This is a genomic window from Amycolatopsis anabasis (assembly GCF_009765355.1).
GTDB classification, from domain to species: Bacteria; Actinomycetota; Actinomycetes; order Mycobacteriales; family Pseudonocardiaceae; genus Amycolatopsis; species Amycolatopsis anabasis.
The window spans coordinates 1-44,977 of sequence record NZ_VTHK01000065.1; the positions used below are offsets into that span (position 1 = coordinate 1).

46 protein-coding genes and 2 pseudogenes are annotated in these 44,977 nt (G+C 70.6%); 19 read left to right on the top strand and 29 right to left on the bottom strand.

Annotated features, from left to right (window positions below; genetic code table 11):
- The 6 genes from FXO23_RS43350 to FXO23_RS43375 all read left to right on the top strand — a co-directional run.
- Positions 1-226: elongation factor 1-alpha C-terminal domain-related protein (locus tag FXO23_RS43350; RefSeq protein ID WP_425484963.1), on the top strand; the 226-nt coding region annotated here is incomplete at its 5' end.
- 1 nt (position 227) lies between these two features.
- Positions 228-1,289 carry an ABC transporter substrate-binding protein gene (locus tag FXO23_RS43355; protein ID WP_246258405.1) on the top strand — a complete coding sequence of 354 codons (1,062 nt, stop codon included), beginning with the start codon at positions 228-230 and terminating at the stop codon, positions 1,287-1,289.
- A gap of 18 nt (positions 1,290-1,307) precedes the next feature.
- Positions 1,308-2,093 (top strand): ABC transporter ATP-binding protein, encoded by a 786-nt coding sequence (locus FXO23_RS43360; RefSeq protein ID WP_158893500.1) that lies wholly within the window; start codon positions 1,308-1,310, stop codon positions 2,091-2,093.
- Positions 2,080-2,955, top strand: a complete 876-nt coding sequence (locus FXO23_RS43365) for an ABC transporter permease (protein ID WP_158893503.1) — start codon at positions 2,080-2,082, stop codon at positions 2,953-2,955. Before FXO23_RS43360 ends, FXO23_RS43365 begins: the two co-directional genes overlap by 14 nt.
- A gap of 103 nt (positions 2,956-3,058) precedes the next feature.
- Positions 3,059-4,381, top strand: coding sequence for an erythromycin esterase family protein (locus tag FXO23_RS43370; RefSeq protein ID WP_158893505.1), 1,323 nt, complete (start codon positions 3,059-3,061; stop codon positions 4,379-4,381).
- Between the two features lie 38 nt (positions 4,382-4,419).
- Complete coding sequence (locus FXO23_RS43375; protein ID WP_158893507.1) at positions 4,420-5,226, top strand: methyltransferase domain-containing protein; 807 nt, start codon at positions 4,420-4,422, stop codon at positions 5,224-5,226.
- Between the two features lie 194 nt (positions 5,227-5,420).
- Here the strand turns inward: FXO23_RS43375 and FXO23_RS43380 are convergent, their stop codons facing one another.
- Positions 5,421-6,368, bottom strand: coding sequence for a GlxA family transcriptional regulator (locus tag FXO23_RS43380; RefSeq protein WP_158893509.1), 948 nt, complete (start codon positions 6,366-6,368; stop codon positions 5,421-5,423).
- 103 nt (positions 6,369-6,471) lie between these two features.
- On the opposite strand from FXO23_RS43380, the gene FXO23_RS43385 reads away from it, so the two are divergent.
- On the top strand, positions 6,472-7,407 hold the full coding sequence (locus tag FXO23_RS43385) for an NADP-dependent oxidoreductase (protein ID WP_158893511.1): 936 nt from the start codon (positions 6,472-6,474) through the stop codon (positions 7,405-7,407).
- Between the two features lie 2 nt (positions 7,408-7,409).
- Here the strand turns inward: FXO23_RS43385 and FXO23_RS43390 are convergent, their stop codons facing one another.
- The 5 genes from FXO23_RS43390 to FXO23_RS43410 form a co-directional block, all read right to left on the bottom strand.
- On the bottom strand, positions 7,410-8,255 hold the full coding sequence (locus tag FXO23_RS43390; RefSeq protein WP_246258413.1) for an SDR family NAD(P)-dependent oxidoreductase: 846 nt from the start codon (positions 8,253-8,255) through the stop codon (positions 7,410-7,412).
- Positions 8,256-8,272: 17 nt separating this feature from the next.
- Positions 8,273-8,803, bottom strand: a complete 531-nt coding sequence (locus tag FXO23_RS43395) for a nuclear transport factor 2 family protein (protein ID WP_246258414.1) — start codon at positions 8,801-8,803, stop codon at positions 8,273-8,275.
- Positions 8,804-8,887: 84 nt separating this feature from the next.
- The gene (locus FXO23_RS43400; RefSeq protein WP_158893517.1) at positions 8,888-9,781 is read right to left on the bottom strand and encodes a LysR family transcriptional regulator; all 894 of its coding nucleotides are present in this window, start codon (positions 9,779-9,781) and stop codon (positions 8,888-8,890) included.
- A 2-nt stretch (positions 9,782-9,783) separates the two neighbouring features.
- Entirely contained in the window at positions 9,784-11,889 is a 2,106-nt protein-coding gene (locus tag FXO23_RS43405; RefSeq protein ID WP_158893519.1) for a putative bifunctional diguanylate cyclase/phosphodiesterase, read from the bottom strand.
- A 178-nt stretch (positions 11,890-12,067) separates the two neighbouring features.
- The gene (locus tag FXO23_RS43410; RefSeq protein ID WP_158893521.1) at positions 12,068-12,895 is read right to left on the bottom strand and encodes an SAM-dependent methyltransferase; all 828 of its coding nucleotides are present in this window, start codon (positions 12,893-12,895) and stop codon (positions 12,068-12,070) included.
- 211 nt (positions 12,896-13,106) lie between these two features.
- Here FXO23_RS43410 and FXO23_RS43415 point away from each other — a divergent pair, with 211 nt between their 5' ends.
- Positions 13,107-14,159 carry an alpha/beta fold hydrolase gene (locus FXO23_RS43415; RefSeq protein ID WP_158893523.1) on the top strand — a complete coding sequence of 351 codons (1,053 nt, stop codon included), beginning with the start codon at positions 13,107-13,109 and terminating at the stop codon, positions 14,157-14,159.
- Positions 14,160-14,231: 72 nt separating this feature from the next.
- Positions 14,232-14,567 carry a cupin domain-containing protein gene (locus FXO23_RS43420; RefSeq protein ID WP_158893525.1) on the top strand — a complete coding sequence of 112 codons (336 nt, stop codon included), beginning with the start codon at positions 14,232-14,234 and terminating at the stop codon, positions 14,565-14,567.
- On the opposite strand, the pseudogene FXO23_RS43425 reads toward FXO23_RS43420, so the two are convergent.
- A pseudogene (locus FXO23_RS43425) lies at positions 14,548-14,688 on the bottom strand (universal stress protein); the annotation flags it as partial. The gene FXO23_RS43420 and the pseudogene FXO23_RS43425 overlap by 20 nt on opposite strands.
- Positions 14,689-14,961: 273 nt before the next feature.
- On the opposite strand from FXO23_RS43425, the gene FXO23_RS43430 reads away from it, so the two are divergent.
- The 7 genes from FXO23_RS43430 (at position 14,962) to FXO23_RS43460 (ending at position 22,478) form a co-directional block, all read left to right on the top strand.
- A complete protein-coding gene (locus tag FXO23_RS43430; protein ID WP_158893527.1) occupies positions 14,962-15,675 on the top strand; it encodes a GntR family transcriptional regulator in 714 nt (237 codons plus the stop codon).
- A 69-nt stretch (positions 15,676-15,744) separates the two neighbouring features.
- Positions 15,745-16,890 carry an N-methyl-L-tryptophan oxidase gene (gene solA, locus FXO23_RS43435; protein WP_158893529.1) on the top strand — a complete coding sequence of 382 codons (1,146 nt, stop codon included), beginning with the start codon at positions 15,745-15,747 and terminating at the stop codon, positions 16,888-16,890.
- A 74-nt stretch (positions 16,891-16,964) separates the two neighbouring features.
- On the top strand, positions 16,965-18,389 hold the full coding sequence (locus FXO23_RS43440) for a sodium:solute symporter family protein (RefSeq protein WP_158893531.1): 1,425 nt from the start codon (positions 16,965-16,967) through the stop codon (positions 18,387-18,389).
- Between the two features lie 10 nt (positions 18,390-18,399).
- Positions 18,400-19,563, top strand: coding sequence for an NAD(P)/FAD-dependent oxidoreductase (locus FXO23_RS43445; protein WP_158893533.1), 1,164 nt, complete (start codon positions 18,400-18,402; stop codon positions 19,561-19,563).
- A gap of 242 nt (positions 19,564-19,805) precedes the next feature.
- Positions 19,806-20,771, top strand: coding sequence for an NmrA/HSCARG family protein (locus tag FXO23_RS43450; protein WP_158893535.1), 966 nt, complete (start codon positions 19,806-19,808; stop codon positions 20,769-20,771).
- A 35-nt stretch (positions 20,772-20,806) separates the two neighbouring features.
- Positions 20,807-21,757: a DUF5996 family protein gene (locus FXO23_RS43455; protein ID WP_158893537.1), complete on the top strand. Its 951-nt coding sequence runs from the start codon at positions 20,807-20,809 to the stop codon at positions 21,755-21,757.
- 10 nt (positions 21,758-21,767) lie between these two features.
- The gene (locus FXO23_RS43460) at positions 21,768-22,478 is read left to right on the top strand and encodes a 3-oxoacyl-ACP reductase family protein (RefSeq protein ID WP_343034583.1); all 711 of its coding nucleotides are present in this window, start codon (positions 21,768-21,770) and stop codon (positions 22,476-22,478) included.
- Positions 22,479-22,543: 65 nt separating this feature from the next.
- Here the strand turns inward: FXO23_RS43460 and FXO23_RS43465 are convergent, their stop codons facing one another.
- From FXO23_RS43465 to FXO23_RS43540, 16 genes and pseudogenes are all read right to left on the bottom strand, one after another.
- The gene (locus FXO23_RS43465) at positions 22,544-23,299 is read right to left on the bottom strand and encodes a phosphotransferase enzyme family protein (protein WP_218952333.1); all 756 of its coding nucleotides are present in this window, start codon (positions 23,297-23,299) and stop codon (positions 22,544-22,546) included.
- Between the two features lie 134 nt (positions 23,300-23,433).
- The gene (locus FXO23_RS43470) at positions 23,434-24,831 is read right to left on the bottom strand and encodes an ATP-binding protein (protein WP_179957047.1); all 1,398 of its coding nucleotides are present in this window, start codon (positions 24,829-24,831) and stop codon (positions 23,434-23,436) included.
- A gap of 11 nt (positions 24,832-24,842) precedes the next feature.
- Positions 24,843-26,501, bottom strand: a complete 1,659-nt coding sequence (locus FXO23_RS43475; protein WP_158893545.1) for an FAD-dependent oxidoreductase — start codon at positions 26,499-26,501, stop codon at positions 24,843-24,845.
- Between the two features lie 82 nt (positions 26,502-26,583).
- On the bottom strand, positions 26,584-26,871 hold the full coding sequence (locus tag FXO23_RS43480) for a UBP-type zinc finger domain-containing protein (protein WP_343034584.1): 288 nt from the start codon (positions 26,869-26,871) through the stop codon (positions 26,584-26,586).
- Positions 26,872-26,928: 57 nt separating this feature from the next.
- The gene (locus FXO23_RS43485) at positions 26,929-27,405 is read right to left on the bottom strand and encodes a MarR family winged helix-turn-helix transcriptional regulator (RefSeq protein ID WP_158893547.1); all 477 of its coding nucleotides are present in this window, start codon (positions 27,403-27,405) and stop codon (positions 26,929-26,931) included.
- A 69-nt stretch (positions 27,406-27,474) separates the two neighbouring features.
- A complete protein-coding gene (locus FXO23_RS43490) occupies positions 27,475-28,332 on the bottom strand; it encodes an SDR family oxidoreductase (RefSeq protein WP_158893584.1) in 858 nt (285 codons plus the stop codon).
- Positions 28,333-28,497: 165 nt separating this feature from the next.
- The gene (locus FXO23_RS43495; protein ID WP_158893549.1) at positions 28,498-28,938 is read right to left on the bottom strand and encodes an SgcJ/EcaC family oxidoreductase; all 441 of its coding nucleotides are present in this window, start codon (positions 28,936-28,938) and stop codon (positions 28,498-28,500) included.
- A gap of 80 nt (positions 28,939-29,018) precedes the next feature.
- On the bottom strand, positions 29,019-29,912 hold the full coding sequence (locus FXO23_RS43500; RefSeq protein ID WP_158893551.1) for a hypothetical protein: 894 nt from the start codon (positions 29,910-29,912) through the stop codon (positions 29,019-29,021).
- Between the two features lie 17 nt (positions 29,913-29,929).
- The gene (locus FXO23_RS43505) at positions 29,930-30,445 is read right to left on the bottom strand and encodes a hypothetical protein (protein WP_158893553.1); all 516 of its coding nucleotides are present in this window, start codon (positions 30,443-30,445) and stop codon (positions 29,930-29,932) included.
- Positions 30,446-30,571: 126 nt separating this feature from the next.
- Complete coding sequence (locus FXO23_RS43510) at positions 30,572-31,477, bottom strand: LLM class flavin-dependent oxidoreductase (protein ID WP_158893555.1); 906 nt, start codon at positions 31,475-31,477, stop codon at positions 30,572-30,574.
- A 10-nt stretch (positions 31,478-31,487) separates the two neighbouring features.
- The gene (locus tag FXO23_RS43515) at positions 31,488-32,591 is read right to left on the bottom strand and encodes a PLP-dependent transferase (protein ID WP_218952334.1); all 1,104 of its coding nucleotides are present in this window, start codon (positions 32,589-32,591) and stop codon (positions 31,488-31,490) included.
- Between the two features lie 49 nt (positions 32,592-32,640).
- Positions 32,641-33,297, bottom strand: coding sequence for a hypothetical protein (locus tag FXO23_RS43520; protein ID WP_158893557.1), 657 nt, complete (start codon positions 33,295-33,297; stop codon positions 32,641-32,643).
- 160 nt (positions 33,298-33,457) lie between these two features.
- Complete coding sequence (locus tag FXO23_RS43525) at positions 33,458-34,723, bottom strand: RNA polymerase sigma factor (protein WP_158893559.1); 1,266 nt, start codon at positions 34,721-34,723, stop codon at positions 33,458-33,460.
- A 1-nt stretch (position 34,724) separates the two neighbouring features.
- Positions 34,725-35,075, bottom strand: coding sequence for a YciI family protein (locus FXO23_RS43530; protein WP_158893561.1), 351 nt, complete (start codon positions 35,073-35,075; stop codon positions 34,725-34,727).
- A 104-nt stretch (positions 35,076-35,179) separates the two neighbouring features.
- Positions 35,180-35,729 (bottom strand): annotated as a pseudogene (locus FXO23_RS43535) (M20/M25/M40 family metallo-hydrolase); the annotation flags it as partial.
- Between the two features lie 132 nt (positions 35,730-35,861).
- Entirely contained in the window at positions 35,862-36,683 is an 822-nt protein-coding gene (locus FXO23_RS43540) for an SAM-dependent methyltransferase (protein WP_158893563.1), read from the bottom strand.
- Between the two features lie 146 nt (positions 36,684-36,829).
- Here FXO23_RS43540 and FXO23_RS43545 point away from each other — a divergent pair, with 146 nt between their 5' ends.
- From FXO23_RS43545 to FXO23_RS43555, 3 genes are read left to right on the top strand one after another with little or no spacing between them, the layout of a single operon-like run.
- Positions 36,830-37,948 carry an AAA family ATPase gene (locus FXO23_RS43545; RefSeq protein WP_218952336.1) on the top strand — a complete coding sequence of 373 codons (1,119 nt, stop codon included), beginning with the start codon at positions 36,830-36,832 and terminating at the stop codon, positions 37,946-37,948.
- The gene (locus tag FXO23_RS43550) at positions 37,945-39,165 is read left to right on the top strand and encodes a vWA domain-containing protein (protein WP_158893565.1); all 1,221 of its coding nucleotides are present in this window, start codon (positions 37,945-37,947) and stop codon (positions 39,163-39,165) included. The genes FXO23_RS43545 and FXO23_RS43550 overlap by 4 nt, the downstream gene beginning before the upstream one ends.
- Positions 39,162-39,914, top strand: coding sequence for a hypothetical protein (locus FXO23_RS43555; RefSeq protein WP_158893567.1), 753 nt, complete (start codon positions 39,162-39,164; stop codon positions 39,912-39,914). Before FXO23_RS43550 ends, FXO23_RS43555 begins: the two co-directional genes overlap by 4 nt.
- Before the next feature lie 24 nt (positions 39,915-39,938).
- On the opposite strand, the gene FXO23_RS43560 is transcribed toward FXO23_RS43555, so the two are convergent.
- From FXO23_RS43560 to FXO23_RS43585, 6 genes are all read right to left on the bottom strand, one after another.
- On the bottom strand, positions 39,939-40,157 hold the full coding sequence (locus tag FXO23_RS43560; protein ID WP_158893569.1) for a cold-shock protein: 219 nt from the start codon (positions 40,155-40,157) through the stop codon (positions 39,939-39,941).
- A 42-nt stretch (positions 40,158-40,199) separates the two neighbouring features.
- Complete coding sequence (gene cysC / locus FXO23_RS43565) at positions 40,200-40,742, bottom strand: adenylyl-sulfate kinase (RefSeq protein ID WP_158893571.1); 543 nt, start codon at positions 40,740-40,742, stop codon at positions 40,200-40,202.
- Between the two features lie 25 nt (positions 40,743-40,767).
- Positions 40,768-41,409, bottom strand: coding sequence for a sulfotransferase family protein (locus tag FXO23_RS43570; protein WP_158893572.1), 642 nt, complete (start codon positions 41,407-41,409; stop codon positions 40,768-40,770).
- A 52-nt stretch (positions 41,410-41,461) separates the two neighbouring features.
- The gene (locus FXO23_RS43575; RefSeq protein ID WP_158893574.1) at positions 41,462-42,442 is read right to left on the bottom strand and encodes an L-histidine N(alpha)-methyltransferase; all 981 of its coding nucleotides are present in this window, start codon (positions 42,440-42,442) and stop codon (positions 41,462-41,464) included.
- A 14-nt stretch (positions 42,443-42,456) separates the two neighbouring features.
- Positions 42,457-43,374 carry an ornithine carbamoyltransferase gene (locus FXO23_RS43580; protein ID WP_158893576.1) on the bottom strand — a complete coding sequence of 306 codons (918 nt, stop codon included), beginning with the start codon at positions 43,372-43,374 and terminating at the stop codon, positions 42,457-42,459.
- 128 nt (positions 43,375-43,502) lie between these two features.
- The gene (locus FXO23_RS43585) at positions 43,503-44,774 is read right to left on the bottom strand and encodes an MFS transporter (RefSeq protein WP_158893578.1); all 1,272 of its coding nucleotides are present in this window, start codon (positions 44,772-44,774) and stop codon (positions 43,503-43,505) included.
- Between the last annotated feature and the right edge of the window lie 203 nt (positions 44,775-44,977).

Sequence of the window (44,977 nt, forward strand, 5' to 3'; positions counted from 1 at the left end):
CGAACAAACACTGTCCAGTGTGGACAACCCGGAAACGTTGGAACTCAACGACATCGGCCAGGCGCGGTTCCGCCTCGCGCAGCCGGTGGCGGCCGATGACTACACCACCAGCCGCCGTGCCGGGGCGTTCCTGGTGATCGACCCGAAGGACGGCGACACGCTCGCGGCCGGGATGGTCGGCGCACCGCTCCCGGCGTTCGGCACCCTGGCCACGAAGGCGCGATGAAGTGAGCACACGCCTTTCCCGCCGCACGGCTGTGGTCCTGGCCCTGGTATTGGCACTCGCGTCCTGTTCCCGCGCTGGCGGCGGCGACCCGGCCACCACCGGGCAGCCGCGGGACCTGGGACCCGTCGGCGAAATCCGGGTCGGCTATTTCGCGAATGTGACCCACGCCCCGGCGATCATCGGGGTGGACAAGGGATTCTTCGCCCGCGAACTCGGCCCGTCCAAGCTGGTTCCGCAAACCTTCAACGCGGGCCCGGAAGCCATCAGCGCGCTGCTGGGCGGTTCGCTGGACGTGGCGTTCCTCGGTCCCGGCCCGGCGATCAACGCCTTCACCAAGTCCGGCGGTACGGTCCGGCTGATCGCCGGGGCGGTCTCCGGCGGCGTTCAGCTCGTGGTCAAACCGGACATCGCCGCGCCGGAGCAGCTCCGGGGGCGCACCCTCGCCACTCCCCAGCTCGGTGGCACGCAGGACATCGCCCTGAAGACCTGGCTGGCCCGGAACGGCCTGGCCGGCCAAGTCTCCGTCGCGGCCCTGAAGAACGCGCAGGCGTTCGACGCGTTCCGCGGCGGCGAAGTGGACGGCGCCTGGCTGCCCGAGCCCTGGGCCTCGCGCCTCGTTCTGGACGCCCACGCCAAGGTGCTGGTGGACGAGAAGACCCTGTGGCCGGGCGGCCACTTCCCCACCACCGTGGTGGTGACCCGGAACGAGTTCCTCCAGCGCCACCCCACCACCATCCGGGCCATCCTCAGGGGCCAGGTCGCCGTGCTCGAGTGGGCCGCGGCCCACCGGGACGAAGCGAAAGCGGCGGTGAACGACGGCATCGAAGCGAGAACCCGGAACCGGCTTTCCCCGGCCGCATTGGACCGCGCCTTCGACGCGGTCCAGCTTTCTCCCGATCCGCACGCCCTCACCTACGCGCAGCTGGCCCAGGACTCCGTGACGGCGGGGGTGATACCGAGCCCGCCCTATCTCGAAGGCCTGATCGATCTGCGGCTGCTCAACGAGGAACTGGCCGCGCGCGGCAAGCCCGCCATCAGAACCGCCGGATTTCGGGTCGAGTGAGAGGAGGTCCGCGACACTATGGTCACCGACCAGGCGGTGCGCTCGCAGTCGACCGGCACAGCGGTCCGGCTGGCCGGTGTCACCAAGGTTTTCGGGCACGGTGAGCGCGCCGTGACAGCGCTGGAGGGGCTCGACCTGACCGTCGGCGCCGGGGAGTTCGTCTGCGTCCTCGGGGCTTCGGGATGCGGCAAGACGACGTTGCTCAATCTGGTGGCCGGCCTGGACGAATCGACCACCGGCACCATCACGCGCAACACCGCACGCCCCGCGGTGATGTTCCAGGACGCCGCCCTCATGCCGTGGCTGACCGCGGCCCGCAATGTCGAACTCCCGTTGCGGTTGGCCGGGTTCCCGCCGCCACTGCGCCGCGCGAAGGTCGCCGAGCTGCTCGAGCTGGTCCGCCTCGGCGGGGCCGGTGACAAGCGACCGCACGAGCTTTCCGGCGGGATGCGGCAGCGGGTCGCGCTGGCCAGGGCACTCGCCGCCACCTACCGGGTCGACGGCGACAGCAGGCCACCGCTGCTGCTGATGGACGAACCGTTCGCTTCACTCGATGCGATCACCCGGGACGTCCTGCAAGGCGAACTGCGGCGGATTCAGCGCAGCACCGCGACCGCGGTCCTGTTCGTGACCCACGACGTGCGGGAAGCCGTCCGCCTCGGGCGGCGCCTGGTCCTGCTCTCCTCGCGGCCGGGACGTGTCGTGCGGCAGTGGACGAATACGGCGGAATCCACCGAGGCCGAGCTGGTCGACGAGATCAGTGCCCGGCTGCGGGAAGTGATCCGGACCCATGCGGCGAGCTGAGGCCGAACCCGACAGCGCCGCGGTCGGGGCGGGACTGGACGCGCTGGACACCCCGGTCACCGCCCACCGGCGTTCCGTCCGGCGCCGCCTGCTCGGCACGGTACTGCCTCCCCTGGCGGCCTTCGCCCTCGTCATCGGGGTGTGGCAGGCGCTGTGGGCCAGCGCGTGGTGGCCGGAGTTCAAACTTCCCTCGCCCGGCACGGTGTGGACGACGTTCTGGGCCATCACCGTCGACGGCTCCGTGTTCGAGATCGTGTGGACCTCGGGGCATCGGGCGGTTCTCGGGTTCGCCGTCGGCGCCGCGATCGGGACCCCGCTCGGTCTGCTCGTCGGCCGGATTCCCCTGGTCCGCGCCGCGATCGGCCCGCTGCTCACCGGGCTGCAGAGCCTGCCGTCGGTGGCCTGGGTGCCTGCGGCGATTCTGTGGTTCGGGATCAGCGATCCCGCGATCTACTTCGTCGTGCTGCTCGGCTCGATCCCCTCGATAGCCAACGGCCTGATCGCCGGTCTCGACCAGGTTCCGCCGATCCTGCTGCGCGTGGGCCGGGTGCTCAACGCGGGCCGATTCGCCACCGCCCGGCACATCCTGCTACCGGCCGCGCTGCCCGGATACCTGGCGGGGCTGAAGCAGGGATGGGCGTTCTCCTGGCGTTCCCTGATGGCAGCCGAACTCATCGCGGTTTCCCCGCAACTGGGCATCGGGCTCGGCGCCTACCTCAGCCAGGGGCAGGACTTCAACGACATGCCCATGGTGCTCTCCGCCATCTTCCTCATCCTGCTCGTCGGCATCGGCGTCGACCTGCTGCTGTTCCGCCCACTCGAACGCGCGGTGCTGCGAGCCCGCGGCCTCACCACGCCCTGACCCCGGTACTCGGAAACCGATCTGAAACCGCGGTGAAGCCCATCGCCCGCACGCTCGTCGTCGTGGCCAACCCGGTCACGGTGCGACGCGAAAGGGGCTTGGCGTGACCACGGACATCGCGAAGGCGGCTCGGCTCAGCGAAGAGGCGGTGTTCCCGCTCAGCACCTTGGATCCGGCCGCGCCGCTGGACGACCTGGCATGGCTGGACGCGGCGATCGGCGACGCGCGGGTGGTGGCGATCGGCGAGAGCGCGCACTACAACGCCGAGTCCTACCTGCTGCGCCACCGCCTGCTGCGGTACCTGGTCGAACGGCACGGGTTCGGCGCCTACGCGTTGGAGTCCGGGTTCGTCGAGGGCCGGCAGGCCGACGATTGGGTCCGGGGCGGCGAGGACCAGCTCGGTGACGTCCTGGCGAACGGCATCACGGGGTTGATGGGGCTGTGGACGCAGCAGCGCGCCCACCTGGAGTGGATGCGGCGGCACAACCGCGGCGCGGCACGGCCGGTGGGCTTCTACGGGATCGACCTGTGCGGCTCGAACGTGTCCCCGCTACCCGGCCTGGACGCCGTCGTCGCCTACCTCGCGGAGGCGGACCCCGAGTTCGCGGTGGACGCGGGCATCCGGGAGACGGCCGCCGCTTTCGCGCCGCCGTCCGCGTTGTCCCTGCCCGCCGCGATCACCGCCTACGGCAAGCTCGCCGCGGCGGACCGGGACCTGCTGACCGCGGGCCTCGCCGAACTCGCCGCGCGCATGGCGGGACGGCGCCTGGAGTACGTCCGGCGAACCACCGCCGAGGCGTATGAGCGGGCGCTGCGCGCACTGCGCATCACGATCACCGTCGACCTGGGCATCCGCGCGATGGCCCGCGGCGACCTGCGGACCGTGCTGTTCAACCGCGACGCCACGATCGCGGACACCGTCGAGTGGATCCTGCGCCGCGAGGACCGCATCGTGCTGGCCGCCCACAACGGCCACCTCCAACGCTGGCCCACCACCCTGCAGGGCGAGTCCCCGGCGACGCCGATGGGCATGCACCTGGCCGACCGGATCGGCGAGGACTACCGGGTCATCGGCATCACCAACGGCACCGGCCAGACCCTCAACACCAGCCCCGACTTCTACACCGGGACTCTCTTCACCGACCTGGAACCACCCCGGCCCAGCAGCCTCGACGCGCTCATGGAAGCCAGCTGCGACCGCCCCTTCGCCACCGACCTCCGGCGGCTCTCACCGGCCGACACCGCCGCCGTCCGGGCCGCCACCCAGCAGCGTTTCGGCACCTACTACGCCGAGACGAGCCCGCTGGACGCCTACGACGTCCTCGTCCACCTCCCGCACGTCACCCCGGCCGAACCCGATCACGACGCCCTCGCCCACTCGCCCCACGACGTCCAGGAAACCTTCTCCCACTGGCAGCCGCGGTGAGGTCGGCCAGCTTCCGGTCACGCGCGACAATTGATCTCATGACACCCGCCTCCCCGAACGACGGCTACCTCCTCGACAACGCGCAGCCTGAGGCGGGCACCCGCTTCGACGCACTCAGCGAGTTGTTCGACCCCTCCACCCGCCGGCACATCGAGGACCTGGGCGTCGCTCCGGGATGGCGATGCTGGGAGGTCGGGGCAGGCGGCCCCTCGGTGGTGACCTGGCTTGCCGGGCGGGTCGGGCCGACCGGCCGGGTGCTGGCGACCGACATCGACACCTCCTGGGCCGCCGAGGCGGCGGGAGGCGTCGTCGAGGTCCTGCGCCACGACGTCGGCGAGGACGAGCCGCCCGAGCGCGGCGGCTTCGATCTCGTGCATGCCCGGCTGGTGCTGGTGCACGTGGCCGACCGGGAACGGGCCCTGCGCGCGATGACCGACTCGCTGCGGCCGGGCGGCTGGCTGCTGGTGGAGGACGCCGATCCGGCGGCGCAGCCGCTGATCTGCCTCGACGAGCACGGGCCCGAACAGGTGCTGGCCAACAAGCTGCGGTCCGGCTTCCGTTCACTGCTGGCGTCCCGCGGCGCCGACCTCGCCTACGGCCGGAAGCTCCCCCGCCTGCTGCGGGAGGCAGGGCTGACCGGCGTCCACGCGGACGCGTACTTCCCGATCACCGCACCGGCCTGCGACGTCCTGGAGGCCGCGACGGTCCGCCAAGTACGCGACGGTCTCGTCGCCGCTGGGCTCGCGACCGACGAGGAAATCGATCGCCATCTCGCGAACGTCGGCTCCGGCCGCCTCGATCTGGCCACCTCCCCCATGATTTCCGCATGGGGCCGCCGCCCGTAACGCCTTGCTCGGCCGGCCCGGGAGCTAGGCTGTGTTTCATAATGCGCGCGTCCGGATTTGCGTAGCCAGGCCGTGACTCGCGCAGGTCTCTCACGTGGAGCAGGTCTGCGGCCTGCCTCCGCAAATCCGGGGCCTTCGGCCGAGGCGCGCGCCGGGTCGTCTCGAGCGGGAACACACGGCTTTTGAAACACGTCCTAGGCGCGGAACGTCCGCCGGTAGGCGAGCGGCGATACGCCGACCGCGGCGTGCAAGTGCTGGCGGAGCGAGTCCGCCGAGCCGAACCCGGCGCGGTGGGCGACCTGATCCACGGGAAGATCACTGGCCTCCAGCAGGTGCCGGGCGAGCTCCACCCGTTGCCCGATCAGCCAGTCGCCGGGGCTCATCCCGACTTCTTGCCGGAAGCGGCGGGTGAAGGTCCGCACGCTCATCCGGGCGTGCCCGGCCAGCTCGGTCAGCGGCAGCGGGCGCTCGAGCCGTTGCAGCGCCCAGGCCCGGGTGGCCGCGGTGGTGGCCGTCGACGGATTGGGCACCGGACGTTCGATGTACTGCGCCTGCCCGCCGTCGCGCCAGGGCGGTACCACACAGCGGCGGGCCGCGCGGTTCGCGACCGCGCTCCCGTGGTCGCGACGGACGATGTGCAGGCACAGATCGACTCCGGCCGCCACTCCGGCCGAGGTGAGCACCTCGCCGTCGTCCACGAACAGCACGTTCGCGTCCCATTTCACCTGGGGAAACAATCGCTGACAACGCTCGACCTCGCACCAGTGCGTGGTCGCGGGTCGGCCGTCGAGCAGCCCGGCCGCGGCGAGCAGAACGGCCCCGGTGCAGATCGACACGACGCGGGTGCCCGGCCGCATCGCGGCGAAGACGTCGATCGGCGGTTCGAGCGCGTCCTTGTCCGCGGGTTCCCAGGCGAACGGCGGGATGACCAGTGTGTCCGCGGTCTCCAGCGCAGCGCCGCCGCGTTCCACCGCGATGGCGAAGTCGGCGGCGGTGGTGACCGGCCCGCCGTCCAGCGAACACGTGATCACCTCGTAGAGCCGCTCGTCCGCGGGACCCCGGGCCGCGCCGAAGACGCGCGCGGGAATGCCCAGCTCGAACGGAAAGACGTGGTCCAGGGCGAGCACGACAACGCGGTGCATGGCCCGATCCTCGCACATCATGACCATCAGGCCACTTCCCGCCGCCCGCCGGTGCCAGCAGTCTGCATACGCACAAGACGTTCCGCGAGAAAGGAAACCGTTGATGCGCGCGATCAGCCAAGAGGTCCTGGGCGGTCCGGAAGTCCTCACCGTCGTCGAGCTCGACCGGCCGACGCTCGGCCCCTCCGACGTCCTGGTCCGGGTCCACGCCGCCGGCGTCAACCCGACCGACTGGATGCACCGCACCACCGGGCTGTATCTGGGCACGCCGCCGTTCGTCCTGGGCTGGGACGTCTCCGGCGTCGTCGAGGCCGTCGGCGCGGGCGTGACGCTCTACAAGCCGGGCGACGAGGTTTTCGGCATGCTCGACTACCCGCGGGGCGCCGGGGCCTACGCCGAATACGTGGCCGCCCCGTCCCGGAACTTCGCCCGCAAACCGTCCGGAATGGACCACGTCCGGGCGGCGGCGCTGCCGGTGGCCGCGCTCACCGCCTGGCAAGCCCTGGTGGACACGGCCGACGTCCAGCCCGGCCAGCGGGTGCTCATCCACGCCGCGGCCGGCGGAGTGGGCCACCTCGCCGTGCAGATCGCGAAGGCCCGCGGCGCGCACGTGATCGGCACCGCCCGCGCGGCCAAACACGACTTCGTCCGCGGCCTGGGCGCCGATGAGATGGTCGACTACACCCGGACCGATTTCGCCGAGGCGGTGCGGGACGTCGACTTCGTGCTCAACGCCGTCGGCGGCGACTACGGCCCGCGCTCGCTGCGAACCCTGCGCCCGGGCGGCACCCTGGTCTCCATCCTCTTCTCGCACTCCGAAGACATGGAACCCGCGGCCAAACAGCGCCGCGTCCGGCTGGAGAACCTGACCGTCGAAGCCGATCACGCCGGTATGCGGGCGATCGCCGCACTGGCCGGCGCGGGCCGCCTGCGCGCCGAGATCGACGGCGTACTGCCGCTGGAGCAGGTCGCCGAGGCGCACCGGCGCGGCGAGACCGGCCGGACGGCCGGCAAACTCGTGCTCACCGTGAACGCATGACCTCAGCCGGTCAGATAGCCGCCGGAGGCGTCGAGGTCGGTGCCGGTCACCGCGCTGGCTTCGCCGGAACCGAGCCACAGCACCACGTTCGCCATCTCCTCGGCGCGGACGATGCGTTTGATCGGGTAGCTCTGGGCGATCTGCTCGTAGGTCAGCCCGAACGCCTCGGCGGCGCGGCGCAGCATCGGCGTGTCCACCGCGCCGGGCGCGAAGGCGTTGATCCGGATGTTGTCGGCGGCGTATTCCAGGGCAGCGACCTTGGTCAGCGAGGCGACCGCGTGCTTGCTCGCGTTGTACGGGGCGATCGTGGCGAATCCGGCTTCGGCCGAGATCGACGCGGTGTTCACGATGACCCCGCCGCCCTGGCGCAGCAGTTGCGGGATCTCGTACTTCATCGCCAGGAAGACGCCGCCGACATTCGTCCGCCACACCGCCTCCATGTCCACAACGGACTGTTCGTGCAGCCGCACCGCCCGCGGGCTCTCGATTCCCGCGTTGTTGAAGGCGATGTCGATCCGCCCGTACCGGTCGACGCAGGCCTGCACGAAATCGCGCACCTGGCTCTCGTGGCGGACGTCCGCGCGGCGGTAGGTGGCATCGCCGCCGGCGGCGCGGATCTGGTCGGCCACCTGCCGGCCGAGTTGTTCCCGGCGGCCGCAGAAGAACACCCGCGCGCCTTCGGCGGCCATGGCGCGCGCGGTGGCCGCGCCGATGCCCGAGGTGGCTCCGGTGATCAGCACGACCTGGCCCGCGAACCGGCCGCGCCGACCCGTTCCCTCGGCGACGGCCGCCGGTGCCCCGGCGGCCAGTCCGAGTCCACCGGCCAGCAACGCGTGTCGCCGGGTCATTCCCCGGTTCTGGACGTTCATCGGCCCGCCAGCCGATCCGGTAGCGGCGCCAACGGGTAGTGCTGCCAGAAGAACGCGTCGGCGGCATGCTGGTCGGCGGCGAAGTTGATCGCCTCCGCGATCTTGCGCCCGGTGATCCGGAAAGCCAGCGCCCAGGTGATGTCCAGCCCGGCCGGGGTGGTGCTCCATCCCCGGTGCAGATCGACGACCCAGTCCCCGTGGGCCGCGAGGAAGAACGTCTCGGCGCGGAACCCGGCGCGGCCCAGTTCCCGGAAGAACGCGAGCACCTCGGCGACGCCGACCTTCGTGCCGGACAGCGGGTGCCGCCCCGGAATCGTCCACCGGATGTCCGGGGCGAAGAACCGTTCCAGGGCCCGCGGGTCACCCTCGGCGTAGGCCCGGTAGTAGTCGCGGATCAACCGCACGTTCGGATGATCCGCGGCTTGCGCGCCCGCGGATCCGGCGCCCAGCACCGACGCGGCGACCCAGCCGGCCGTGCCGATTCCCGCGCCGCGCAACAGCGCGGCCCTGCTCAACGTCTCGTCCACTGCGGACTCCTCTCCGGCGATCGCTGACCACGCAACCAGCCGGGGGAACCGCCGTCCAATACCCGTTCTCATACGCTCGAGGCATCACGGCTCGACCACCCGCCGGGTGGCCGCGACGAAGTCCCGGACCAGCGGGCGCCGGTCGTCGCGGCGCCAGGCCAGCACCAACCGGCTGGGATCCAGGCCGCGCACCGGAACCGCCACCACGCCGTCGCGCGTGTAGATCGGCGCGTTCCCGGCCGCCACCAGGCACACCCCCACCCCGTTGACGAGCGCCTCGTAGGTCTCGTCGCTGGTGGTGATCTCCGCGGCGACCCGCACCGGATGACCCCCACGCTGGGCGGTAGCCAGCCAGAAATCGCGCAGCCCGCCGGAATCCTCGGGCAACGCGAGCCAGGGCTCGTCGAGCAGTTCGGTGAAGCGCACCTCGTCGCGACCGGCGAGCCGGTGGCCGTCCGCGAGCAGGAGCAGCCGCGGCTCCTCGGCGACGGGCAGCCAGTCGTACCGTTCCGGCCGGGGCAGCGGAAGCCAGAGGAACGCGGCGTCGACGCTCCGGTCGGCGAGCCCGGCCGTGGGGTCGTCCCAGCCGATCTGGCGAACGACCAGTTCGGCCGCGGGGCGCGCCACCGCGAAGGCGGCGCGTACCCGCCGCAGCACGCCGCGGCCCAGCGCGGTGGACATGCCCACCCGCAGCCGCGCCGCGGAAGCCTCCCGGACCCGCGCCACGGCCGCGTCCCAGGCGGCCACCAGCTCCCGCGCGGCGGGCAGCAGCGCGTGACCGGCGTCGGTGAGCGCGACATCCCGGCGGTCGCGGCGGAACAGGGCGGTGCCGACCTGCGACTCCAGCTGGTGGATCTGCCTCGACAGGGTCGGCTGCGAGACGAACAACCGCTCGGCGGCCCGCGTGAAATGCAGTTCCTCGGCTACCGCCACGAAGTACCGAAGCAGCCGGAGGTGGACGTCCTCGCTCGCCCGCACCGCTACTGGCCACCGAGACGGGCGACCATCGCGGAGGGCGGCCCGGACACGCCGAGATAGGCGGAATCGGCGCCCGTCCGCTGCCACCAGGCAGCCTGCTCCGCGGTGTGCACGTCGTCGACGACGACCGTCGCGCCGCGGCTCCGGATCAGCGGGACGACGGTCATCAGCACGGTGCCGGCAGCGGAGTCGGTGGCCGATCGCGCAGGCGCGAGGCGCACCGAGCGCACGGGGAGGTCCTCCACCAGGGTCAGCTCGGCCGTTGCCGTGCCGAAGCTGTCGAGCCGTGGCCGGATGCCGAGGTCGGCCAGCACGCCGAGGTTGTCCCGGGCTTGCGGCCCGCTCAGCGCCCGCACCGGCATGCCCACCGTGAGCAGCTCGGACGGGAAACCGGTGGCATCCAGGATCCGCACCACGCGGGAGACGAGGTCCGCGTCCGCGGCCTGGCTCGGGGTCAGCCCGACCGCGAGGCCGAGCCCGGGAGCCAGCCGCTGCTGCCACCACCCGGTCTGGCGGATCGCGGTGTCCAGTTCCCACGCCCCGAGCGCAAGGACCAGCCCGGTCAGCTCGGCCAGCTCGACGCACCGGTCGTGGTCCAGCGGACCGGCCTTCGGGCGGTCCCAGTGCAGCGTCGCCTCCACGTCGGTGATCCGGCCATCGGCGAGGGACGCGATCGGCTGGTAGTGCACCCGCAGCTCGCCGTGTTCCCACGCCCCGGGCATGGCGGCCGCCAGCAGGCAGGTCTTCCGGTCCTGGGCGCCGGGCACCGCGTGGAACAGCTCCCACTGCCCCGGACCGTTCGCCTTGGCTCGGCGCAGGGACAGATCCGCGGCACGCAGCACCTCAGCGAAATCCGCTCCCGGCTCCGGGCGATGCAGCACGCCGATGTTGGCCAGCGCGGTCACGCCCTGATCGTCCACATAGATCGGCTCGGCGAGCTCCTCGTTGATCCTCGCCACCAGGGTCGCGACCTCGGGGGTGTCCGCGGAATTCTCGACCAGGATCCCGAACCGGCCGTCGCCGATCTGGGCCACGACCGCCTTCTCCGCGCCGAACAACGCGGTCAGCCGCCGCCCGGCCGCGACGAGGAGCTGGTCACCCGCCTTCCTGCCCAGACCGTCGCACACCACCCCGTACGCGTTCAGCTCCAGGTGGAACAGGGTCAGCCCGTACCGGGAATCCGCTTGGCGCAACGCGCTTTCCAGCCGGCCGCCGAAGAACTGGCGGTTCGGCAGTCCGGTCACCGGATCGTGCACCGCCTGGCGGTTCAGTTCGCTCTGCAGCAGGAGCAGCTCGGTGTCGTCCTCGACCACGAGGACGACTTGATTCGGCCCGCCTTCGCCATCGTCGAGCACCGACATGGTCACCGAGACCCGGACCGCGTCCCCGTCGACCCGGAGCAAGCGATGCGCCTGCTTGATCCGGGCCCGGCGCCCGGCCAGCAGCGCCTGGTAGCCGTCTCGCAACGCGGCCGCGTGTTCGCCGGACACGACTTCGAAGAGGTTGGTCTCCGCCAGTTCGGACGCCCGGTAGCCGAGGATCTCCGCCATCGCGCCGTTGGCGCGGACGATCCGTCCGTCCGGCTCCGTGATCAGGATCCCGCTCGCGGAGGCCGTGGCGACCTGGTCGAACCTCTCCTCGCTCCGCTTGAGGTCCCCTTTCATGTCCTGGACCGCTTTGAGCAGGGACCGCTGCATCTGCTCCTGCTCGTCGAAGGTGACGCGCTGGATCGCCGCGGCGAAGCCGCAGGCCACCGCGCCGAGCACGAGCGCGATCCGTTCGGCGAACCGATCGATCGGCTGGAATTCCCGCTGCGCGGTCAGTCCCTTGCCCAGAACGTCCACAGTGCACGGAAGCGAGTCGGCGCCGGTACAGCCCAGCTCGACCAACCGCGCACCGACCTCGCGGGCGGGCTCGGTGCGGAACGGCTCGCGGTGCACGCAAGCGCAGACGGTGTCGAGCATCGTGCGCAGTTCGCCCTCGAGGTCCTGCTGAGCCACCGGCACACAGGTGGTGCCGAGCAGGCGGTAGGCCCATTTCCGGGCGAGCAGCAGCCGCGCACGGTCACCACCGGCCGGGGTATCCGATTTACGGCTCAGGTCGGCCATCGTGGGCTCCAGGTCGCCGTTTCGTGGACGTTTGAGCGTACCCATCGTGGCGGAAGGCTCGGCGCTCCCTTGGCGTGACCGGGCGCCCACCCGATAGGGAGAAATCGATCACGCACGGCAATATCGTGAAGATCTTTATCGCCTATGCACCCCTTTCACCGGCAACCGGGAGACCGATCTACCGGACCTTCTTGGCGACGCCACCGTAGAGCTGGGCATTGGCCTCCGGGTTGTCGGAGACGTCGCCCCGCCCCGCGGGCCGCCACAGCGCGCAGCCGACCAGACCCGGTTCCACCAGTTCGAAGTCCCCGAACATCGCACGGACTTCGCGGTACGTCCGGGTGGTTGCCTGGTCTCGCCCCTTCGCGCGGTTGAACATGCTCACCGCGCTGTCGATCTCACCGGTCTGCTGCTCACTGGTCAGGTGGGAGATCGCCAGGTAACTCCCGGCCGGGACGCGGGCGCGGTACTCCGCGAGCAGCGCGGGCAGGCCGTACTCGTCCGGGATCCAGTGCAGCAAGGCCACCATCAGCACACCCACCGGCTCGTCGAGGTTCAGCAACCGGCGCGCCTCGGGGCTGGAGAAAATGCGTTCCGGATCGCCGAAGTCCGCGTGCACGATCGCGGCGCGGTCGTTGGCGGCGAGGAGCAACTCGCTGTGCGCCACCGCGATGGGGTCGCGGTCCACGTACAGCACCCGGCAATCGGGATCGATTCCCTCGGCGACCTGGTGCACGTTGCCGCCCGTCGGGATGCCCGAACCGATGTCGAGGAACTGCCGGATCCCCTCGGCCATCATGAACTGGACGGTCCGGTGCAGGAACGCGCGATTCAGCCGGGCGACGTCCCGAATGCCGGGCATGATCTTCTCCGCGTGCGCCGCGGCCGCTCGATCGGCCTCGAAGTTGTGCGCGCCGCCCAGCAGGAAGTCGTAGGTGCGCGCACTGCTCGGCGTCATCGTGTCGATTCCCGCGGGAACCCAGTCCTGGTCCTGCCGTCGCACCATCGTGGAGCACCCCCATCCGCTCGGAAGGGAAAGAGCCTACCCAGCCGCGGCGCCCACACGACTGGGCCATCGGTGTGACGGCACATCAGCCGTTGGGGTGCTGTCGTAATGCGCCGAACGGCGTCTAGGGTGGCTCATCCGTTTCGCCCCCGCCGAAATATCACCACCTTCGATTGATCGACGCAATTTCCTTTCCGGAGGTAATTTCCCCGTGTACCGGTTCCGCACCGGGCGCGAACGCGCCCCGAGCCACCGTTGGCGCGCCGCCGGACTCACCGCGGTGGTACTCGGTTTCCTGCTGGTGCCCGCCCCGGCCCGGGCCACCGAGCCGAGTTGCCAGGAACTGGATTTCCCGGTGACGCTCGTGGCCGTCCCGCAAACGATGCACGCCACCCTGTGCGTACCGGCCGGAGGCGCGAACACGGTTCAGGTTCTCCTTCCCGGCGGCACGTACAACAGTTCGTACTGGGATGTCCAGTACGAGCCGGAGATTCGCTCGTTCCGGCGAGCGATGAACGGGGCGGGGTATGCCACGCTCGCGCTCGACCGGCTCGGCACCGGCCGCAGTTCCACGCCACCGAGCGCGCTGCTGACCACGATCACCGAGGCCGCCGCGGTGCACCAGGTGATCCAGGCGCTGCGGTCCGGCGACCAGGGGCCGGGTTTCGGCAAGGTGATCCTGGGCGGTCACTCGTTCGGATCGGGCACCGCCATCGTCGAGGCGGCGACGTTCCACGACGTCGACGGCGTGCTGGTCACCGGGCTGGCGCACCGGCTGAACCTCGAAGGAACGCTCCGGGTCTTCGCCGCGACCTACCCGGCACTGCTCGATCCCGAGTTCGCCGGCGACGGTTACGACCCCGGGTACCTGACCACGCTGCCGGACACCCGCTACTCGATCTTCCACGCGCCCGGGTCGAAGGTCGACGGCGCCATCGCCTTCGACGAATCCACAAAGGACACGTCGGCGTACACCCAGGCGGCGGACCTCTTCCCCGTCGGCATCATCGCGCCGTACTCGCTGCTGATCGACAAGCCGGTCATGATCGCGCTGGGCCAGGACACGGTCTTCTGCGGGCTGCTGGCCACCGACTGCTCGTCCGCGGCGGGGATCAAGAACTCCGAAGCGCTGTACTACTCCCCCGCCGCCGAGCTGAGCGCCTACGCGCTGCAGGGCTACGGGCACGCGATCAACTACGCCCCCAACGCACCCGACTACTTCCAGGCGGTCGCCGAATGGGCTGACCGCAAGGTGGGCCGCTGACCTGCGCGTCCGCGGGGAAGCCACTAGCGTCAAGGGGGACCGGTTCCTCGCGACTGCCAGGAAGAACGCGACATGACCCAGCACCCGGAAGTCGCCCAGATCGACGCCTTGGCCGCCGAGTTGCTCGACCAGGCCCGCCGGCACGACGCCCGGCGAACCGCCCGGACCCTCGTCAGCGGGCCCGCCCAGCGGGCCACGCTCATCGCTCTGGCCCAGGGGGCCGAGCTGGCCGAGCACGATTCGCCCCCGGCCGCCACTCTGCACGTCATCACCGGACGCGTCCGGCTGCACACCCACGACCGCGAGTGGACCCTTTACAGCAGCCACCTCATCGCCGTCCCGCCGGAGCGACACGGCCTCACCGCCCTCGCCGACACCGTCGTCCTGCTCACCGTCGCACTCCGGTAGCGTCCTGCGGGCGCGCCACGGCGACCGGGCACGGCGCGTGGCAAACCGGGGCCTGGCTGGTGGAGCCCAGCAGCATCCCGGTGAAACCGCCCCGGCCCCGGCTGCCCACGAGAAGTACCCGGATGTGCGGGTGGACCGGATCGTCGCCCGCGGCCGCCCGGTCAAGACGTTGCTCAAGTACGGCGAGCAAGCGCGGCTGATCGGGACTCGCGACAGCGAGCCTCGGCCTGCCGCGAGTCCCCCGTTTCGGTCGCGTGTGTTCCCCGTTTCGGGAGCCCGAGTTCCCCGTTCCGGGAGTTGGCGGGTGTCAGATACGGCATTCGGTGCGCGCGGAGCTTTGGTCCCAGCGAGGCAGGTATTGACCGGTCAATTGGCTTATTGCTACGGTCAATTCATGGCAGCGCCCCTCTATCAGCGGATTCGGCAGGATCTGGAGAGCCGGATCCGCTCGGGGGAACTGCCGCCCGGCTCGCGGTTACCCACCGAGGCCGAGCTGCGAGACCAGCACGGGATCGGCCGCGCCACCGCGCAGCGGGTCCTGCACGAGCTGGCTCAGGCGGGGCTGGTGGAGCGCCACCGGCGTCGCGGCACCTTCGTCACCGACGGGGTGCGCCAGGAGAACCTGCTGAGATTCGTCAATCCGAACATCGCCGGGCCGGAGATTCCCGGGCGGCACGAGGTGCACTCCGCGGCGGTGGTCCCCGCCGCGAACGCGAGGCCGGTACTGCCGGGTGTCCCCGACGACACCGCGGTGGTGCAGCTGGTCCGGCGCAAGTTCGATGTGGACGGCGAGCCGATCGCGGTGGAGTATTCCGCGGTTCCCTTCGCGCTGGCGCCTCGGCTGCTGGACGAGGACCTCGTGCACCTGACCACGATCCCGTACCTCCGCGAGCAGGGGGTTCCCCTTGCCACCGCGCGGATGTACCTCGATCCGATCCTGCTCGACGAGCAGGACGCCGAACTGCTCGACTGCGCCGCCGGGGTGCCCGTTCTCCGGCAGCGCAGGCTCATCTGGCTGGAGAACGGGGACCTGGCCGAGTCCGCGGCGTACCTGCTGCGGCCGGGAATGATGGAATTCTTCGTAGAGCAATCGATTCGCGCGGACTGAACACGGTTCTCCCCGCCGCCACCGATCATCGGCGGCCCGGTTCGTGGTGCCCGCGACGAGGAGTTTTTCATGACGACCTCTGCTCCCCGAATCGCGATCGTCGGCACCGGTGTCATCGGTGCGATGGCGGCCTGGCGATTGGCCGTCCGCGGCGCGCGGGTGCTCGCGTTCGACAGCTACGCGCCCGGCCACGACCGCGGCGCCTCGGCGGGTGAATCGCGCATCTTCCGCACGGTGTACAAGGAAGGCGGCTCGTATGTTCCGTTGCTGCGCCGGGCCGGGGAACTGTGGCGCGAGCTGGAAGCGGTCAGCGCGCGGGAGATCCTGACCCGCTGCGGCGGGCTGACCATCGGCGCGCCCGAGCATCCCGATCTGGTGGCGGTGCGCCGCTGCGCCGAGGAATACGGGCTCGCGCACGAGATTCTCGACGACAGCGCCGCGGCCGCCCGGTTCCCCCAGCACCGGCTGGATCCGGGCGAGATCGTGTTCCTCGATCCCGCCGCGGGCGTGCTGCGGCCGGAGCCCGCCGTACAGGGCGCGCTCGCGGCCGCGGCGTCCGCCGGGGCGGAAATCCTTTCGTACCACCGCATCGACGAGCTGACCGAGACCGGGGGCGGCTGGCGGCTGCGTGCGAACGGCGAGACCTTCACCGCCGACCACGTCGTGCTCTCCCCCGGCCCCTGGGCTCCGGCCGTGCGTGCACTCGCCGGGTTCCCGATCGAGGTGCGGCGGATCACCCCGTGCTGGTTCGCCGCGCGTGACGTCGCCGCGCACCGCCCGAACCGGCTGCCGATCGCGATCCGGCGGCATCCGGACGCCGGGTTCTCCTGCTTTCCCGTGCTGGACGGCGTCGCGGTGAAGATCGTTCCGCACCATCTCGGCTTTCCCGCCCTCGCGGATCCGGCCGAGCTGCCGCGGAGCGTGGACGCCGAGTTCGTGCGTGCGGCCTCCGCGGCGGTCGCCCGGTTGCTGCCGGGCCTCGTCCCCGCGCCGGTGCGGATCGGCACCTACGCCGAGGGATTCACCCCGGACGACCACGCGATCGTCGGACCGCTTCCCGGCACCGCGAACGCGACCGTCCTCACCGGATTCTCCGGGCACGGTTTCAAACTCGCGCCGGTGTTCGGGGAGATCGCCGCGGATCTCGTGTTGCACGGGAAAACCAGGCACGACATCGGTGCGCTGGACCCGAACCGGTTCACCCGCGAGGGATAACCCGAGACGTACGAACGACACGCGATTCCCGTGGAATGGCGTGCTGTCCCGTCACGCCCGCGGAAAGGCAAGCCATGCCGAAGAACTCCACCGGACAGATCGTCGCCATCGTCGTGGCGAGCCTGCTCATCATCGCGGTCGGCGCCTTGCTGTCGATGTATTTCGGCCGCCGGGCGCGCAATGCCGCCGACTGGCTGGCGGCGCCGGAATCACTGCCGCTGGTGGTCGTGGTCATCACCCAGTTCGCCACCGCGGTCGGTGGCGGGGTGCTGATCGCCCACGTCGGAATCGCGTACTCCTTCGGGTGGTCGGTGTTCGCCTACGAGGGCTGCGTGCTGCTCGGTTTCCTCGGCCTCGCGCTGATCGCGCGCTGGCTGCGCGAGCAGCGGTTCACCACCGTGCCGGACATCGTCGGGCGGCTGTTCGGGGCCGGCAAGACGGTGACCACGGTCGCCGGGATCGCCGCGTTGATCGTGCCGTTCGGCTGGCTGGCCACGCAGTTCGTGGCGTTCGCGAAACTCTTCGGCGAGCTGACCGGTATCCCCGCGACCGCGCTGATCGTGACGATCATGGTGGGGTCGCTGATCTTCGTGCTGCCCGGCGGGCTCACCTCGGTGGCCTGGACCGATTTCGTGTTCGGCATCTTCAAGATCGCGATGTCGCTCGTGGTCGCCGGGTACGCGATCCATCTCGCCGGCGGCTGGAGCGGCATCACCGGAAGGGTGCCGGCGGGGCTGTCCGGCCCCGGCGCGATCACCGCGGCCGGTGACGAGCGGATCTGGCTGTGGGTCGCCGCGATCGTGCCCGGCACGCTGACCAACCAGCTGTACTTCCAGCGCGTGTTCGCCACCAAGAAGGTCGGCGACGCCCGCCGGGGCCTGGTGCTGTCCGGCCTCACCATCCTGGTGGCCGGGGTCTACGCGGGGTGCATCGGGCTCGCCGTCCGCGCGATGAATCCCGGCCTGCCCAGCCAGGAGGCCGCGGCGGGCTGGCTGATCACCCGGCTGCCGACGGCCTTGCTGGTGGTCTACGGGGCTTTCCTGGTCGCGACGATCATCTCCACCACGGGTGCGGCCCTGCAGTCGGTGGTCGCGAACCTCACCCGCGACCTCTACCAGAACGTGGCCGGTCGCAGCCGCGGCGACCGCGGCCTGGTCTCGTTGTCCCGGGTGTTCACCGTCGCCGTCGCGGTGGCCGCCGGGCTGCTCGCGATCGCTTTCCCGAGCGCGCTGGACTGGCTGGTGGCCAGCTATGCCTACTCGGCGGCGGCGCTGGCCGCGCCGATCTTCGGCGGCTACCTGCTGCGCAAGCGATTCCCGTTGCGCTCGAGCAGCGCGCTGGCCAGCATGGCCGCGGGGCTGGCCGGCTGCGCCGTCGCGCAGTTCGTCGGCACCACCGTGCCCTACGCCGTCTACGGCATCACCGCCTCGGTGCTCGTGCTGCTGGCGTTCACGATCAGCCGCCGCACCTGGTCAAGTGCATCCACAGTGGATAGTTGAGGAGAGGTACGTGAGAATCGCGATCATCGGGCTCGGTGTGGTCGGGGCCAGCGCGGCCAGGTCGCTCGCACGGGCCGGCGCGCGGGTGACGGTGTTCGAGCGCACCGCGCCCGCGGCCGGCACCAGCGGCACTTCGTTCGCCTGGACCAACTCGCACCAGAAGGACCCGCTCGCCTACCACGAGCTGAACACCGCGGGCATCGCCGAGCACGACGCGCTGCTCGAGCCGGGTGCCGACTGGTACTTCCCGACCGGCAACCTCGAATGGGCGGCCGGACCGGCGGGGAACGAACGCCTCGCGGCCGCGGTAAGCCAGTTGCGCGCGCGGGACTACCCGGTGGAATGGATCACCCCGGCCAGGGCCCGGGAACTGGTGCCGGACCTCCGGGTGCCCGCGGAGGTCACCGAGATCGCCTGGTACCCGCGCGAAGGGTACGTGCTTCCCGTTCCCCTGCTGGCCCGGCTGTGGGGCGAGGCGCGGGATCTCGGCGCCGGGTTGCGCTGCCCCGAGGAGGTGGTGGGTATCGAGGAGCGGGCAGCCGGCGTGCGGCTGGCCCTGGCTTCCGGGGAGGCCGAGCGGTTCGACGCCGTGGTGCTGGCGGCGGGCCGGTGGACCGAGCCACTGGCCGCGTCCGCGGGGCTGATGATCCCGCTGGCCGATCCGGACGCGCCGGGGTCGGCGACCGTCGGATTCCTCGGGTACACGACGCCGGTCCCGGCACGGGTCGGCAGGGTGCTCACCACGCCGCGGCTGAACGCGCGACCGGACGGCGGCGGCCGGCTCGTCGTGCAGGGCCTGGACCTCGACGCGGCCGCGGACCCGGCGAACCCGCCCGCACCGGACGGCGAGTACGCGCGACGGCTGTGCGCGCGCCTGCGGGAACTGCTGCACGGCACCGAAGGCGCCCGGCTCGACGCGCTGCGGGTCGGCCGCCGCGCGATGCCCGCGGACGGGCACACGATCGCCGGATTCGCCGGTGGCGGTGCGGTGTACGTGCTCGCCACGCACAGCGGCATCACCCTCGGCCCGCTGCTCGGCCGGCTGGCCGCCGAGGAGATCGTCGGCGGCCGGACCAGCGCGCTGCTCGAGCGGTTCCGCCCGCACCGGTTCGCCGGGGTGGACCGGGCGAGCATCGCCCCGCTCACCCCGGCCCGGTTCGCGGGGCAGCAGTGAAACTGTCACTTCCGTTCTACCGTGGACGGCGTCGGCCGGTCCGGATGCGCACCGCGGAAAGCATTTCGCGTTGATCGGGTGACGCCGTGTTGCCCGGCAGCCCGCTTCCGGTTGTACTGGCCGGGCGGAAACAGGAGCAGGGGATTTCGCGGGCATGCCCGAAGTCGTGGCGACTGGTTGACGGATCAACTCAACGGGCCTACATTCGAGATGACACATCAACCTAAGGGGGTTCGATTTCGATGAGTGAACAGCGGGTCATCGCGGTGGTGGGCGCTACCGGCGCCCAGGGCGGCGGGCTGGTCCGGGCGATTCTGGCCGATCAGAGCGCGGAGTTCGCGGTGCGGGCCGTCACCCGGGACACCGGTTCGGTCAAGGCGAAGGAGCTGGCCGCGCAAGGCGCCGAGGTGGTGGCGGCCGATCTGGACGACGAGGCCGGCCTGCGCCAGGCGTTCGACGGCGCGTACGGCGTGTTCGTGGTGACCAACTTCTGGCAGCCGCGCACGCCGGAACAGGAGCGGGCCCGCACCGCGGCGCGGATGGAGCTCGAGCAGGCGGGCAACGCGGCCCGGGCGGCGAAGGCCACCGGCGTGCGGCACGTCATCTGGTCCACTTTGGAGGACACCCGGCCGTTCTTCGGGCTGGCCGGGACGCGGGTGCCCACCTTGGACGGCGGTAAGTACACCGTGCCGCACTTCGACGCCAAAGCCGAGGCCGACGCGCTGTTCCGCGACGCGGGAGTACCGACCACGTTCCTGCGCACGACCTACTTCTTCGAGGATTTCTTCACCCTCACCGCGCCCCGCCGGAACGAGCAGGGCCGGCTGGTGCTCACGGTGCCCATGGCCGAAGCGCGGTTGTCCGGAATCGCCGCCGAGGACATCGGCAAGACCGCCCTCGGGATCTTCCGCCGCGGCGAGGAGTTGATCGGCAAGACGATCAGCATCGCCGGAGACCACCTCACCGGCGCCGAATACGCCACCGCGATCGGCAACGCGATCGGCGAGCCGGTCACCTACCAGCCGATCAGCTTCGAGCAGATGCGCTCCGTCTCCGTCGAGATGGCGAACATGTTCCAGTACTACGCCGAAAACGAGAAGGCCTTCGTCGGCGACCGCGACCTCGACGCGGTCCGCGACCTCAATCCCGAACTGCAGTCCTTCGACACCTGGCTGGCCGCCAACAAAGCCGCCATCCCCCGCGACTGACCAAGCCCCGCGGTGCTGAGGAGAGAACTGGAGCCATGGAGCTGTTTCCTGCGATACCGCTGGCCGAATGGCGGGACACCAAGACGACCGTGCACCTGTTCTGCCAGGTCGTGGGCAAGATCCGGCTGGCGGCGAGCGTACGGCGCAACCACTGGTGGAACGTCCCCTTCCACCTCACCGGACGCGGCCTCACCACCCGCCCGATGGGCCTGGCCGACGGCAACCCGATCTTCACCATCGACTTCGACTTCGTCGACCACCGGCTGATCGCCTCCACCGTGGACGGCCGGTCGGTGTCGTTCCCGCTGCCCGGCCACTCGGTGGCCTCGTTCCACCGCGGCGTTCTCGACGCCCTGGCCTCGCTCGGAGTCAAGGTGTCCATCGCCGACCCCTCCCCCTTCGGCCTGCCGGAGAAACACCCGCCCTTCGCCGAGGACACCGGGAACGCCACCTACGACCCGGTCTGGATGACCCGCGCCTGGCAGGTGCTGTCCCAGGTGAACCTGGTGCTGGAGGAATTCGCGGCGGGCTTCTCCGGCAAGGCCAGCCCGGTCCACCTGTTCTGGCACAGCTTCGACCTCGCCCACACCCGCTTCTCCGACCGCCGCATCCACCAACCCGCTGCGGATCCGGTCACCCGCGAGGCCTACTCGCGCGAAGTGATCAGCTTCGGCTTCTGGTTCGGTGACGCCCAATCCGGGGAGGCCGCGTTCTACTCCTACACCGCCCCCGAACCAGCGGGCCTGGCCGACGAGCCGCTGCACCCCGCGGCGGCCGGGTGGACCTCCAGCGGCGGCGGCCACCTGGCCCTGCTGCGCTACTCCGACGCCCGGGCCGAACCCGATCCGCGGGCCGCCGTGCTCGCCTTCCTCGACAGCGCCTACCACGCCGGTGCCCAGCGGGCGGGCTGGAACACCGACGACCTGGCCTGCCCCGGCGGCATCACCGACCCCGAACGGAAAGCGCACCATGAACCTCGCCGGTAGCACGGCGTTGGTGACCGGAGCTTCACGCGGCATCGGCGCAGCCATCGCCACCCGGCTCGCCCGGGAAGGCGCCGCCGTCGCCCTCACCTACGCCACCTCACCCCGCGCCGCCGACCAGGTCGTCGCCGACATCACCGCGGACGGCGGGCGAGCCATCGCGATCCGCGCCGACAACGCCAGCCCCGAGGAGGTGCGGGCGGCCGTCGGATCGACCGTGCAGGCGTTCGGCGGCCTGGACATCCTCGTCAACAACGCCGGAGGCGGGCAATTCATCCCGATCGGCGAGATGTCCCTGGACGACTTCGATCGGATGTTCGCGGTCAACGTCCGAGGTGTGTTCGTCGCGATCCAGGAGGCGGTCAAGCACCTCCCGGCCGGTGGCCGGATCATCACCATCGGCAGCGTGTTCGCCGACCGGCACCCCTTTCCCGGAGCAAGCGGTTACGTCGCCTCCAAGGCCGCGCTCGCCGGGCTCACCCGCGCCGTAGCGCGCGACCTCGCGCCACGCGGCATCACCGCCAACATCGTCCAGCCCGGCGCCATCGACACCGACGCCAACCCCGCCGACGGCGCCCTTTCCGACACCATGCTCGCCGCGACACCCCTCCACCGGTACGGCACCGGCGCCGAGATCGCCGGGCTCGTCGCCTACCTCGCCGGCGAGGAAGCCGGATTCGTCACTGGCGCCACCCTCACCGCCGACGGCGGCTTCACCGTCTAGGTGTGATCTGTCGATCTTGAGGCGGCGTTCGGGTAGTCGGTCTCGTTGTGTCGATTCGTTGCTGCTCAGACCGCCCGGACTTCGGCGAGCCGCTTGACCGCGAACTGGTCGGTCCCGCTGGGGTCCCAGCACACGGCGGCTTCCCAAGCGGCCCGCGCTTGCGCGGCGATGTCGTACGCCTCGTCGGTGAGACCGGCGGCGTTGTGCGGCAGCGCCAGGTCGAGGTCGGCGATGTCGACGTGCGACTCGTCCCAGTCGATCAGCGCGACGCGATCCGCGGTCATGCGGATGTTGCGCGGGTTGGGGTCGCCGTGGACGACGCACGTGGTGCGACCGGTGACTCGCGCCCACGCCGCGCGGCATCGAACGACTCCCTCAGGCGGCATCGCGCCGAGGTCGACCTTCGTTCCGGTCTCGGCGTGCAGGAGGTCGGTCGACGATCGCCAGCCCGGGCGTTGGGGCCAACCGTGCGTGAGCCGATGCAACTGGCGGAGTGTCTCGGCGACGCGACGCCAGTCTGCTTCGGTCTCGGGCGGTCCGCCCTCCACGTAGGTCATCACCACCAGACCGTCGGCGAAGTGCCGGCCGTCCATGGTCGGGATCGGCACCGGCACCGACATCCCCGCACGGTCGAGGTGTCGCAACAGGTCGGTCTCCCACGCGAGATCAGCGTCACCGCGTCGGCCGAGACGACCGACTGCGAGGTACCCGTTGACGCGCACGCTCCACACCTCGTTGACGCCCACTCCGCCAGTCAGCGGTTCGATGCGAACGACGTCATCACCCCACTGCTTGAGTGCTTCCCATCCCACCGGCCACATCTTCGCGGAGATTCACGAAACGCTCAACGAGATTGCGCCAGCCACCCACGCGGCGCCTGCCAGCCCCGCCCGATACCCGGCTCCCATGATCGACGGGACAGGCCCCAGGCGCGCCCTTCGAGGCGCGGGGATCGCTAGTCGAGCGGCAGGAGGATCTCGAACCGGGTGTCGCCGGGCTCGGATTCCACGCGCAGTGCGCCCCCGTGCCGGTCGACGATGATCCGCCGCGAGATGTCCAATCCCAGCCCGGTTCCTTCGCCGGCGGGTTTCGTGGAGAAGAACGGCTCGAAGATCCGCTCCCGGATCTCCGCCGGGATGCCGGGGCCGGTGTCGCGGATCTCGACGCGCACACGGTCCGCTGTCCGTCCGGTGTGGACGGTGAGGGTGCCCGAGCCGTTCATCGCGCCGACCGCGTTGTCGATCAGGTTGGTCCACACCTGGTTCAGCTCGCCGGCGTACGCGGGCACCGGGGGCAGCGAACGGTCGAAGTCCCGCACCACCGTCACCCCGGCCCCGATCTTGCCGCCGAGCATCACCAGCGTGGACTCGAGCCCGTCGTGCACGTCGATCCACTGGTGCGGCGCGCGATCCATCTGCGAGTACTGCTTCGCCGCACCCACCAGCGTGGAGACCCGCGTGGTCGAGTCCTCGATCTCGGCCATGAGCATCTCGGTCTCCAGCGCGTAGGCCAGCCACCGGACCGCGCCGTCGAGCAGCGTGGCGCCCACCGAGTCCAGCACGTGCTCGAGGCTCTCCGCGGTGAGCCCGGCCGCGGTGAAGATCGGTGCGAGGTCCCAGCCCTGTTCGATCTCGTGTTCCTCGAGCCAGTCCCCGACCTCGTCCTCGCGATCGGCCTGCTGCATCGCGGTCAGCCTGGGCGCCGAGGCGACCTGCTTGACCAGCCGCTCCTGCACGTCCAGCAACTGTTCGAGCAGGTCCGGCTCGATGTCCTTCTTGGCCAGCAGCGCGAGCTTGTGGCGCATCCCGGCCACCCGCTCGCGCAGCGCCGCCGTCGCCCGCACCGCGGCGGCCGCGGGATTGTTCAGCTCGTGGGTCAGCCCGGCGGACAACTCGCCGAGCGCGAGCAGCCGCTGCCGGGAACCGATCACCGCTTCGCTGTTCCGCATGCCGAGGAACATGCCGTCCAGCAGGTGCGTCGCCATCGGGAACCAGCCGCGGAACTGGGCCGCGAACTCCTCGGCGGGCAGGGTGAGGAAGGTCAGGTCGCTGACCGCGTGCACCGACGCCGAATAACGCTGCTCACCCCGCTGGCCCATGAAGAACTGGGTCGCGCCGCAGTAGGCGCCGCGCTGCTCGGAGCGGATCAGGTCAAGTTCGCTGCCGCCGACCAGCCTGGTCAGCCGCAGCGCGCCGGACAGCAGCACGTAGAAGCAGGTGGCCGGGTCGCCCTCGCGGATGATCACGGTGCCCGCCGGGTAGTCCTCCCGCACGGCGTGCTCCAGGATCCAGTCCAGCTGATCGTCGGCGAGGTGCTCGAACAGGAACAGGCCGCGCAGGTCCGCGCGAGTCATGGCCAGTGTGGTCACTGTTGCTCCAGGTAGCGATGTACGAGCGTGACGGCCATCGCGCCTTCGCCGACCGCGGAAGCCACCCGTTTGACCGACTGGGCGCGGACGTCACCGGCGACGAAGACCCCGGGGATCGAGGACTCCAGGTAGTGCGGATCCCGGTCGAGCGGCCAGCCCGGCGGGCGACGCCCCTCGACCACCAGGTCCGGCCCGGTGCGCACGAACCCGTGGCCGTCGCGGGCGATGCCGTCGCCGAGCCACTCGGTGCGCGGCGCGGCGCCGATGAACACGAACAGGTGGCCGGTTTCCACGGTTTCCGTCTCGCCGGTCTCCTGGTCGCACAGGGTCAGCCGCTCGAGGTGGTCGTCGCCGTCGGCTCGCACCACCGTGGTCCGGGTCCGCACGTGCACGTTCTCGATCGCGTCCAACTGCTCGATCAGGTAATGCGACATCGACGCCTGCAGCGAGGGACCCCGTACCAGGAGGGTGACCTCGCGGGCGTGCCGGGAGAAGAACACCGCGGCCTGCCCCGCCGAGTTCGCGCCGCCGACGATGTACACGTGCTCGCCCGCGCATTCCGGCGCTTCGGTGGACGCCGATCCGTAGAACACGCCGCGCCCGGTCAGCTCCGCGACCCCGTCGGCCTCCAGGGCCCGGTAGGAGACGCCGCTGGCGAGGACGACCGAATGCGCGGCGATCTCGCTGCCGTCCCCGAACCTGATCACCCGAGCCGAACCGCGGGCCTCCAGCGCCACGACGTCCCGCGCGGTCAGCACCTCGGCGCCGAACTTCTGCGCCTGCCTGCGGGCCCGGTCGGTCAGCTGCGCACCGGAAACCCCGTCCGGGAAGCCGAGGTAGTTCTCGATCCGGGAGCTCTGCCCCGCCTGGCCGCCGGTGGCCTGCCGCTCGACCAGCACGGTGCGCAGCCCCTCCGACGCGCCGTAGACGGCCGCACCCAGCCCGGCCGGACCGCCACCGATCACGACCAGGTCGTAGAACTCCGCGGCGGGGCGCGTGGACAGCCCCACCGCGTCCGCGATCCCGTGCTCGTCCGGATTCTTGAGCACTGCCCCGTCCGGGGTGATGAGCACCGGGATGTCCCCGGCGGTGGCGCCCGCCGCCTCCAGCAACCGGGCAGCCTCCGGTTCGTCCACCGAATACCACCGGTACGGCACCGCGTTGCGCGCGAGGAACTCGCGAACCCGGTACGAGGGCGAGGACCAGCGGTGTCCGATGATCTTGGTCTCCTCGACCGGCCGGTCCCCCGCCGCGCACCAGGTCTCCACCAGCGCGTCGACCACCGGGTAGAGCTTCTCCTCCGGCGGATCCCACGGCTTGAGCAGGTAGTGATCGACATCGACGACGTTGATCGCCTGGATCGCGGCGTCGGTGTCGGCGTAGGCGGTCAGCAGTGCCCGGCGCGCGTGCGGGAACAGGTCCATCGCCTGCTCGAGAAAGGTGATGCCGTCCATCTGGGGCATCCGGTAGTCGGCGAGGATGGCCGCGACAGTGTCCCCGCGCAGCTTGAGCTCCCGCAACGCGTCGAGCGCATCGGTCCCCGAATCCGCGCGGATCACGCGGTAGTCCTGGCCGTACCGGCGGCGGAGGTCACGGGCGACCGACCGGGAAACGGCCGGGTCGTCGTCCACGGTCATCAGAATCGGCAAACTCACGGGTCCACAGTAGACGAGGAGGCCGCCCGGCCATCCCGGTTCAACGCGCCGACGCCGTGCGGACGCGAAAGGCGCGGTCTCGTCAACCGGCGGTCTGGTGGCGGAAGCACCACCGCCAGTCCTCACCGGGCTCGTACGACTGGATCACCGGGTGGTCGACCGCCCGGAAATGCGCGGTGGCGTGCTTGCCCGGCGAACTGTCGCAGCATCCGATGTGCCCGCAGGACAGGCACATCCGCAGATGCACCCAATCACGCTTGCCTTGGGCCAGGCAGTCCGCGCACCCGTCCACCGGTGTCGGCCGCACGTCACCCGACGCCGCGGCGAGATCCTCGCAGGTGACCATCTCCCACCCTCCCGGTCCGGCCACCGAGTCTTCCCCGCACCGAGCCGGCGCGCACCTCGGCGCCACCCGACCAAGTGACGCTCAGCACGGATTCTCGTCGTGTTCCATCTCGTCGAGCCGGTCGAGGACCGCGGTGCAGGCTTTGGCGAACTGGCCGAGCCGTTGCGGCCCGAGGGCCTCGATGAACACCTCGCGCACCGCGGCGGCGTGTACCGGCGCGGCCTCGCTGATCGCCGCGAACCCCTGGTCCGTCAGCACCACCTCCGGATACCGCACGCCGGGTACCGGTTCCCGGCAGATCAGGCCGCGCCGCTCCATCCGGGACAGCTGGTGGGACAGGCGGCTCTTCTCCCACTCGGTCGCCCGGCCCAATTCGACCGCGCGCATCCGCCGCCCCGGCGCCTCCGACAGGCTCACCAGGATCTCGTAGTCCTGTGAGGACAGATCGAACTCCCGCTGGAGCTTGCGCACCAGGTGCGTGGTCAGCCGCTTCTTCATCGACAGATAGGCGCGCCACGCCCGCTGCTCGGTCTCGTCCAGCCAAGGCTCCTTGGTCATGGCCCGATCCTAACCGGTTACGTTGACGAATCAACCAACCCGGCCAGGTCGTGAGTGGTGCGGGCGGTTCTAACCGCCCTGACCGGTCACGACCTCCGCGCGAAGCAACCGCCGCATACCCAGGTTGGCCAGCCGCATGAGGAGGGCGTACCCCGGCGGGCAAAGGCGCTGGACCAGGTGGATCAGCTGGATGTCGCGCGAGGTGTAGACCAAGTACCGGCCGCGGCGCATGCCGCGCAGGATCGCCACGGCGACCTGTTCGGGCGACACCGCGTGCCTGCGGAACCGATCCCGCAGGCGCGCGAACACCGGGCTCGCCGTATCGACACCCGCGATCTCGACCGTGTCGGTCAACGGAGTGCGCACCCCGCCGGGACAGACCAGGCTGACCCCGATGCCGTGCGCCCGCAGGTCGAACCGCAGCACCTCGCTCACTCCGCGCAGCCCGAACTTGCTCGCGCTGTAGGCCGCGTGCCAGGGCAGCCCGATCAACCCCGCGGCCGACGACACGTTGACCAGGTACCCGCCCCGACCGGCCGCGATCATCGGCGGCAGGAAGGTCTCGATCACGTGGATCGGGCCCATCAGGTTGACCTCGACCATCGACTGCCAGTGCCGGTGCTCGAGCCGGTCGACCGTGCCCCAGGCCGAGATGCCCGCGATGTTCATCACCACGTCGAGGCTCTCGCAATCAGCGTGGATCTCCTGTCCGAGTTCGCGTATCTCGGACAGGCTGCTGACGTCGGCGGCCTTGGCGCAGGCGACCACGCCACCGGAATCCCGGATCTCCCGCACCGACTCCGCCAGCAGCCTTGCGTTGAGGTCGGTGAGGTAGAGCCGCGCGCCCTCGGCCGCCGCGAGCCGGGCAGTCGCCCGGCCGATACCGCTGGCCGCGCCCGTGATCAGGACCCGCTTCCCCGCGATCATCACGCGACCGAACCTATTGATGAACACCAGTGTTCGTCAATAGGTTCGGTCGACTTTCCGGAACTCGCACGCCCAGCTACGAGCCGGTTCTCGGCCAGCTCACTTCAGCCGCGGTCCGCACCGACGCAATCCCGGAGCGACGCCCGTCACCCGGACCGATCGCGGTTACCCGCGAGCGTCGTCCTGGCCCCAGTCCAACGGGGACAACCGGGCCAGTTCCTCGTCCCGCTGCGTGAACTCCGCGATGTCCCACTTCCCGGTGTTGTGGAACGCCACGATCTGACCGTCGCGGAAGATCTTCGTCTGGACGCCCTCCCACTCCCCGGCTCGTGGCCCGGCGGGCACCCGCAGCTTCGTGGCCGCGTGCACCAGCTGGATCCCGTCACCGAGCGGTTTGCTGGCCGTCACCCGGATCTTCAGCGTGCTCCCCCGGTAGATGGTGTCGAAGATCTTCTGGTGCTCGCGGCCGATGACCTCCCGGCCCTTCTGCAACCGCCCCAGCGCGTCGATGTAGTCCGCGTCCTCGGCGAAGTTCGCCGCCCACGCGGTGCCGTCGGCCGCGTTCCACGCGCGCTCCATCTCGGCGATGACCTCGTCGACCGTCATCGTCCACCCGCCTCTCCCTAGATCATTGATCTAGTACTTAGAACAACGTTCTAAGTTGAGAGTACACCGTGCCCGCTCCGCTAGCACTCCCCGCTCGCCACCGCCTGTGCGGGCGTGAACTCCAGCCGGACCGCGTCGGTTCGCGGGAGCACGATCGTGGTGCCGTTCGACGACGTCCAAGTGGCCGGCACCAACACGTACTGGCCGCCGGACTGGAGCAGGAGCTTGAGCCCGTCATACCGGTACCGGTACGCGGCCTCCGCCTCCCGGCAGGCCACCTGCCGCACCTCTCCGGAAGCGGTCAGGTTCAGGCTCTTCGCGCTGTACACCTGCACCGCGGGCAGATCGGGCACCCGCGCCTCGACCTCGAACGCCCGGCGCGTCCCGACCGCACTGGAATAGTCGCTGACCGCCCAGAAGAAGCCGACGCTCATCAGCAGGTAGACGATTCCCCATTCCGCGACGCCGGAGTTCGGCTCCCGGACTCCCCTACCGGCCAGGAAGCGGCGCCACGCGAAGAAGTCCAGCAGAACGCCGGTCGCGAACAACAGACCCGGTACCCCCGCGTATTCCCGGAAACCCGCGGGCGCGATCATGACGCCCACGGCCAGCCCGATGAACGTCGTTCCGGCGATCGCCGCGACCGGGGTGCACACCCGCAACACCGCACGCCAGGTACGCGGCCGCAGCACCGTTTTCAGGAACCGGGCGACGCACAGCAGCACCAGCGACACCCCGGCGAGCACGGCCAGCGGCACGAACAGCCCGTCCACGCCACGGGCCAGGATCTCGTCGACGGGCTGCCCGAGAATCGTGTAGTGCACCCGGAAATGCCGGAAGAACACCTGGGTGTACAGGTACCCGAAGAAGAACAGCAGCGCGGTGAGCAGCGTGGTGTTGGCCACGACCGCACCGGCGACCTTGAGCGCCCGGGAAGATCCGGTCGCCCCGCCCGGCGCGGCCGTTCGCCGCATTCGCGACCGGTGCACCATCACCCGTCGCCGGCCGTGGTCACCGTGGTGGCCGGGGAAGACGTGCCCGGCTTGGGCGGTTTCGGCCCGGACTTGTTGCGAGAGCAGGGATTGCTGACCACGATCGTGATCGTCGCACCCCAGCGGAGCGGCCGGGCGTATTCGAAGTCGGTCACCCGGCAGTCAAGGCCGTCCGGATCGACTCCCCGGTACACGATCGCGAGTTTCACATTGCATCCGGTCCCGGGGCATTTGCGGGCGAGGTCCTCGCGAATACCGGTTTCCGCGTTGGCCAGGGTGCCCTGCCGGAAGGTGGGGTCGTAGTCGATCGGGCTCCCCAGCGCACCGGGCGTGCGCTTGACCGGGGACCGCGACGTGGTCGATTCGCCGCGGCCCGGCTCCGGCGAGGCAGGCGTGGAAGTCTCGGTGGCCGAAGGGGTCTCGGACGTCGACGGCCGGGGCTGCGGTGCGGTGGGGCTGCCGCAGGCGACCAGGAAGAACGCGAACACCACGAGTCCGCCGTTTCGCCATCGCATGGGCCTCACCGTCCCGACAATCCGTCCGTGCCCTGCAGGAGGATTCTCGGTGCTGGGAGATACCTGAGCCGAGCCGCACGCGGATGTCAGCCCTTTCGGGCAGCCGGAAGGGCGGCGGCGCCGCGGTCAGGACAGCTGCGGTATCACTTCGGCGGCCAGGCGCTCCATCTGCTCGGCCTGATCGAACAGCGGGGTGAACAGAACGAGTTCCGCGCCGGCGTCGGCGACCGCCCGCACGCCGTCTACGCAGTCCTCCGGTGTGCCCGCGACGGCGACGTCTTCGAATCCGCGCTTGCCGTAGAGCTCCGCCAACCCGTCGGCGATCCGGCGGCGCGCACGAGGTGCATCGTCGTCCACCGCGACGTACACCCGTTTGGCGATCGGGAAGTCCGACCGGCCTTGTTCGGCGAGGAGTTCCCGCACCTGCCGCACCTGGTCGGCGAAATCCGCCGTGGTGGACGAACCCGCGCCGAAGAACCCGTCACCGTGCCGCACCGCGCGAGCGAGCGCCTTCGGATGGTGCCCGCCGAACCAGACCGGCGGGCCGGGCTTCTGGAACGGTTTGGGCTCCATGGCCGCGTCTTCGAGCTGCCAGAACCGGCCGTCGAAGGTGACCCTGGGCTGTGTCCACAACGCACGCATCAGCCGCAGTCCCTCGGTGAAACGCGAGATCAAACCCTCGGACTGGACGCCGAACGCCGAAGTCATCCTGCCGCGGCCACCGGCGCCCACCCCGACCTCCAGGCGGCCGCGGCTGAGCTGGTCCAGCGAACTCAGGCTCTTGGCCAGCTGCACCGGGTTGTGCAGCGGCGTGACGAACACCGCGCATCCGAGGCGCAGCCGATCGGTGCAGGCGGCCGCGAAGGTCATCGTCTCGATCGGCCCCAGATGCGGCGTGGCACCCAGTACCTGCTCCTGGGTCCAGCCGCTGTCGAAACCGAGCGCCTCGGCACGCCGCACGTAAGCGCGAAAAGCGGTCGGATCGAATTCCCCGTCGGCGGAGAACTGGGGGATGGAGATGGCGAAACGCATACCGCCGACCCTACCTGGGTAGTTCCGCGTCCAGCCGCTCCAGGATGGTGCGCACTTCCTCGTCCGCCAGCGAAACGAGCTCGAGCACGAGCTCACCGGAACCCGCCCGATCGGTCATGACGAAGATCGGCGGGCGACCCGCCCGCAGCTTCGCGGCCAGGGCGGCGGCATCAACACCGTCCGAAACGGACAGCACCACCCGGGAAACCGGCAATCCGGCCGGATCGGCCCACTCCCGCGCACTGATCCCGGGAAGCCGGCCAGCCGCCCGCACGAAGTCCGCGACCTTCGCGGCCTCGCGGGCCACCCACTCCTCGCGATCCGCGGCCTGCCACTCGTCGAGCGCGGCGAGGACACCGACGATCGCCTCTTTCGTCGGTTTCATCCCGCGGCCGATCCCCTTGTCCTGGGCCCGAACCGCGCGCACCAGCTGCCGGGTCCCGAGCACCAGCCCGGCCGTCGGTGACGCCAGGTACTTCTGGCCGCTGATCAGCACCGCGTCCGCTCCGGTGGCCAGCAACTCGCCCACCCGGGGAAACTGGGCAGCCCCGTCGATGATCACCGGCACCCCGTGCCCGTGTGCCGCACGGACCGCCGCGGCGAGATCCACCGGCTCACCCGGCCGGACCAGCCGGGACGACACGAGCAGCAGGCAGGCGACCTCCGCACCGGCGAGCACCGCGGTCAGCTCGTCGACACCGCACCGCTCTTCCGTCCCGGCGAGAACGACATCGGCACCGGCCAAACGCACGGCCTGCAGGTTCGACTGCCCGTAATCGACCGCATGGCCCGCCGGCAGCACGACCCGGTGGCGCATGCCGGTGGTGTCCGGCAACGCGGCGATCCGCTCGGGATCGCTGCCCGCCATCGCGGCCGCCACCGCGATGGTCGTCGCCGCGGCCGTGCAATGCACCACGGCTCCGGCCTCGGCGCCGGTCGCGTGCGCGATCGCCTCGCTCGCGCGATCTCCCAGCTCCTCCAGCACGAAGAACTCCGGCAGCGCCGCCGCGACGGCCGCGGCGACGGCGGCCGAACTCCGCGACACCCCTAGCGGTGTGTACGTCCCGCAGGCGTTGACGACCTCGGACAACCCCAACCGTTCATGAATACCCACCCCACGCACCCTAGAGCCGCCGCCCGGAGAGTCGTGCGGGGCGAGGTCGCTACGGGGTCGGGCCGCAGGCCGCGTGGCCCAGGCGCACCGAGCCGGTGATGGTCGACGCGGGGAGGAAGTCGATGCGCAGCGTGGTCAGCGCGATGCTGCCGTCACCGGGCAAGGTCTGGATGTTGAACACCGCGTTCGCCAGCACGGTGCCGTTCGACTTGGTGATCGGCTTCGTGTAGTTGACGGGCATCGGGGACGGCAGACCGGTGATGCCGCTCAGGCCGCTGAAATGCCAGTTGGCGCTCGTCTGGGACTGGGTGCCGGTGCAGGTCACCTCGTAGTTCCGGATCCTGATCCGCGGCCCGCCGACACTCACCAGCGCGGAAAGCTCGAAGTCGCTCCCGGTCGCTTTCGACGTCGTGGTCGTGACGTCGTTGGCGGGATCCGTCACGGTCGTCGTACATGCGGAGGTCCCGCTGCCGAAGCGAACCCCGGGCCGGGACACGGGGGCGGACGACGCACTCGTCGGACCTTCGACCGCGCACTCGGCCAGTACCGGGATCGTGCTGGTCGTCCCGGATTTCGTGAAGTCCGCCGAACCGAGGTTGGCGGTGCCCGCCGGGGTGCCGGCCTGGGCGGGCGCGATACCCCCGCCGAGGCCAATCAGAAACAGCGTTCCGGCGAGTCCTGACCACCTGGCGACGGTGCCGCGCATCTCGCTGCCCTCCTTACTGGGGACGGAGCACCGTCCGGAGCGACGGTCCTTCTTCGTCCTGAGTCCCCGCACTGGCAGCGCCCGTTACGCCAATCGTCGTAATCACCCGTTCGTGGGTCATGGGCGCAGGACTGCGCGGCAGCCGCCGACGGAATCGCCGTCACGCGTCGGCCGAGCTGGACCGCTCGATCGCGTCCAGCCTGCGCCGGAGGTGGGCGCGTTCCGGTTCGGTACCGGCCAGGGCGAGCGCCTCCCGGTAGGCCGCCGCGGCCTCGGCGTGGCGGCCGAGCCGGTGCAGCAGGTCCGCGCGGGCGGCCGGATAGGGGTGGTAGCCGCGCAGCAGTGGTTCGCTCGCCAGCTCGTCGAGCAGTGCCAGCCCCGCCGCCGGGCCGTCGCGCATCGCCACGGCCGCCGCCCGGTTCAGCGCGACGATCGGGGACGGCGTGAGCGCGAGCAGCACGTCGTAGAGCGCCACGATCTGCGGCCAGTCGGTGGTGGCGAGGTCCGCGGCCTCGTCGTGCAGCGCGGCGATCGCGCCCTGCACCCCGTACGGGCCGGGCGGTCCGCCGGTCAGCGCGACGGACACCAGGCCACGGCCCTCCTCGATCATCGCGCGGTCCCATCGACCGCGGTCCTGCTCGTCGAGCAGCACCGGCGTGCCGTCCGGACCGGTCCGGGCGCCGCGCCGGGCGTGGATCAGCAGCATCAGCCCGAGCAGGCCAGCGACCTCGCGCTCGGCGGGCAGCAACCGGCGCAGGATCCGGGCCAGCCGGATGGCCTCCTCGGCGAGGTCGAGCCGCTGCAGCCGCGGGCCCGAGGTGGCCGCGTACCCCTCGGTGAAGATCGAGTACACCACCTGGAGAACGCCCGGCAGCCGCTCCGGCAGCTCATCCGCACCCGGCACCCGGAACGGGATGCGGGCCTCGCGGATCTTCTTCTTCGCCCGCACGATCCGTTTGGCCATCGTCGCCGGTGGGACGAGGAACGCCCGCGCCACCTCGGGCGTGGCCAACCCGGCCAGGCAGCGCAGGGTCAGCGCCCCGCGGTCCTCGGCCGCGAGCGCCGGATGGGCACAGGTGAAGAACAGCTGCAGCCGCTCGTCCGGCAACTCGCTGTCCACATCCGACGCGGGAGCGGACTCCGCCCGGTCGGCCTCCACCTGCAGGATCGCCAGCCGCGCGGCGAAGGCCTGGTCGCGCCGCAACCGATCGACCGCCTTGCGCCGCGCGGTGGTCATCAACCAGGCGCCCGGTTTGGGCGGAACGCCGTCCACCGGCCAGCGCGCCAGCGCCGCCTCGATCGCCTCGGAGGTGACCTCCTCGGCGAGGTCGAGATCGCCGAAGCGGCGCACGAGGGCCGCCAGCAGCCGACCGCGTTCCTCCCGGAACACCGCCTCCACCGACGACCCCGCGTGCTCGCCTCGCACGTCAGACTCCGAAGTCGGCGATCGGCCGCACCACGACCGAACCGCCCCCGAGCGCGCCGGGGCAGCGGGCGGCCCAGTCCAGCGCGGTGTCCAGGTCCGGCACGTCGATGACGTAGAACCCGCCGAGCACCTCGCGGGTCTCGGCGAACGGCCCGTCGGTCACGGTCCGCTTGCCGTCCTCGCCGACCCGCACCGCCGTCGCGGTGACCAGATCCGCCAGCGACTCCCCGGAGACGAAGATGCCCGCCTCCTGCACCGCCTTGTCGTAGGCCATCCAGTCCTCGACCTCGCATCCGGCGGCGCCACCGTTCTCGTCCATCGCCCCGGCGTTGATCAGCAGCATGTACTTCATGGCCGAACTCCTTCGTTGTCGACGTGCGGCAGGGGTGCCGCACGCCATCACTACGAACGGGACCCGGCCGGATGGACACGCCCCCGGAAGAATTTTCCACGGCGCGAGACAGCCGCCTCGAGCGGCGGCCGGTTGATGCCCCCGGTGACCCGGACCCGCGCGTTCGCCAGCACCGGACGGAGATCCCGCACGGCCCGGTCGACCCGCGATTGCTCGGCTTCGTCCCACACCCGGACGTCGACCGCCACGCATGCGTCGGCGGGGACGGTGTTGACCGTCGTTCCCGCGGACAGGACCGTGGGCACCACGGTCGTGCCGCGTTCCGGATCGGTGAGCGCGGCGACCGCGAGGATCTGGTGCGCGATCTCCACCCCGGCGTTCACGCCCTTCTCCGGTTCGAGTCCGGCGTGCGCCGATCTCCTCGTCCCCGGTGATCAGGATGGACAGCCCCGCCCGATCCACCGCGGCGGCGGCGTGCAGCGCCATCACGACGCCCGCCTTCATGTCGAAGCACCCGGGACCGCGCAGCACGCCGTCGCGCACGGAGAACGGGTGGGTCCGCAGGGAACCCAACGGCCACACGGTGTCGTGGTGCCCGAGCAGCAGGACGCGGGGCGGCCCGGCGCCGAACCGCCACCGCAGACTGCTTCGGCCGCGACCTCGAAGTGCACCGGCTCAACGGCCGCTGGCTCGCCCACGCCAAACCAGCACCGAACTAGGTCGTGAGTGGTGCGGGCGGTTCCAACCGGCCTGAAGCACCCGGTCCCCTCACCCCACTGGCAGGCCTCACGACCCCAGCAGGCGGCCGACGCCGCCGATTCCGGGGAAGGGTTTGCGCTCGTCGAAGCCCTCGCCCCCGTCCGGCCGCCATACCGGTGGCGGCGCCAGACCGGGTTCGACCAGTTCGAATCCGTCGAAGAACTCGGCGACGGCGGCGCGGGAGCGGAGCGTGAACGGCGTGCCCGCGCGGTGGTACAGCTCCTCGAGCTTTCCGGCGAGTTCCTCGCAGCCTTCCGAACAGCCGTGGGACAGGGCCAGGTAACTGCCGGGCGCCAGCGCGTCCCGGTAGCCCGCCACGATCTTCGCGGGATCCTCGCTGTCGGGAACGAAATGCAGCAGTGCCATCATCACCACGGCGACCGGTTCGTTCAGGTCCAGCACCGAATGCAGCATGCTGGAGTCCAGCAGCGAACCGGGATCCCGCAGATCGGCCTGCACGACGATCGCCGATTCGTTGCCGGCCAGCAACGCCCTGCTGTGGGTCACCGCGACCGGATCGAGGTCGACGTACACCACCCTGGCTTCCGGATCCGCTTCCTGGGCGACCTCGTGGACGTTCCCGCGCGTCGGAATTCCGGAGCCGAGGTCGAGGAACTGGCGGATCCCGGCCGAGACCAGGAACCGCACCGCGCGTTGCAGGAACGCCCGGTTCACCCGCATGACCTGGGGCAGCTCCGGCCAGAACGCCACGGCGTCGGTGGCCAGCTTGCGGTCGACCGCGAAATTGTGCTTGCCGCCCAGCCAGTAGTCGTAAACGCGGGCGGGCGACGGGCGGCCTGGGTCGAAGTCGTCGAGTCGCCAGCCCAGGGCCACGTCGCCGCCAGTCATGCGGACAGTTGTACCCCATCGCCCGCCGATTATGTCAGTGGGTATCCACATTTCTGCCAGTATCGGCACGTTGCGTCTTCCGGATCGGGAACCCAAGCTGGATCGCGAACCGTTGAGGTCGTGGGGTCCTCGTTGAACGAGAGGCGGTGGTGGCCGTCGAGTTGTCGGTTGTGCGCGACGCGCTGGGGGTGTCGGTCGCGGCGGGAGTGCCGGTGCTGCTGTGGGGCAGCCCGGGCACGGGCAAGACCTCGGTGGTGCGGGCCCTGGGCGAATCGTTCGGCTGGCCGGTCGAGGTGGTCGTCGGATCGATCCGCGAGCCGACGGATTTCGCCGGGCTGCCCGTGGTGGTCGACGGCGGCGTGCGGCTGGCCGCTCCGGCGTGGGCCCGGCGCCTGGCCGATTCCGGGCACGGACTGCTGTTCCTGGACGAGCTGACCACCGCCCCGCCGGCGGTGCAGGCGGCCATGCTCCGGATCGTTCTCGAACGCGTGGTCGGCGATCTGGCGTTGCCGCCCGGGGTACGGGTGGTGGCCGCGGCGAATCCGCCGGAACAAGCCGCCGACGGCTGGGATCTGGCTCCACCATTGGCGAATCGCCTGGTGCACCTGGACTGGCCGGTCGACGCCGCCGCGGTCGCCGAAGGGCTCGCGGTGGGCTTCCCGGCCCCGGCCGCCAATGGCCACGCGACCCCGGATCCGGCGCGGCTGGTCGCCGCGCGCGCCGCGGTGGCCGCGTTCCTGAAGGTCCGTCCCGCCCTGGTGCTGCAGGTGCCGACGGTCGCCGCGTTGTCCGGCCGGGGCTGGCCCAGCCCGCGCAGCTGGGAAACCGTGACCGTGCTGATGGGCATGTGCGACACCATCGGCGCCGGTGAGGACGTGCGCGCCGCACTGGTCACCGGCGCGGTCGGCGAGGGCGCCGGAATCGAATTCCTTTCCTGGCTTGCCAACGCGGATCTGCCCGATCCGGAAATCGTGCTGGCCGATCCCGATTCCTTCGAACTGCCCGAACGCAGCGACCGCGCCTTCGCCGTGCTCACCGCGATCGCGTCGGTGGCGATCGCGCGCGGGGACACCGAATCGTGGACGGCCGCCTGGCGCGTCCTGGCCAAGGCGACCGAGGCCGCGCCGGACGTCGCCACCCTGGTCGCGCAGTCCCTGGCCGCGGCGCGGCCGCACGGTGCGGCGCTCCCCTCGGAAATCCTGGCCCTCACCCCGGTCCTGCGCGCCGCGGGACTGCTCGACGGGAACCGGGGGACGGGACGGTGAGTCTCCGCGCGCGCCGCGTCGACGCGTTGACCGCGGCCCAGCGGCAGAAGTGGGCCGCCGCCCGGGTGTGGACCGCCCGGCAGGCACCCTACCTCGCCTCCGCGGTCCTGGCGCTCGAACCGATCGTCATCGAACAGGATCCGCCGAGCCACGACCTGCGGGCGTTCCCCGCCGATCCCGCCTGGCACATCTACCTGGACCCGGCGGCACTGGACACCGCCGCGGTGCCGGAGCTCGGCTTCTGGCTGCTCCACCAGGTCACCCACCTGCTGCGGCACCACGCGGACCGCCGTCCCGGCGAGGACCCGGCGCGGTGGAACCTCGCCGGGGACGCGGAGATCAACGACGATCTGCGAACCGACAACCTGCGCCTGCCGGACCGCGCGGTGACCCCGGCCGGTCTCGGGCTGCCCGACGCGTGGACCGCGGAGCAGTACTGGGACGCGTTGGACGGCACACCGCCACCCGCGGACCGGGTGGACTGCGGCACGGGCGCCGACGGCATCCCCCGGGACTGGAACTGCGGTCTCCCCGGGCTGTCCGAGACCGGCCGGAAACTGCTGCGCCGGGAGGTGGCGCGGCGGATCCGGGAACACCACCGCGGCCGGGGTGACGTCCCGGCCGGGTGGCAGCGATGGGCGGACGAGGCCCTGGATCCGGTGGTGAACTGGCGGCAGGTGCTGCGCTCGGCGGTTCGTCGCGGCGTCGCGGACATCGCGGGCCGGGTCGATTTCACCTACCGGCGGCCGTCCCGCCGGGCCGCGGCGATGCCGGAGATCATCCAGCCGGGCCTCCGCCAGCCGCTGCCCGTCGTGGCCGTGGTGGTCGACACCTCCGGCAGCATGAGCGATTCGATGCTCGCGCAGGTGCTCGGCGAGGTCGACGGGCTGCTGAAGAGCCTCGGCGTGGCCCGGAACCGGCTGCACGTCGTGTGTTGCGACGCGCAGGCCCATACGGCCCAGCGCGTGTTCAGCGCTCGCGAGGTGCGGCTGCTCGGCGGCGGTGGCACCGATATGGGCGCCGGGCTGTCCGCCGCCGCGGAGCTCAAACCCCGTCCCGATCTGGTCATCGTGCTCACCGACGGCCACACCCCGTGGCCCGCCGGGCCACCACGAAGGGCGAAAGTCGTGGTGGGACTGCTGGATCCGGCCGGCTCGGCGCCGGGCTGGGCGGCCTCGGTCGCCATCGACCCCGCCGAGGTGGTGAGCGGCCGGTGACCCGCCTCGACCCCGAACAGCCACCGGAAAACCTCACCGCGTGGCTGGCCGCCGGATGGCGCCGGCCCGAAGCTCAGGCCTGGCGGCGCTGGAACTTCACCCTCGACCAGGCCCGGGAATGGCGGGAGTCCGGTGTGGCCGAGGCGTTGACCGCCGCGCAGTGGCAGGCCGCCGGAGTGGAGCCGCGGGCGGTCGGCGACTGGGTCGCCGCGCGGATCACCTCCGCCGAAGCCGTTCGCTGGCACGAATTCGGTTACGACCTCGAGCAGGCCCGCGAGCACGCGAAACAGGGACGCGGCCCGGACGAGGCCTACCAGCAGGAAACCATCGCCCGGCGGTTCACCGGTGGCAGCCGCCAACCGCGCATGGCCGCCGCGCGGTCGGGCGAGCGCATCCAGGCGTTCCTGAAGGCGGGCGTCCAGCACGACGTGGTGCGCGGCTACTTGTCCGCGGATTGGCTGGATGACACCGCCCTGGCCTGGGCGGAACAGGGAATCCAGGTCTGGGACGCGCGCATCTGGAAATCGCTCGGGCTCACCCCGGCGGAAGCCGCGGAACTCCAGCAGGCGGAAGTCACCCCGATGCGGGCGGTCGAAGAATGGTGGCGCGCCGGCATCCCGTTCGACGAGGTCGCCGACTGGCTTGGCGCCGGGCTCACCGCCGCCGAGGCCGCCGAACAACGCGCCGCCGGAGTGACCGTCGAACAGGCCGCCGCCTTGCGCGCCCTCCGCCGCGGCGGCGCGCTCTGAGCACCGTCGCCGGACATACCCGAATCAGAGCTTGCGGACCCGGGTGGCACGAAAACGGAAGCCGTCCTGGCTGGCCGGTTCGTAGTCGAACTCGACCTGCTCCCCCTCCGCCAGCGCGCGGAAACCGGTGCCTTCTATCGAGCTGAAGTGGACCCACGCGTCGAAACCGTCCGGGAGTTCGGACGAAGCGATCGCTCCCCAGCCTTTCTCGGCCCGATAGAACTTCACGATGCCATGCGCCACGAAATCAGGGTAACGAAGCCAGTAGCACCGCCGTCGCCAGAGCTATGCGTGGACGCCGCTGCCATGCTCGAGGTGGGCGAGAGTCCGTTCGATGCACCGAACGCATTCGTCGACGCCCTGCTTCGCGGTGTCCACGCGCAGATCGGGTGCCACCGGTGTCTCGTAGACATCGCCGACCCCGGTGAGCCCGCTGATCTGGCCGCGTTCGGCCAGGGCGTACAGCCCCTTCACATCCCGGGCCGCGCATACCGCCAGCGGCGCGTCCACGTGGACTTCGACGAACGTCAGCCCGCGGGCTTCGTGCGCGGCCCGGACCTGGTCGCGGGCGTGCCGGTAGGGCGCGATCACCGACACGACGGCGAGGACACCGTGGGCGGCCAGCATCAGGGCTAGCTCACCGATGCGCCGGATGTTCTCCATCCGATCGGCCCGGTCGTACCCCAGCTCGGGAAACAGGTTCTTCCGCACCGCGTCACCGTCCAGGTGCTCGACCGCGCGGATCGGCCGTTGCCGGTCGGTCAGGGCACGCGCCAGCGTGGTCTTCCCCGAACTGGGCAGACCCGTCAGCCACAGAGTCGTCGACACGGCGTGACTCCCCCGAACCGCCGCACTAGGCGGGCAATCCCAGCAACGCCCGGTACGACATTCTGTCGTTGACCTTGGGAAACGGCTCGTCCGGCACCGGTACGCCGAGGAACGCGCACAGGGGCTTCCAGCCGTCACCGACCTCCCACACGAGCAGCCGGTCGGCCGGCACCTCGCTCCGCACCGCCGCGTTGTGGCGGTGGAAAGCGGCGATCATCTCGTCCCGGGAATGCAGGTCTTCGGTCAGGCCGCGGGCGATGACCCTGACCCCCAGTTCGGACAGCCGTTGAAAAACGGGGACCACGGTCCCCGGCGGCGGGGGCTCCGCCGATCGCGGTGTCGTGAGCGCCGCGTAAACCGTCGACCGGAAGCTGGTGTACCACTCGTCCGGATCGCGCAACGAAAGCACGACGCGCAAATCGGGAAAGGCCGCGGTGAGTTCTCGCCAGAAGGCGCACACCGGCCAGTCCAGGCCGGACCGGTACCCCACGAAGAACGCGTCCCAGTCAACGTCCTCTCCGTCGCAGGCACGTGTCCAGGCCGCGGCGTGCCCGGGCTCGCTCCACATCATTTCGGCGCTGTAGCACGGGCCCAGGCCGAGCCGGACGAGTGCGGCTTTCAGGGAATGTGTTCCGGTCCGGCCCAGGCCGGCATTGATGACGTGCATGGTCTCCCCATGTGAATTCTGCGATGTCGGCCCGGATCGGCACGCCTCGGCGCTATTCCTTGCGCGCCAGGAAGACACCGTACTGTTTTAGCCCGTCTATCCACTCGCCGACAACCCGGAACCGGTAGCGGCCGAGTTCCTCGACGAGTTCCGGGCGCCGGAACTTGAACGAGTAGTCCACCACGATCGATTCCCCGCGTACGAGGTTCAACTCCATCCCCAGGCCCGCCAGTCGCACCCGCTGAGCTTCACTCGCGTAGATTCGTGCTTCGATGGTGCTGGTGACGGTGTTGTAGTGGCAGTATTCGTAGTAACGTTCCAGCGCGAAGTCCCCACCGAACAGTTCGTTGATGCGATGCAGCCGATTCAGGCGGAACTGTCCCCACAGATCGCTTCCCGGCGGATCGTTGTAAGCGGTTTCCAGCATGGCGGGCCGCTTTTCGAAGTCCGCCGTGGTGAGGAAGTAGTCGCCCGGGCGACACGCGTCGGAAATACGTTCGAGCAGCAGGTCCCGTTCGTCGGCGAGCATGTTGCCGAGTCCGCTGCCGATGAACGCGAAGACGCACGGACCGGCGCGGTTCTCCCGCACCCAGTCCAAACCGGACTCCCATTTGGCGATCAGGCCGATCACCGACAGATCCGCTACCGCCTCGAGCAGCCGCTCCGCGGTCCGCTCGAGCATCTCCTTGCTCACGTCCACGGGCAAGAACGTCGTGGGCTTGCGTTCGGCCATCGCCTCGAGCAGGGCCCGGGTCTTGCGAGCGCTCCCGCTACCCAGTTCCACCAGCCAGTCGCACCCCGCCAGCTCGGCGATCTCCCGTGCGTGCGTACGCAGCAGGCGTAGTTCGGTCGCGGTCAGGTAGTACTCGGGCAGGCGGGTGATCGCATCGAAGATTTCCGACCCTCGCTGGTCGTATCCGTAATACGAAGGAATCCGCCGCGGACTGGCCCGGAGCGAGGTTCTGAGGTCCGAACCATCGAGCCAGAGCGCTTCGGGTTTTTCGAGTTCCAGGACCTTCAGCCGTTCTTCCATGTTCGCGCGCGCCCTCAGTCCGTGACCAGTCCGAGCGACCACAACAACGCGGCGCCGGCGGCGGTGCGCTTGTGATACGCCTGGCGCCGCACGATGGAGTAATCGGCGTCCAGGACGTCGTCCGCGACCTCCTCGCCCCGGGTGGCGGGCAGGTCGTGCATCAACACGGTCCGGCCGGGCTCGGCGAATCGGGCGAACACCTCCGCCGTCACGCTGAACGGTGCGAACGCCGCACGCCAATCGGCAGAGCCGCGTTTCGTGCCCATCGATTCCCACCGGGTCGTGTAGACCACGTCGACGGGATCCGGATCGTCCGGAACCTTGTCGAACATGCGGAACCGGGAACCCCAATCCGCACCGGCACCGGCCAGGGCCGCCGTGGCCTCGTCCAGCCCGAATCCGGGTGGGCAGTAGAAGTCGCACCGGACACCGGGAATCCGCGTCAGCAGCAGCGCGAGCGCGGCCGCGGTGTTGTTCCCCTCGCCGAAATAGGCGAGCCGGGTGCCTTCGACCTTGCCGAAGTGCTCGTACAGGGCGCAGTAGTCAGCGATCGCCTGGGTGGGATGCTCCTCGATGCTGAGTGCGTTGATAGTGGACGGAAGGTGCTCGGCCAAGGTGCGCATGTCGTCGAGGGGGCCGTTGGTCCGGATCACCACCGCGTCGAGATACTCCGACAGCACGCGACCGGTGTCCGCCCAAGTCTCTCCGGTGCTCAGTTGCAGGTCCCCCGGGCCGTAACTGATGACGTCGGCCCCCAGGTCGCCGGCCGCACGCCAGAACGAAGTCCGCGTCCGAGTCGAAGGTGCGCTGAACAGGAGGCCGACGCTTCGGCCGTCCAGGATGCCGCGAAACGAATCGGGGGCCGTCGCGAATTCCACCGCCAGCTTGAGGAGCTTCTCCCGCTCGTCGGCATCGACGTACCGGTACGACAAGAAAGGTCTCGCCTTGCCGAATTTCGCATCGGTTCGTGGCCTGAAACGGTCGACTTGCACCACAACTGACCTCCTCATCCGGCAAGAAGTCCCGGTACGGGGTGTTGGTCGAAATCGATGCCGTGCCGCTACCGGTGCCGATGTGGCACTGACGAGTCGGGGGCAGCCCTTGCGATACTACTCCGATTCGACACAGTGCCGTCAAGGTCACGAGCATGGCGAATACCCAGAGAACTGCACCCGAAAGCCAGCGCTGCCAACGCAACCGGCACGAGAAGCGCTCCGCGAGCTCCGCAAACTTCCACCGCACTGCCCGCGACCGCGTTACCCAGAGCGGTTCCCGCCAATGACGCCGACAACAGCCAGGTGAACGATTCGGTAATAATCCCCGGCGGGGCCATGGCGCCGATGAGCCGGAATTGCGCGATACTTGCCGGCGCAATCGAAAAACCGCCAATAATGAGGAAAATCGCCAGCAAGATCAGGCCAGGTGCCAGTGGAATCGGCATCAAGCCGATCGTCATCGCGACGAGCCAGGCTCGGTATTGTCCGCTCAACGGCCGGTGCGAGGTCCGGATGCCCTGCCACAGGCCGCCGGCGATGCTGCCGATTCCCAGGGCGGCGAGGAGCAGACCGGTCAGTTTTCCGGCGTGGTGTTCGGTCGCGAAACCGGTCACCGCGACCTCCAGCGCCCCGGTCGAGGCGGCACCGGCGAGCGCGACGACGAGCACCCCGGGAATGCCGGGGACGCCGAGCGCGCCCAGCAGGGGCGGGCGTCGCCGATCCACGGGCCAGGATCGGCACGCGGGCGCGAGCGCCACGGCGACGGTGCCCGCGAGTGTCAGCGCGGCGATGACGTACAGCGCCAGGGCGGGAGACTCGACCACCGCGAGCCCGGTGACGATCGCGGGACCGGCGGCGTAGTAAATGACTTGGAGGAGTACGGCGTCCAGGGAGAACGCGGCTTCCTGCAGTTCGCTCGCGGGCAGCCGTTGCCACAGCACCCGGACCACGGGGCCCACCGGCGGGAGGCACGCACCCGCCACACCGGCCGCGACGAGCACCGCCGCGGCGCCGTCGAACCAGGCCCCGGCGCCCACGATCGCCAGCAGCGCCACGGGTTGCAGGACGCCGAGCACCAGCAGCACGGGACTCGCGCCGAAACGATCGACCAACCGCCCGCGGAGTGGACTGGATATGCCGCTCGCCAGGGCGAAACACGCCGTAGTCGAACCGGCGAGCCCGAAGGAACCCGTGTCCCGGTGCACCTCGAGGAGGACCGCCAGCGTGGTCATCCCCAGCGGAAGCCGCGCCACCACCGACCACAGCGCGATCCCCGGAACGCCCGGTTCGGCGGCCAGCGCGGCAAACCGGCTCAATCCCGCCAGCGCGGCTCGCACCACGACAGCCCCCGTGTCCCTCGACCGTCCCCTCTCCCCCATCCTGCCCGAACCCGGGGCGTCCGGTCAGCGGCACGGGCCACCGCCTTGCACACGTGCGGGAACCGGGTGCTGGGGTCGTGAGTGTTCAGGCCGGTTAGAGCGCAATGCCGGGTAGTTAGGGCTGGGTGGGGGGTGTCAAGGCTGTGATGGGTGCGGCTCCT

Coding starts and splice junctions, on each gene's coding strand:
- FXO23_RS43360 (WP_158893500.1), top strand. CDS start 1,308: ATGGTCACCGACCAGGCGGTGCGCTCGCAGTCGACCGGCACAGCGGTC.
- FXO23_RS43365 (WP_158893503.1), top strand. CDS start 2,080: ATGCGGCGAGCTGAGGCCGAACCCGACAGCGCCGCGGTCGGGGCGGGA.
- FXO23_RS43375 (WP_158893507.1), top strand. CDS start 4,420: ATGACACCCGCCTCCCCGAACGACGGCTACCTCCTCGACAACGCGCAG.
- FXO23_RS43380 (WP_158893509.1), bottom strand. CDS start 6,368: ATGCACCGCGTTGTCGTGCTCGCCCTGGACCACGTCTTTCCGTTCGAG.
- FXO23_RS43385 (WP_158893511.1), top strand. CDS start 6,472: ATGCGCGCGATCAGCCAAGAGGTCCTGGGCGGTCCGGAAGTCCTCACC.
- FXO23_RS43390 (WP_246258413.1), bottom strand. CDS start 8,255: ATGACCCGGCGACACGCGTTGCTGGCCGGTGGACTCGGACTGGCCGCC.
- FXO23_RS43405 (WP_158893519.1), bottom strand. CDS start 11,889: ATGGCCGACCTGAGCCGTAAATCGGATACCCCGGCCGGTGGTGACCGT.
- FXO23_RS43410 (WP_158893521.1), bottom strand. CDS start 12,895: ATGGTGCGACGGCAGGACCAGGACTGGGTTCCCGCGGGAATCGACACG.
- FXO23_RS43420 (WP_158893525.1), top strand. CDS start 14,232: ATGACCCAGCACCCGGAAGTCGCCCAGATCGACGCCTTGGCCGCCGAG.
- FXO23_RS43430 (WP_158893527.1), top strand. CDS start 14,962: ATGGCAGCGCCCCTCTATCAGCGGATTCGGCAGGATCTGGAGAGCCGG.
- solA (WP_158893529.1), top strand. CDS start 15,745: ATGACGACCTCTGCTCCCCGAATCGCGATCGTCGGCACCGGTGTCATC.
- FXO23_RS43440 (WP_158893531.1), top strand. CDS start 16,965: ATGCCGAAGAACTCCACCGGACAGATCGTCGCCATCGTCGTGGCGAGC.
- FXO23_RS43450 (WP_158893535.1), top strand. CDS start 19,806: ATGAGTGAACAGCGGGTCATCGCGGTGGTGGGCGCTACCGGCGCCCAG.
- FXO23_RS43455 (WP_158893537.1), top strand. CDS start 20,807: ATGGAGCTGTTTCCTGCGATACCGCTGGCCGAATGGCGGGACACCAAG.
- FXO23_RS43465 (WP_218952333.1), bottom strand. CDS start 23,299: ATGTGGCCGGTGGGATGGGAAGCACTCAAGCAGTGGGGTGATGACGTC.
- FXO23_RS43470 (WP_179957047.1), bottom strand. CDS start 24,831: ATGACTCGCGCGGACCTGCGCGGCCTGTTCCTGTTCGAGCACCTCGCC.
- FXO23_RS43485 (WP_158893547.1), bottom strand. CDS start 27,405: ATGACCAAGGAGCCTTGGCTGGACGAGACCGAGCAGCGGGCGTGGCGC.
- FXO23_RS43490 (WP_158893584.1), bottom strand. CDS start 28,332: ATGATCGCGGGGAAGCGGGTCCTGATCACGGGCGCGGCCAGCGGTATC.
- FXO23_RS43495 (WP_158893549.1), bottom strand. CDS start 28,938: ATGACGGTCGACGAGGTCATCGCCGAGATGGAGCGCGCGTGGAACGCG.
- FXO23_RS43500 (WP_158893551.1), bottom strand. CDS start 29,912: ATGCGGCGAACGGCCGCGCCGGGCGGGGCGACCGGATCTTCCCGGGCG.
- FXO23_RS43505 (WP_158893553.1), bottom strand. CDS start 30,445: ATGCGATGGCGAAACGGCGGACTCGTGGTGTTCGCGTTCTTCCTGGTC.
- FXO23_RS43510 (WP_158893555.1), bottom strand. CDS start 31,477: ATGCGTTTCGCCATCTCCATCCCCCAGTTCTCCGCCGACGGGGAATTC.
- FXO23_RS43520 (WP_158893557.1), bottom strand. CDS start 33,297: ATGCGCGGCACCGTCGCCAGGTGGTCAGGACTCGCCGGAACGCTGTTT.
- FXO23_RS43530 (WP_158893561.1), bottom strand. CDS start 35,075: ATGAAGTACATGCTGCTGATCAACGCCGGGGCGATGGACGAGAACGGT.
- FXO23_RS43540 (WP_158893563.1), bottom strand. CDS start 36,683: ATGACTGGCGGCGACGTGGCCCTGGGCTGGCGACTCGACGACTTCGAC.
- FXO23_RS43570 (WP_158893572.1), bottom strand. CDS start 41,409: ATGCACGTCATCAATGCCGGCCTGGGCCGGACCGGAACACATTCCCTG.
- FXO23_RS43575 (WP_158893574.1), bottom strand. CDS start 42,442: ATGGAAGAACGGCTGAAGGTCCTGGAACTCGAAAAACCCGAAGCGCTC.